The 57,671-nt window shown below is 74.4% G+C and carries 46 protein-coding genes (1 of these 46 cut by a window edge); 29 read left to right on the forward strand and 17 right to left on the reverse strand.

Features of this window, described 5'->3' with window-relative positions:
• Positions 1-90: 90 nt before the first annotated feature.
• Complete coding sequence (locus tag FJR00_RS07600) at positions 91-1,074, forward strand: glycosyltransferase family 2 protein (protein ID WP_272949578.1); 984 nt, start codon at positions 91-93, stop codon at positions 1,072-1,074.
• Between the two features lie 13 nt (positions 1,075-1,087).
• On the opposite strand, the gene FJR00_RS07605 is transcribed toward FJR00_RS07600, so the two are convergent.
• Genes FJR00_RS07605 through FJR00_RS07615 form a run of 3 tightly spaced genes read right to left on the reverse strand, consistent with a single transcriptional unit; the run spans position 1,088 to position 3,320 of the window.
• Entirely contained in the window at positions 1,088-1,762 is a 675-nt protein-coding gene (locus tag FJR00_RS07605; protein ID WP_141338172.1) for a 3-oxoacid CoA-transferase subunit B, read from the reverse strand.
• A 3-nt stretch (positions 1,763-1,765) separates the two neighbouring features.
• Positions 1,766-2,569, reverse strand: a complete 804-nt coding sequence (locus tag FJR00_RS07610; RefSeq protein WP_141338173.1) for a CoA transferase subunit A — start codon at positions 2,567-2,569, stop codon at positions 1,766-1,768.
• Positions 2,570-2,579: 10 nt separating this feature from the next.
• The gene (locus FJR00_RS07615; protein WP_141338174.1) at positions 2,580-3,320 is read right to left on the reverse strand and encodes a TIGR03089 family protein; all 741 of its coding nucleotides are present in this window, start codon (positions 3,318-3,320) and stop codon (positions 2,580-2,582) included.
• 64 nt (positions 3,321-3,384) lie between these two features.
• Here FJR00_RS07615 and FJR00_RS07620 point away from each other — a divergent pair, with 64 nt between their 5' ends.
• Positions 3,385-4,368: a DNA-3-methyladenine glycosylase family protein gene (locus FJR00_RS07620; RefSeq protein ID WP_238330378.1), complete on the forward strand. Its 984-nt coding sequence runs from the start codon at positions 3,385-3,387 to the stop codon at positions 4,366-4,368.
• Between the two features lie 17 nt (positions 4,369-4,385).
• Here FJR00_RS07620 and FJR00_RS07625 read toward each other — a convergent pair whose 3' ends face one another.
• A complete protein-coding gene (locus FJR00_RS07625; protein ID WP_238330379.1) occupies positions 4,386-5,537 on the reverse strand; it encodes a coenzyme F420-0:L-glutamate ligase in 1,152 nt (383 codons plus the stop codon).
• Positions 5,534-6,568: a 2-phospho-L-lactate transferase CofD family protein gene (locus FJR00_RS07630; RefSeq protein ID WP_141338175.1), complete on the reverse strand. Its 1,035-nt coding sequence runs from the start codon at positions 6,566-6,568 to the stop codon at positions 5,534-5,536. The genes FJR00_RS07625 and FJR00_RS07630 overlap by 4 nt, the downstream gene beginning before the upstream one ends.
• A gap of 268 nt (positions 6,569-6,836) precedes the next feature.
• Between FJR00_RS07630 and FJR00_RS07635 the strand changes: the two genes are divergently transcribed.
• Genes FJR00_RS07635 through FJR00_RS07645 form a run of 3 tightly spaced genes read left to right on the forward strand, consistent with a single transcriptional unit; the run spans position 6,837 to position 12,399 of the window.
• Complete coding sequence (locus tag FJR00_RS07635) at positions 6,837-7,106, forward strand: WhiB family transcriptional regulator (RefSeq protein ID WP_075958776.1); 270 nt, start codon at positions 6,837-6,839, stop codon at positions 7,104-7,106.
• Positions 7,107-7,144: 38 nt separating this feature from the next.
• Positions 7,145-10,402 carry a glycosyltransferase gene (locus tag FJR00_RS07640; RefSeq protein WP_238330381.1) on the forward strand — a complete coding sequence of 1,086 codons (3,258 nt, stop codon included), beginning with the start codon at positions 7,145-7,147 and terminating at the stop codon, positions 10,400-10,402.
• Positions 10,399-12,399 (forward strand): DUF5719 family protein, encoded by a 2,001-nt coding sequence (locus FJR00_RS07645; RefSeq protein ID WP_141338177.1) that lies wholly within the window; start codon positions 10,399-10,401, stop codon positions 12,397-12,399. Before FJR00_RS07640 ends, FJR00_RS07645 begins: the two co-directional genes overlap by 4 nt.
• 28 nt (positions 12,400-12,427) lie before the next feature.
• Here FJR00_RS07645 and FJR00_RS07650 read toward each other — a convergent pair whose 3' ends face one another.
• Positions 12,428-12,814, reverse strand: a complete 387-nt coding sequence (locus FJR00_RS07650) for a metallopeptidase family protein (RefSeq protein ID WP_075958779.1) — start codon at positions 12,812-12,814, stop codon at positions 12,428-12,430.
• Between the two features lie 82 nt (positions 12,815-12,896).
• Between FJR00_RS07650 and FJR00_RS07655 the strand changes: the two genes are divergently transcribed.
• Genes FJR00_RS07655 through FJR00_RS07670 form a run of 4 tightly spaced genes read left to right on the forward strand, consistent with a single transcriptional unit; the run spans position 12,897 to position 16,252 of the window.
• Positions 12,897-13,268 carry a DUF3499 domain-containing protein gene (locus FJR00_RS07655; protein WP_075958780.1) on the forward strand — a complete coding sequence of 124 codons (372 nt, stop codon included), beginning with the start codon at positions 12,897-12,899 and terminating at the stop codon, positions 13,266-13,268.
• A 46-nt stretch (positions 13,269-13,314) separates the two neighbouring features.
• Positions 13,315-14,748, forward strand: coding sequence for a phosphomannomutase/phosphoglucomutase (locus FJR00_RS07660; protein ID WP_141338178.1), 1,434 nt, complete (start codon positions 13,315-13,317; stop codon positions 14,746-14,748).
• Positions 14,741-14,962 (forward strand): Trm112 family protein, encoded by a 222-nt coding sequence (locus tag FJR00_RS07665; RefSeq protein ID WP_141338179.1) that lies wholly within the window; start codon positions 14,741-14,743, stop codon positions 14,960-14,962. The genes FJR00_RS07660 and FJR00_RS07665 overlap by 8 nt, the downstream gene beginning before the upstream one ends.
• Before the next feature lie 3 nt (positions 14,963-14,965).
• The gene (locus FJR00_RS07670) at positions 14,966-16,252 is read left to right on the forward strand and encodes an SIS domain-containing protein (protein WP_141338180.1); all 1,287 of its coding nucleotides are present in this window, start codon (positions 14,966-14,968) and stop codon (positions 16,250-16,252) included.
• Between the two features lie 82 nt (positions 16,253-16,334).
• On the opposite strand, the gene FJR00_RS07675 is transcribed toward FJR00_RS07670, so the two are convergent.
• Positions 16,335-17,966, reverse strand: a complete 1,632-nt coding sequence (locus FJR00_RS07675; protein WP_181409542.1) for an HNH endonuclease — start codon at positions 17,964-17,966, stop codon at positions 16,335-16,337.
• A 132-nt stretch (positions 17,967-18,098) separates the two neighbouring features.
• Between FJR00_RS07675 and kynA the strand changes: the two genes are divergently transcribed.
• From kynA to secA, 12 genes are all read left to right on the forward strand, one after another.
• A complete protein-coding gene (gene kynA / locus FJR00_RS07680) occupies positions 18,099-19,031 on the forward strand; it encodes a tryptophan 2,3-dioxygenase (RefSeq protein WP_075958785.1) in 933 nt (310 codons plus the stop codon).
• The gene (locus FJR00_RS07685) at positions 19,024-20,280 is read left to right on the forward strand and encodes a kynureninase (protein WP_141338182.1); all 1,257 of its coding nucleotides are present in this window, start codon (positions 19,024-19,026) and stop codon (positions 20,278-20,280) included. The genes kynA and FJR00_RS07685 overlap by 8 nt, the downstream gene beginning before the upstream one ends.
• Entirely contained in the window at positions 20,277-21,773 is a 1,497-nt protein-coding gene (locus tag FJR00_RS07690) for a mycothione reductase (protein ID WP_141338183.1), read from the forward strand. The genes FJR00_RS07685 and FJR00_RS07690 overlap by 4 nt, the downstream gene beginning before the upstream one ends.
• Positions 21,774-21,812: 39 nt before the next feature.
• Positions 21,813-23,291, forward strand: coding sequence for an adenosylhomocysteinase (gene ahcY / locus FJR00_RS07695; RefSeq protein WP_141338184.1), 1,479 nt, complete (start codon positions 21,813-21,815; stop codon positions 23,289-23,291).
• A 13-nt stretch (positions 23,292-23,304) separates the two neighbouring features.
• Positions 23,305-23,982, forward strand: a complete 678-nt coding sequence (mtrA, locus tag FJR00_RS07700; protein ID WP_075958789.1) for an MtrAB system response regulator MtrA — start codon at positions 23,305-23,307, stop codon at positions 23,980-23,982.
• On the forward strand, positions 23,951-25,786 hold the full coding sequence (gene mtrB / locus FJR00_RS16515) for an MtrAB system histidine kinase MtrB (protein ID WP_141338185.1): 1,836 nt from the start codon (positions 23,951-23,953) through the stop codon (positions 25,784-25,786). Before mtrA ends, mtrB begins: the two co-directional genes overlap by 32 nt.
• On the forward strand, positions 25,783-27,558 hold the full coding sequence (locus tag FJR00_RS07710) for an LpqB family beta-propeller domain-containing protein (protein WP_141338186.1): 1,776 nt from the start codon (positions 25,783-25,785) through the stop codon (positions 27,556-27,558). Before mtrB ends, FJR00_RS07710 begins: the two co-directional genes overlap by 4 nt.
• A 71-nt stretch (positions 27,559-27,629) precedes the next feature.
• Positions 27,630-28,400 carry a ComF family protein gene (locus FJR00_RS07715; RefSeq protein WP_141338187.1) on the forward strand — a complete coding sequence of 257 codons (771 nt, stop codon included), beginning with the start codon at positions 27,630-27,632 and terminating at the stop codon, positions 28,398-28,400.
• 116 nt (positions 28,401-28,516) lie between these two features.
• Positions 28,517-29,215 carry a ribosome hibernation-promoting factor, HPF/YfiA family gene (hpf, locus tag FJR00_RS07720; protein WP_141338188.1) on the forward strand — a complete coding sequence of 233 codons (699 nt, stop codon included), beginning with the start codon at positions 28,517-28,519 and terminating at the stop codon, positions 29,213-29,215.
• Positions 29,216-29,359: 144 nt separating this feature from the next.
• Complete coding sequence (locus FJR00_RS07725; RefSeq protein WP_141338189.1) at positions 29,360-30,562, forward strand: winged helix-turn-helix domain-containing protein; 1,203 nt, start codon at positions 29,360-29,362, stop codon at positions 30,560-30,562.
• Positions 30,563-30,786: 224 nt separating this feature from the next.
• Entirely contained in the window at positions 30,787-33,879 is a 3,093-nt protein-coding gene (locus FJR00_RS07730; RefSeq protein WP_141338190.1) for an ExeM/NucH family extracellular endonuclease, read from the forward strand.
• Positions 33,880-33,972: 93 nt separating this feature from the next.
• Positions 33,973-36,702: a preprotein translocase subunit SecA gene (gene secA, locus FJR00_RS07735; protein WP_141338191.1), complete on the forward strand. Its 2,730-nt coding sequence runs from the start codon at positions 33,973-33,975 to the stop codon at positions 36,700-36,702.
• 54 nt (positions 36,703-36,756) lie between these two features.
• Here the strand turns inward: secA and FJR00_RS07740 are convergent, their stop codons facing one another.
• On the reverse strand, positions 36,757-37,245 hold the full coding sequence (locus tag FJR00_RS07740) for an Rv3235 family protein (RefSeq protein ID WP_181409543.1): 489 nt from the start codon (positions 37,243-37,245) through the stop codon (positions 36,757-36,759).
• A gap of 65 nt (positions 37,246-37,310) precedes the next feature.
• Positions 37,311-38,132: a LysM peptidoglycan-binding domain-containing protein gene (locus FJR00_RS15960; RefSeq protein WP_202876619.1), complete on the reverse strand. Its 822-nt coding sequence runs from the start codon at positions 38,130-38,132 to the stop codon at positions 37,311-37,313.
• A gap of 145 nt (positions 38,133-38,277) precedes the next feature.
• Between FJR00_RS15960 and FJR00_RS07750 the strand changes: the two genes are divergently transcribed.
• Complete coding sequence (locus FJR00_RS07750; protein WP_141338193.1) at positions 38,278-38,841, forward strand: hypothetical protein; 564 nt, start codon at positions 38,278-38,280, stop codon at positions 38,839-38,841.
• A gap of 10 nt (positions 38,842-38,851) precedes the next feature.
• On the opposite strand, the gene FJR00_RS15965 is transcribed toward FJR00_RS07750, so the two are convergent.
• Positions 38,852-39,073, reverse strand: coding sequence for a helix-turn-helix domain-containing protein (locus FJR00_RS15965; protein WP_202876620.1), 222 nt, complete (start codon positions 39,071-39,073; stop codon positions 38,852-38,854).
• 145 nt (positions 39,074-39,218) lie between these two features.
• Here FJR00_RS15965 and FJR00_RS07760 point away from each other — a divergent pair, with 145 nt between their 5' ends.
• The 4 genes from FJR00_RS07760 (at position 39,219) to pruA (ending at position 43,733) form a co-directional block, all read left to right on the forward strand.
• Positions 39,219-39,905 carry a CpaB family protein gene (locus FJR00_RS07760; RefSeq protein ID WP_141338195.1) on the forward strand — a complete coding sequence of 229 codons (687 nt, stop codon included), beginning with the start codon at positions 39,219-39,221 and terminating at the stop codon, positions 39,903-39,905.
• Positions 39,902-41,458, forward strand: a complete 1,557-nt coding sequence (locus tag FJR00_RS07765) for a CpaE/TadZ family protein (protein WP_141338196.1) — start codon at positions 39,902-39,904, stop codon at positions 41,456-41,458. The genes FJR00_RS07760 and FJR00_RS07765 overlap by 4 nt, the downstream gene beginning before the upstream one ends.
• Before the next feature lie 74 nt (positions 41,459-41,532).
• Positions 41,533-42,024 carry a DUF6912 family protein gene (locus FJR00_RS07770; protein ID WP_141338197.1) on the forward strand — a complete coding sequence of 164 codons (492 nt, stop codon included), beginning with the start codon at positions 41,533-41,535 and terminating at the stop codon, positions 42,022-42,024.
• Between the two features lie 80 nt (positions 42,025-42,104).
• A complete protein-coding gene (gene pruA / locus FJR00_RS07775) occupies positions 42,105-43,733 on the forward strand; it encodes an L-glutamate gamma-semialdehyde dehydrogenase (protein ID WP_141338198.1) in 1,629 nt (542 codons plus the stop codon).
• 3 nt (positions 43,734-43,736) lie between these two features.
• Here the strand turns inward: pruA and FJR00_RS07780 are convergent, their stop codons facing one another.
• Positions 43,737-44,243 carry a DUF2505 domain-containing protein gene (locus FJR00_RS07780; protein ID WP_075958805.1) on the reverse strand — a complete coding sequence of 169 codons (507 nt, stop codon included), beginning with the start codon at positions 44,241-44,243 and terminating at the stop codon, positions 43,737-43,739.
• A gap of 5 nt (positions 44,244-44,248) precedes the next feature.
• Complete coding sequence (locus FJR00_RS07785; protein WP_141338199.1) at positions 44,249-44,758, reverse strand: hypothetical protein; 510 nt, start codon at positions 44,756-44,758, stop codon at positions 44,249-44,251.
• 133 nt (positions 44,759-44,891) lie between these two features.
• On the opposite strand from FJR00_RS07785, the gene FJR00_RS07790 reads away from it, so the two are divergent.
• Entirely contained in the window at positions 44,892-49,682 is a 4,791-nt protein-coding gene (locus FJR00_RS07790; RefSeq protein ID WP_141338200.1) for an NAD-glutamate dehydrogenase, read from the forward strand.
• A gap of 66 nt (positions 49,683-49,748) precedes the next feature.
• A complete protein-coding gene (locus FJR00_RS07795; RefSeq protein ID WP_238330383.1) occupies positions 49,749-51,281 on the forward strand; it encodes a sensor histidine kinase in 1,533 nt (510 codons plus the stop codon).
• Positions 51,282-51,320: 39 nt separating this feature from the next.
• On the opposite strand, the gene FJR00_RS07800 is transcribed toward FJR00_RS07795, so the two are convergent.
• A complete protein-coding gene (locus tag FJR00_RS07800; RefSeq protein WP_075958809.1) occupies positions 51,321-51,569 on the reverse strand; it encodes a WhiB family transcriptional regulator in 249 nt (82 codons plus the stop codon).
• A gap of 310 nt (positions 51,570-51,879) precedes the next feature.
• Between FJR00_RS07800 and FJR00_RS07805 the strand changes: the two genes are divergently transcribed.
• Positions 51,880-53,088, forward strand: a complete 1,209-nt coding sequence (locus FJR00_RS07805; protein ID WP_141338201.1) for an amidohydrolase — start codon at positions 51,880-51,882, stop codon at positions 53,086-53,088.
• A gap of 35 nt (positions 53,089-53,123) precedes the next feature.
• On the opposite strand, the gene FJR00_RS07810 is transcribed toward FJR00_RS07805, so the two are convergent.
• The 4 genes from FJR00_RS07810 to FJR00_RS07825 all read right to left on the reverse strand — a co-directional run.
• Entirely contained in the window at positions 53,124-53,942 is an 819-nt protein-coding gene (locus FJR00_RS07810) for a (2Fe-2S)-binding protein (protein WP_141338202.1), read from the reverse strand.
• The gene (ppdK, locus tag FJR00_RS07815; RefSeq protein ID WP_141338203.1) at positions 53,939-56,599 is read right to left on the reverse strand and encodes a pyruvate, phosphate dikinase; all 2,661 of its coding nucleotides are present in this window, start codon (positions 56,597-56,599) and stop codon (positions 53,939-53,941) included. The genes FJR00_RS07810 and ppdK overlap by 4 nt, the downstream gene beginning before the upstream one ends.
• A gap of 77 nt (positions 56,600-56,676) precedes the next feature.
• Positions 56,677-57,516, reverse strand: a complete 840-nt coding sequence (locus FJR00_RS07820; RefSeq protein WP_141338204.1) for a pyruvate, water dikinase regulatory protein — start codon at positions 57,514-57,516, stop codon at positions 56,677-56,679.
• 25 nt (positions 57,517-57,541) lie between these two features.
• A protein-coding gene (locus FJR00_RS07825) for a hypothetical protein (protein WP_141338205.1) crosses the window boundary here: on the reverse strand, positions 57,542-57,671 show its 3' end. 203 nt of this gene lie beyond the right edge of the window; only the last 130 of its 333 coding nucleotides appear in the window; the start codon falls outside the window, past its right edge — the gene reads right to left on this strand; it ends in the stop codon at positions 57,542-57,544.

Raw genomic sequence — 57,671 nt, forward strand, 5'->3', positions numbered from 1 at the left:
ACGACACAGACTAGGCCAGCGTCCTGTCCGGGTGCTGGGAACCCGCGCGCCCCGGCGATTCCCGCCCCGCGCGCCGGTAGCCTCTCCGGCGTGAGCACCCCCGCCCCGCCTGCTGCATACCCGCCCGTGTCCGTGGTCATGCCCGTGCGCAACGAGGAGGACCACCTCGCGGACGCGGTGGCGTCGGTCCTGGCGCAGGACTACCCGGGCGGGCTCGAGGTGGCGGTCGCGGTCGGCCCCAGCACGGACCGCACCCGCGAGGTGGCCGACCGGCTGGCCGCGGAGGACCCTCGGGTCGTCGTCGTCGACAACCCCACCGGGCGGACCCCCGACGGGCTGAACGCCGCCGTCCGGGCCTCCCGCCACGACGTCGTCGTGCGGATGGACGGGCACGGCGAGCTCTCGCCCGGCTACGTCCGGCGGGCGGTGGAGCTGCTCGAGGAGACCGGCGCGGCCAACGTCGGCGGGGTCATGCTGGCCGAGGGCACCGGCACCCTGCAGCAGGCGGTCGCCGTCGCGATGCGCTCCCCGCTGGGCATCGGGGCGGCCCGCTTCCACGTCGGGGGGAACGCCGGCCCGGCCGAGACGGTCTACCTGGGGGTCTTCCGGCGGGAGTGGCTGGAGCGGGTGGGCGGCTACGACCCGACGTTCGTCCGCGCCCAGGACTGGGAGCTCAACCACCGCATCCGGGAGGCCGGCGGGACGGTCTGGTTCAGCCCCGAGCTGAGGGTCAGCTACCGTCCCCGCTCGACGTGGCGCGACCTCGTCCGGCAGTTCTACACGACGGGCCAGTGGCGCCGTCAGGTCGTGCGGCACCACCCCGGCAGCGTCAACCTGCGCTACCTGGCACCCCCCACGGCGGTGGCCCTCGTCGCCGCCGGCACGGTGGGCGGCCTGGCCTGGCGGCCGCTGTGGGCGCTGCCCCTGGGGTATGCCGCCGCCGTCACCCTCGGCGGCGCCTGGATCGCCCGCGACCAGGCGCCCGGGGTGGTGGCCCGGATGCCGGGGGTGCTGGCGGTCATGCACCTGACGTGGGGCGCCGGGTTCCTCCGCGGACCCGACGCCCCCGCGTAGGCGCCGCCCGGGCTCAGCCCTGGGTCGGGGGCGTCGGCTCCGGGGTGGGCTCGTCGAGCGCGACCGTCAGCTCCGGACCGGTCTTCTCCACGACCTCCTCCACGGTGACGCCGTGGGCCACCTCGCGCAGGACCAGGCCCTCGGGCGTGACGTCGATGACGGCCAGGTCGGTGATGATCCGCTGGACGACCTTCAGGCCGGTGATCGGCAGCGAGCACTCCTGGACGATCTTGTGGCTGCCGTCCTTGGCCACGTGGTCCATGAGCACGATGACCTTCTTGGCCCCCATGACCAGGTCCATCGCCCCGCCCATGCCCTTGACCATCTTGCCCGGGATCATCCAGTTGGCGATGTCCCCGTCGGCCGAGACCTGCATGGCGCCGAGGATCGCGGCGTCGACCTTGCCGCCGCGGATCATCCCGAAGCTGGTGGCCGAGTCGAAGATCGAGGCGCCGGGGCGCAGCGTGACGGTCTCCTTGCCGGCGTTGATGAGGTCGGGGTGCTCCTCGCCCTCGTAGGGGTAGGGGCCCACGCCGAGGATGCCGTTCTCGGACTGCAGCACCAGCTCGACGTCGTCGGGCACGTAGTTGGGCACCAGGGTCGGCATGCCGATCCCGAGGTTGACGTAGTCGCCGTCCTTGAGCTCGGCGGCCGCGCGGGCCGCCATCTCCTCACGGGTCAGGGCCATGGCTCAGGCCTCCTGGGTCTGGTCGGAGGACCCGTCCGGCCGGGGCCGGGTGGTCCGCTTCTCGATGTCCTTGTCGGCGGCCTGCTCGGGGGTGAGGGCCACGACGCGCTGCACGTAGATGCCGGGCAGGTGGATCTCGTCGGGGTCCAGCTCGCCGGGCTCGACGAGCTCCTCGACCTCGGCCACGGCCACCTGCGCCGCCATCGCGCACAGCGGGTTGAAGTTGCGGGCCGACCGGTTGAAGACGAGGTTGCCGTGCCGGTCGCCCCTGGCCGCCCGGACCAGGCCGAAGTCGGCGAAGATCGAGTCCTCGAGGACGTAGTCGCGGGTCACGCCGCGCACGGTGTACTCCCGCGTCTCCTTGGGCGGGGACTCCTCGACGACGTTGCCCTCGGAGTCGTAGCGCCACGGCATACCCCCCTCGGAGACCTGCGACCCGACGCCGGTGGGGGTCCAGAACGCCGGGATGCCCGCACCGGCGGAGCGCATCTTCTCGGCGAGGGTGCCTTGCGGGGTGAGCTCGACCTCGAGCTCGCCGGCGAGGTACTGCCGCGCGAACTCCTTGTTCTCGCCCACGTAGGAGGCGATCGCCCGGCGGATCCGACGCTCGGCGAGGAGCAGGCCCAGCCCGGCGCCGTCGACCCCCATGTTGTTGGACACCACCTGCAGGTCGCGCGTGCCCCGGGCCAGCACCTCCTTGATGAGCACGGTCGGGATGCCGGCCAGGCCGAAGCCGCCGACGGTCATGGTCATGCCGTCGTCGAGGCCCTCCAGGGCCTCCGCCGCGGAGGAAACGACTTTGTCCATGCGGGCGAGGCTACCCGGCGGTCCCCTCGCCGAGGCTGCCGGGGCAGCGGTGGGTCACGCCCTCGGCCGCGAGCCGCTCCTCGGGGCCGCCGGCCGAGCCGCGGACGAGGACGACCGAGCCGTCGGCGGCCAGGACCTGCAGGACCTGGCGGACGGTCAGCCCCGGGTCCGTGGTGGTCACCAGGGCCCGGGCGCCGGGGGGCACGGCGGGCATCTCCTCGAGCAGCTCGGCGTAGCTGAGGCGGTCGCCGTGGTGGACGAGGGCGGTGTCGTCCTCGTCGGCCTCGTCCCAGGCGGCGAAGTCGTCGGCGAACCCGGCCAGCTCGCCCGCCTCGTCCATGACCCCGGAGCGCAGCTCGGCGCCGAACCCGCGAGCCAGCGCCGGCAGGGCCACGGCCACCACCTCGTCGCAGTCGTCCGCCAGGGAGCTGTCCGGGTCGGTGGTGACGAGCACGTCGGCACCCTCGTGGGCGTCCACCGTCAGGGTCGCGCCCACCGACCAGGCCGCGAGGGCCCAGTAGACGAGCCGCCAGTGCGGGCTGGGCAGGTCGACGAGGACGACGGTCCCGGGCTGGGCGTCGAAGGACTCCTGGAGCGCGTTGGCCGCCTTGGCGACCCAGGTGGCCAGGACGCGGCGGGAGATCTCGATCCGCTCGCCGGCGGCCTCGGGGGAGTCGTCGTAGAAGGTGATCGCCGGACGGGTGGCATCGGCGCCGACCGCGTCGGCGAGCACCTGGGGAGGGAGCTGCACGGGCTACACGCTAACCCGTGCCCGCGCCTTGCGCCGCGCCGCCCGCAGCAGGCACAGTGTCCGGGTGACAGCCACGGGCCTGCGCGCCGTCCCCTCCCCGGGGGTCGCCACGGGTGCGCCCGGGGGTGCCCGGCCCGCCCGGAGGGTATGGCGTGCCGCCTGGCCGGTGGACGTGCGCGCCACCTGGGGGGTGCTGTGCAGGGGCGCGGGGGACCCGGCCTGGCGGGTCGTCGCCGGGGCCCTGTGGCGGGGCCTGACGACGCCCGCCGGTCCGGTGACGCTGCGCGTCACGACGAGGGCCGCGGAGGCGACGGTGCTGGCGGACGCGTGGGGGCCGGGCGCCGACTGGGTGCTGGACCGGCTGCCCACGATGCTCGGCGAGGGGGACGTCGGGGCCGAGGGCTTCGTGCCCCACCACGACCTCGTGGCCCGGGCGCTGCGGCTGCACCCGGGCTGGCGGGTCCCCCGGACGGGGCTGGTGCTGGAGTCGCTCGTCCCGGCCGTCATCGAGCAGAAGGTCACCGGCCAGGAGGCCTTCTCCGGCTGGCGCCGCGTCGTGCAGCGCTTCGGCGAGCCGGCCCCCGGTCCCGGCGGCGCGCTGGGGGTGCGGGTGCCTCCTCCGCCGGCCGTGCTGGCGCAGATCCCCAGCTGGGAGTGGCTGCGCGCCGGGGTGAGCCCGCAGCGCTCGGCCACGGTGGTGCGGGTGGCCCGGGTGGCCGCCCGGCTCGAAGAGCTGCCCGAGCTGGACCTGGCGGCCGCCCGGCGGCGCCTGGTGAGCATCCCGGGCGTGGGGGTCTGGACCGCGGCCGAGACGGCGCACCGGGCGCTGGGCGACCCCGACGCGGTGAGCTTCGGCGACTACCACGTCGCGGCCAACATCGGCTGGGCGCTGACCGGCCGGCCGGTGGACGACCAGTCGCTCGTGGAGCTGCTGCGGCCCTACGCCGGGCAGCGCTACCGGGTGCAGCGCCTGCTGGAGCTCTCCGGGGCGGTCCGGCCGCGGCGGGGGCCCCGGATGGCGCCCCGGCGGCACCTGCCCACGGGCTGAGGGGCCTTCGCCGGCGCTCAGGCGTCCGGCGGCACCACCCGCACCGGTCCGGTCAGGTCCTCCCCGGCGAGGGCCACCTCGAGCCGGGCCGCCACCCGGCCGGCCAGGACCGGGTCGGGCGCGGACACGGCATACCCCCCGGCGGCGGAGCCCCCGACCGAGGCACCGTCGTGCCCGACGAGCGCCACCCGCACCGCCCGCGCGCCCCGCACCTCCTCGTCCTCGGGGGCGACGGAGGCGATGCCGACCTCCTCGGCGCGCGCGCTGCCCGGGGCCACCCCCAGGGCGGCGCGGACCGCCTCCCGGTGGCCCAGGGCGAACCAGTCGCCGGGGCCGGTCCGCACCAGGGCCGCCGCGCCCGTCCCGCCCTGGCCCGGGTCCGCGGCGGTGGCGATGACGAGCGCCCTGACGGCCGGTCCGCGCAGGAGCGCCGCGGGGACACCGTCGGCCTTGCCCCTGACCAGGTCGGCGGCGGCGGCCAGCTCGTCGCCGACCGCCCGGGTCGTCACGGCCAGGGGACGGCCGTCGTGGTCGGTGGCCCCGCGCAGGTCGTCGAGCACGGCCAGGCCGTGGGCCCCGAGGGCCAGGTCGGTCTGCCCGGCCCGCCAGGGCCGCCCGGCGGTGTCGCTGAGGAGCACGCCGAACCGCGTGCCGGGGGGCAGGGCCTCGGCGAGGGCGGCGTGCAGCGCGGCCGCGGCCGCGTCCGGGTCGCCGGGCAGCACGAGCAGCCCCCCGTCGGGACCGGTGTTGGACGCGTCGATCCCCGCGGCGGCCATGACGGGGCCGGCCTCCGCCTCGACGACCCGGGTGGTGCCGTGCGGCGTCCGGCGCTCGGCGACCACGCGACGGCTGCGCCGCAGGACCTCGGCCTCCCGGCCGCCCTGCGCGTCCGCGTCGACCCGCAGGCCCTGCGTCTTGGAGACGGCCTTGGCCGAGACGACGAGGACGTCGCCGTCCCGCAGGCCGCCGCGGGCCCTCGCCGCGTCCAGGAGCAGGCCCGCCAGGTCGTCGTCCGTGCGCAGCTCGGGCAGGCCGCGCAGGGGCAGGACGAGCAGCCCGTCCGGCCCGTCCTGCCCGGCCGGCACCGTCGGTCCGTCCTGCGCCGCCGGTCCGTCCGGTCCGTCCTGTACCTGCGACCTGCCCCCGGTCCCGGGTCCGACGGGGGTCACCGCAGCTCGTCGGCCAGGTCGAGGGCGGCCCCGGCGATGCGGGCGGCCCCCTCGACGTCCCGCATGAGCAGGTCGAGGGGACGGACCTGGACCCGCGGAGGGTAGCCCGCGTGCTCGTCGGCCGTGTCCACCAGCCAGCCGTCGAGCAGGTCCGCGTAGAGGCCGGCCACGCCGGCGGCGCTGACCTCGACGCCCAGGGGGGCCAGGCAGGCGTCCGCGTGCCCGCGGACGGGTCGCCCGCCGACGATGGGGCTGACCCCGACGACCGGCGCCCGGGTCCCTCGCAGCGCGTCCCTCACCCCGGGGACCCCCAGGACGATGCCGATCGAGACGACCGGGTTGCTCGGGGGCAGCAGGACCACGTCCGCGCCCCTGATCGCCTCCAGGACGCCCGGGGCGGGGGCGGCGCCGGACAGCCCGGCGACGGTGAACCGGCGCGCCGGCAGGGACGCGCCGTGGCGCACCCACCACTCCTGGAAGTGGATCGCCCGCTCCGGCACGCCGTCATCGGCCCCCCGGTCGGTGCCTGCGGCGTCGCCACTCCGGCCGGCAGGACCGTCCAGGGCGCCGGCGTCCACGACGACGTGGGTCTCGATGGGGCTGTCGGTGACGGGGAGCAGCCGCACGCCCTGCCCGGGCAGCCCCCACCGGGCGGCGATCCGGGCCGTCACCTCCGAGAGGGTGGCGCCCTGGGCCAGCCAGAGGCTGCGGGCCACGTGGGTCCCCAGGTCCCGGTCGCCCAGGCCGAACCACTGCGGCTGCACGCCCAGGGCCCCCAGCTCGCCCATGACCTCCCGGGTGTCGCCCTCGCGGCCCCACCCCTGCTCCTCGTCGACCCCGCCGCCGAGGGTGTAGAGGACCGAGTCGAGGTCGGGGCAGACCCGCAGCCCGAAGAGGGTGATGTCGTCCCCGGTGTTGCCGACGACGGTGACCTCGACCTCCTCGCCGGGGGCACGCCGCCGGAGCTCGTGGACCAGGCCGCGGACGAAACGGGCGCCGCCGACGCCGCCGGACAGTGCGGTGATCTGCATGCGCCCCATTGTGCGGGCGGGCGGCGCCGGGGACGGAGGCGGGCGGCGCCGGCACCCCCGGCCACCTGCGGCGGGACCGCTTGGGAGCCCCGCCGGGCCGGGGCCGCGCGACGTCCGCCCGCCGGCCAGGACGGGGACCACTAGCAGATCTGGGGTTGACTACGGCGGATGACACGCGTGTAATTCACCCATCGTGTTCTTCCCGACCGAAGGCAGCTCGGGCCCGGGAGTGGCGGTGGACGTGTTGGCGAGAGGTCGAGGAGGAGCCATGCACGAGATGGAGATGCTGAGCCTGCTGAGCGGGGCCGACGAGGTCGACGAGGCTTCCTGGCAGGAGCGCGCCCTGTGCGCGCAGACCGACCCCGAGGCCTTCTTCCCGGAGAAGGGCGGGTCGACCCGCGAGGCCAAGAAGGTGTGCGTCGGGTGCGAGGTGCGGGCCGAGTGCCTGGAGTACGCCCTGGCCAACGACGAACGCTTCGGCATCTGGGGCGGCCTGTCCGAGCGGGAGCGGCGCAAGCTCAAGAAGCGCGCCGTGTGACCGGCGGGTCCCGACCCGCCACGTCCGACCCCACCTCCGTGACGACCCCCGGCGGTCGGGCCCGGGTGGACGACGTCTCCGTCGTCGTCCTCACCCGGACCGACGGCCCGTCCCTGGACGGCCTCCTCGACGCTCTCGCCGCCCAGTCCCGCCGTCCCGGTCGGGTCGTCGTCGCCGGGGTCGACCCCGATGAGCCGCGGACCCGCGCCGCCTTCGAGCACCCGCTCGTGCGGGAGCACCGCGTGCCCCTCGTCCTGCGTCCCCCCGCCTCCGCGGGGTCGGAGGACGGCACGGCGACGGACGGGACCGCGACCGACGCGACGACCGCGACGCCGGGGCGACCGCCCCGCTGGCAGGCCGTCGAGGACGCCCGGTCCGTGCTGCCGGTGCATCCGGAGCACTGGCTCTGGCTGCTGACCGACGACAGCCTGCCCGAGCCGACCGCGCTCGCCGCCCTCGCCGCCGCCGTCCGGCGCAACAGCCGGGTGGGCGTGGTCGGGCCCAAGCTCGTGCGGGCCGACGACCCACGGCTGCTCGTGGGCGTCGGTCACCACGTCACTCCGGCCGGTCGCGAGGTCGACCTGCGACGGGCCGCGCTCGTCGACCAGGGCCAGCTGGACCTGCGCCAGGACGTCCTCGGCGTCCCCCTCGTGGGGTCGCTGGTCCGCAGCGACGCCCTCGAGACGTCCGGCGGGCTCTCGCCCGAGTTCGGCGACGACGGGGTCGAGGGGCTCGACCTGGGCTGGCGGGCCCACCTGACCGGCCACCGCGTGGTCGTGGCGCCCGACGCCGTCGTGCGGACGGGGGACGACGGCCTGGGGGTGCAGGACCCGCGGCGCACCCGGGTGCGGCAGCGCCAGCTCGCCCTCGCCCGCGGATCGGCCTGGTCGGCTCCGTGGCGCGCGCTGGGGGTCGTCCTCACCAGTGCGCTGGCCGCCCTCGTCCTGCTGCTCGTCAAGCGTCCGGCCGAGGCGGCCGACGAGTGGGCCGACGTCCGCGCGGCCCTCGCCCCGCTGCGCGGGTGGCGGGCCCGGCGGCAGTTCCGTGGGCGACGCACCGTGCGACCGCGGGACCTGCGGGCCCTCTTCCTGCCGGCCACGGCCGGTTGGCGGTCGACCGTCGAGACGCTCGGGGACGCGCTCGACCCTCGTGCCCGGACCCGCCGCCGGCAGGCGGGGCCGGCGGCCGGCGGTCGTGCGGTGCCCGAGACCGGACCGGTCTCGGACGAGCTCGCCGAGATCTCCGGCGAGGAGGAACGGCGCCCCTGGGCGAGTTGGCCGTTGGCGCTGGCGGTGCTCGTCACGACGGCGGCGACGGTGTGGGGGTGGCGCCAGCACCTGGGCGACCTGCGGCCGGGCGGTCCCGGACTAGTGGGGGACGAGCTGGGCCCGGCGGCCACCGGGCCGGCCGGCCTGTGGCGCTCGGCGCTGGACGGCTGGCGCGGCGGCGGGCTCGGGCACGACCACCCGCCCGAGCCCTGGCTGCTGCCGTGGACCGCGCCCACCCTGCTCGTCGACGCCGTCGCGGGCCCCGGGGGCGCGCCGAACGCTGCCGGGGTGGCCCTCGGGTGGCTCCTGCTGGCCGCCGCCCCGGTGGCGCTCGTCACGGCATACCTCGCCCTGCGCCGGGTGACCCACCGGCGGTGGCTGCGCGCCGCGCTCGCGCTGGGCTGGGCGGGAGCCACCCCGCTGGTCTCCGCGACGCAGGACGGACGGGTCGGTCCCGTCGTGGTGCACCTCGTGGCGCCTCTCCTGGTGGCCGGCTACGTGGTCGCCGCCACCCGAGGTGGCGGGACGCGGCGCACGGCCGCGGTCTTCGCCACCGTGCTGGGCGTCGCCCTGACCGCCCAGTGGGTGCCCCTCGTCCTGGTCCCCGCCACCGTCGCCGGGGTGCTGGTGCTGCTGCTCGGCAGCTGGGGGACCCGGTGGCGGGGCGCGGTCCTGGCCGCGCTTCCCTGGGCCCTCCTGCTCCCGTGGCTGCCGGCCCTCCTCGCCGACCCCGTACGGCTGCTGGGCGGGGCGGGGGCCACCGTGGCCGCACCAGCTCTCCCGGCCGGCGCCCCGGCCTGGCAGACCGCCCTGCTGGTGCCGGGAGCTGCGCTCGACCCGTCGGACCTCTCGGCGGCCCCGCTGTGGGCCGCCCTGGTGACCTGGACAGCGGCGCTCGCGGCGACCCTGCTGCCCGGGAGGTCCGGACGTCGTGCCGGGGTGCTCGTGGTCGGCGCCCTCCTCGGCCTGCTCCTGGCGCTGCTGGCGCCCCGGGCCGGGCTGGGCGTCCTGCCCGCCGGGCACGCCGAGGCCGGTCTGACGGTCACCGCCTGGAACGGGTCCATGCTCTCGGTCAGCGGCGCATCGCTGCTGCTCGCGACGGCCCTCCTCGTCGACCGGTCCTGGCGCGCCGAGGGCCGCCGCCGGAGGGAGCCGTGGCGTGCCGCGGTCCGGCGCCCGCGGGCCGTCGTGGCGGGACTGACCGCCGCGGTGGTGGTGCTGGCCGCGCTCGTCCCCCTGGCGGTCGCGGTCTGGCGTCCGCCGGCCGACGGGCTCCTCGCCGCCCCACCGGCCCTGCCTCCGGTCGCCGCGGCCCAGGCCGACGGCCCGTCCGCCCCCCGGACGCTCGTGCTCACCCCGGTCGGGGAGAACGAGGTCGTGGTGGACCTCGTGGGACGGGAGATCGAGCCGGCCAGGGTGCTGCGGGACCGGACCACGGAGCTGGCCGTGGGGGTCAGGCCGGCGGGCCCGGTCGAGGAGGTCGCCCGGACGGTCGTCTCCGACGGTGGCGCCGGGGCGGTCGCCGGACTGCTCGAGCTGGCCGCCGGCTACGTCCTCGTCGCCGCCGAGGAGGACCATCCGCTGGTGGGCCGGGTCGACGCCCTGCCCGGGCTGACGAGGGTGGGCGGGCCCCAGGGGCAGGTGCTGTGGCGGATGAGCGACAACGAGGCCGCCCGGGTGCGGGTCCTGGACGCGGACGGCGGCCTGGTGTCGCGCGTGCCCAGCCAGGGACCGCACGGGGTCGCGGCCGGCCGGGTCGAGGACCTGCCGGACGGTGCGACGCTCCACGTCGCCGAGGGGACCGGATGGTCGCAGGTGGCCCGGGTCGCGGTCGACGGGGAGGACGTGGCGGTCGGCGCGGACGGGGAGGTCGCCCTGCCGGAAGGGACCCACGACCTCGAGGTGCGGCTCGCCCGCCCGTCCCTCCCATGGCACCTGGTCGCGCTGGTCCTGACGCTGGTCACCGCCTTCCTGGCCCTTCCGTTCGGACGACCCGAGCCGGACACCACCGAGGAGGAGGAGCCGTGAGCCCCGACGAGCAGACTCCGGGCACGGACACCGGACCGGGCACGGACCCTGTGGGCACGGACCCTGTGGGCACGGAACGCTCCGAGGGCGGGGACCCGGGCGAGAGCGGGGACCCCGCACCGGAGGCGTCCGGTGCGACCGTGGCGCGGCCTCGTCGGGCCCGCTGGTGGCGGGGAGCCGGTGCCGCCCTCGTCCTGGCCGGGCTCGTGGGGGCTGCCGCAGCCGTCGACGGCGGATCCCTCGGCCGGTCCGTCCCCCCGGCCGCCGGTCCGGGCGACGCGGCCGTGACCGCGGGCCCCTCCGACGTGACCCTGGTGGACTCCGCCGCCCTCGCCTGCCCCGGCGCCGCCGCCGACGAGGTGCCGGTCCGGGTGGTCGCCGCACGGGCCCCCACGACGCTGCTGACGGACGACGTCGGTCCCGTGCCCGGGCAGGACGCTGCCGACGACGCGGCGACGACCACCGCGCCGTCCTCGCCGCTCGAGGGCCCGTCCGAGGGGGATGACGACGACGCGAGCTCGACGCGGTCCCCAGGAGGGACCGCACGCTTGGTGCTCTCCGGCGACAGCGACGGGAGCCGCCGCCTGCCGGCCGACGAGGCCCTCGGTGTCGACCTCGCCGAGGCCCGCGCGGCCTTCGTCCTGGGCGAGGGCGGCGCGGCGCCCGGCCTCGTCGGGGCGCAGCTGGGGGTCGGCACGGAGGCCGGGGCGCGCGGGGCCTCCCTGACCCCCTGCGTGCAGCCGGCGGAGGAGAGCTGGCTCGTGGGCGGGGACGGCCGTGCGGGCGGGACGGAGCGGCTCGTGCTGAGCAACCCCGGCCCGGACCCGGTGACGGTCCAGGTGCGCGTGTGGGGCAGCGAGGGCGAGGCGACCACCACGGGCGCCGGTGGGATCGTCGTGCCGGCCGGCGGACGGGTGGAGCGGCTGCTGGACGCCCTGGCACCAGGGGTCCCCTCGCCGGTCGTGTCGGTGACGGCCACCGGGGGCCCGGTGTCGGCGCACCTGCACCTGCTCGTCCGGGACGGCACGACCGACCTCGGCTCCGGCACGGTGGCGCCGGGAGGGACACCGGGGCCGGCCACGGACCTGGTGGTCCCCGCGCCGCCCCCCGCCCCGGAGGGCTCGGAGCACCGGGCCGTGCTGCGGGTGCTGCCTCCCGGCGACGAGGAGGCCGTCGTCGACCTCGTCGCGCTCACCGAGGACGGGGCGGTCCGGCTGCCCGACCTCGTCACGCGGGTCGCGGCCGGACGCACGGCCGAGATCGACCTCGCCGACCTGCCGCCCGGGACGACCGGTCTGCGCGTCCGGTCGGACGTGCCCGTCGTGGCCGCCGCGGGCGTCGAGGTCCTGCCTGCCGAGGGTGAGCCCGAGGAGGCGTCGCGGGACGACGCGGAGACGACCGATGCGCCGGAGGACGAGGCGGACGCCACCGCCGCGCCGGCGGACGAGACCGAGGCGACCGCCCCGTCGACCGACGAGGCGGAGACGACCGCGGCGCCGGCGGACGAGGACGGAGCCACGAGCGACCCGGGCGGGGACGACGCCGACTCCACCGCGGTCCCGCCACGCTCCCGCGAGGAGCCCCTGGTCCGCCCCGCCGGGGAGCTGGCGTGGGTCGCTGCCGGCCTGCCCTCGAGCAACCCGGTCGGCATCGCGCTGCCCGACCCGGGCGTCATCCCGGCAGGCACGTCCCGGCTGGTCGTCAGCGCGGTCGACGCGACCACGGCGACCGTGCGGTGGCTGGATGCGGAGGGTGGGACCACGACCGAGGTCCTCGACCTGGCGAACGACACCGGACGCGGGCTGCCGGTGCCTGCGGACGCGCGTGCCGTCTGGATCACCACGACCGACCCGTTGGGGGAGGGCCCCGGAGCCGGCGTGGTGGCCGCCGTGCACGTGACCGGGGCGGACGGGCGTGGCCCCTTCGTGGCCTCGGCCACGCTGCCCGAGGTGCCCTGGACCCGGACGGTGACCACCGTCCGCCCCGCGGTGCCCTGAGCCGCAGGCCCCGCGGTGCCCTGAGCCGCTAGAGGAGGTCCTCCGGGTCGCGGCCGTACATCCGCGCCAGCTGCTCGGCCATCACCTCCAGCACCAGGGCGGCGAGCTCGGCCTCGTCGTGGGCCCGGTGGGTGACGGGGCGCCGGTAGACCACCATCCGGGCCGCCAGCGCGCGCTCGGCGGGGAAGAGCCGTCCCAGCGGCACGCCGTCCTCCCAGGGGGCCGGGTCCGAGGGCGGCACGTCCTCCACCGCCAGCTCCACGCCGAGCTCGTGCCCGAGCCGGTGCTCCAGCGTCTCGGCGGCGTCGAGGACCATCTCGTCGAAGCGGGCGGCCCGGGTCGTCATGACGGGGACGCGCGGCCACGCCAGCGGCCCGCGCATCCCCCGGCCGTGCCGGTCCCGACGCCTGGTCACGGTCCCGACCCTAGTCCCTGGGCCGGAGGTCGACGGGGTGCCTCCACGGGAATGTCGGCCGGGGCACCTACAGTGGGGTGCTGTGACCGTCTCCCGCCAGTGCTCCAAGACAGCGTGCGTCCGCCCGGCGTCGTCGACGCTGACCTACGTCTACGCCGAGCAGACGGCGGTGCTGGGACCGTTGGCGACCTACGCCGAGCCGCACTCCTACGACCTGTGCGAGGAGCACGCCGGCCGGCTCACGGTGCCGCGCGGGTGGGACGTCGTGCGGATCGAGCTGCCGGAGGGCGAGCCCCGGCCACCGGTGGACGACCTGGCCGCCCTGGCCGACGCGGTCCGGGAGCACCGCGGGTCGGTGGTGCACGTCGACGGGCACGGCGGGGGCGAGGGCACCGGCGCCACTGTCACCGAGATCGCGCGCCGCGGCCACCTGCGCATGCTGCGCGACCGCTGAGCACGGGGTCCGTCCCGCAGGGTCCGCGTCGGTACCCTTTCCTGCTGTGACCTCCGTGAGACTGGCCGACGTCGTCAAGGCCTACGACGTGCGTGGCCTCGTGCCCGAGCAGCTGGACGTCGAGGTGGTGCGGGCGCTCGGGTCCGCCTTCGCCCAGGTCGTGGTCCTCCCCGAGGAGGAGGCCGGGGTGGTCGTCGGTCACGACATGCGCGACTCCTCGCCGGAGCTGGCGCGCGCCTTCGCCGCCGGGGTGGCGGTCCACGGCGTCGACGTCACGATGATCGGGCTGGCCTCGACCGACCAGCTCTACTACGCCAGCGGGGCGCTGGACCGGGCCGGCGCGATGTTCACGGCCAGCCACAACCCGGCCGCCTACAACGGCATCAAGCTGTGCCGGCGGGGCGCCCGGCCGGTGGGGCAGGACTCCGGGCTCGCGGAGGTCCGCGACCTGGCCCAGTGGCTGCTCGACCGCGGCGGTCTGCACGAGCTGCCCACCCCGGGGAGACCGGGGGCCCTGGACGAGACCGACGTGCTCGCCGACTACGCGGGTTACCTGCGCTCCCTGGTGGACCTGCGCGGAGGGCGTCCGCTCACCGTCGTCGTCGACGCCGGCAACGGGATGGCCGGGCACACCGTGCCCGCCGTGCTGGACCATCCGGACATGCCGGTGCGGGTCGTGCCGCTGTACTTCGAGCTCGACGGCACCTTCCCCCACCACGAGGCCAACCCGCTCGTGCCGGAGAACCTGCGCGACCTGCAGGCGGCGGTCGTCCGGCACGGGGCCGATCTCGGCCTGGCCTTCGACGGCGACGCCGACCGCTGCTTCGTCGTCGACGAGGGCGGCCGCCCGGTGACCCCGAGCGCCATCACCGCCCTGGTCGCCGCCCGGGAGATCGCCAAGGAGGTCGCCGCGGGCGCCGATCCGTCGTCGGTCGCCGTCGTCCACAACGTCATCTGCTCCCGGGCCGTCCCCGAGACCATCGCCGCCCTCGGCGCGCGCCCGGTGCGCACCCGTGTGGGGCACAGCTTCGTCAAGGCGCAGATGGCCGAGCACGAGGCGGTCTTCGGCGGCGAGCACTCGGCCCACTACTACTTCCGCGACTTCTGGTACGCCGACACCGGGATGCTGGCGGCGCTGCACGTGCTGGCGGCTCTGGGCGAGCAGGACGGGCCGCTGTCGGCCCTGGTCGCCGCCTACGACCGGTATGCCGCGTCCGGGGAGATCAACTCGCGCGTGGCCGACGTGGCGGCCGCCGTGGCGCGCGCCCGGGACTGGGCCGAGGCGCAGGGGGCGGTCGCCGACACCCTCGACGGTCTCGTCATGACGAGGGAGCAGGCGCCCCTGTGGTGGTTCTCCCTGCGGGCCAGCAACACCGAGCCGCTGCTGCGGCTCAACGTCGAGGCCGCCGACACCACGACCATGGAGCAGGTCCGGGACGCCGTCCTGGGGCTGGTACGACAGGAGGACGCAGATGGCTAGGCCGCAGTACGAACCGTGGGTGCGGGAGATCCTGCGCTGCCCCGTCGGAGGGCACGAGCTCGTCGACGTCGTGGACGAGGACGGGCAGCCCGCGCTGCAGTGCGCCCAGGACTGCGACGGACCCGGCCGGCGGCGTCGCTTCCCCGTGGTCGACGGCATCCCCGTGCTGCTCGCCGACGACGCGACCGTCGTCGCGGTCGGGGACGAGGACTGACCCGTGGCCCCCCACCTCGACGAGGCGCTCCTCGACGACCCGGACGAGCTGCAGGGCAAGGACTCCCGCGGCACCCTCCGGGCGCTGGCCACCGCCGGGGCCCAGGTCCGCGAGGCCCTGCACCTGGGCCGGGAGGCCGGGATCGAACGGTTGGCAGACCAGGGCCGGCCCCGGTCGGTCCTCGTCGCCGCGATCGGCGGCTCCTCGATCGTGGCCGAGGTGCTCGAGCTCCTCGCCGAGCCGGGCTCGCCCGTGCCGGTGCAGGCCCGCCGCAACCTGCCCCTGCCGGGCTGGGTCGGCCCGATGGACCTGGTCGTGGCCGTCTCCCTGTCCGGCCGGGCGCCCGGCCCGCTGGCGGTCGCCGCCGAGGCCGCCCGTCGGGGCGCCTCGCTGCTGACGGTCGGCGCGGACGACTCGCCGCTGGCCGAGGTCACCCGGCGGGCACGCGGCATCCACGTGGGTACAGGCCGGGGCCGGACCAGCTCCCGGACCTCCCTGTGGACCATGCTCACCCCGGTGCTCGCGGGCGCCGACCTGCTCGGGCTGCTGGACGCCCCGGACAGCGTGCTGACCGCCGTCGCCGACCGGCTCGACGAACGGGCCGAGGAGCTGCGCCCCACCTCCGAGTCGTTCGTCAACCCGGCCAAGCTGCTCGCCCTCCAGCTCGCCGAGACGGTGCCCGTGGTGCTCGGCGACGGGCCGCTGGGTGGGGTGGCCGCCGCCCGCGCCTCCTCCATGCTCGCCCGCACGGCGCGGATGCCGGCTCCCTTCGGCGAGCTGCCCGACGCCGCCAGCGGGATCGTCGCCTGCTTCGACGGGCCCTACACCCACCGGGGCGGGCCGCGACCGGGCACGTACGACGAGCGGCGGATCCGGCTGGGCGACATCGACACCAGCGGCTGGGAGCCGCACCACTTCGACGAGCCGGAGGGGGAGCTGATGGAGCGTCGCCGCAGCCCCGACGGAGGTCGGGACATCTTCGCCGACCCCTTCCTCGACGGGCCGACCCTGCCGCCGCTGGGGCTGCTCATGCTGCGCGACGCCCCCGCCGACCCGCCCACCCGGGAGTCGGTCCAGGCCGACGCGCTCACGGAGGCCGTGCTCACCACGGCGCAGGAGGCCGGGGTCCGCGTCATGGAGGTCCGCGCCGGCCCCGGGGCACCGGTCGTCCGGCTCGCCGACCACGTCGCCATGGTCGACTTCACCGCCACCTACATGGCGCTCGGTCTGGGGCTGGACCCCTCGGTCAGCCCGCACGTGGCGGACCTGCGCGACCGCACCGGCGGCTGAGCCCCCGACGTCCACGACCCGGCCGGTCAGGCCGGCCCGGTTGGGCCGGCGTGGTCAGGCCGGCCTGGTTGGGTCGCCCTGGTCAGGCCGGGACGCCCATCCCGTCGTCGTCGAGCTCCTCGCCGAGCCCGTCCCACTCCTCGGTGAACCTCTCCCACGATGCGGTGTCCTGGTTCCAGTCGTGCACGAGCCGCTCCCACTCGGCGACGAGCTGGCCCCGTCCCTTCTCCGGGTCGCCCCCGTCCCCTGCGGTGCGGCCGGACCACCACGGTGGTCGTTCGCCGTGCCACCGGGCCCCGAGGTCCTCGAGCGTGTCGAGCACCGGGGGTGGCTGGGAGTGGTGGACCTGGCCGTACCGGGTGCGGACCCTCACCGCCCGCGTGCCGTCGGCCGCCGTCACCACCTCCGTGCGCAGCTCCTCGGTCTCCTTGTCGAGGTTGCACGCCCGGCACAGCCCCTGGCCGTTGTCGGCCGTGGTGGCGCCACCGTCCCGTGCCCTGGCCACGTGGTCGACGTCCTGGATCGGTGCGTGGCAGTAGGGCATCGCGCACTCCTGGTCGCGGGCGACCACGAACCTGCGCAGCGGACCGGTGAAGCACCGTCGGCGCCCGTCCACCTCAGCGAGCGTGGAGTCGACCGGGTCGAGCAGGAGCCGTCGCAGCCAGGCCCTGGCCTCGCCGACCTCCACGTCCCGGGTGCTGCCGGAGGCGGCGATCATGCGGGCCAGCGCGGCCGGCACCGGCCCGTAGCCCGGTGCGCGGGCCGGGTCCTCGCCCTCGTCGAGCAGGGCCCGGTCGGTCATCACCAGGCCGATCTCGACGGGCACGCCCTCGCGGGCGGGATCGACGCCGGTGACGCGCCGGACCAGCTCGTCGGCGCGCAGCTGGGCGACCGTGGGGACCTCGCCCTGCCCGGGGGTGCCGTCCCCGCCTCCCTCGGCCGCGGACGTGGCGGCCAGGTGGGCCGCCCGGGCGCTCTCCTCCAGCGACCGGTGCAGGGCGACGCCCTCGACCAGCGGCAGCAGGCCGCTCAGCCGGACCATCCCGTCGGCCGCGGGCCGGATCGAGACGTAACGGTCCCCGACCGCCCTGGCGTGCCGCTCCAGGAACCCGCGCTTGTCCGCCTCGTAGGCCAGCGACGCCGCCCTCCGGGCCAGCCGGCCCTCCGAGCAGGTGCCGAGCGTGGGCGCCAGCAGCGCGTCCACCTCCCGGGCCTGCTCGTCGGTCAGCCCCCTGGTCTCCTTCTCGACCAGCGACGCCGCCCATTCCGAGACCCGTCCCTCACGGAAGGCGGCCAGGGTCTGCGGCAGCCGGTCGTGCAGGGCGCGGGCCAGCCCGATCAGCGACCGGGACCGCTGCGGGGAGACCCTGCGGGCGAGCGACACCTCCAGGGTCACCCCCTCCCGCTCCCGGCGGCGGTGGCCCAGCTCGCCCTCCCTGGCCTGGCGGTCCACCGCCGCCTGCTCGTCCAGGTCGACGGTGACGGCCGCCTGCGCGGCGGCGCACACGTTCTTGAGCCGTTCGAGCTCGGCGAGCGTGGCCACCCGCTCCTCCTGCGTGAGCGGCTCCCCGGGCCCGGCCAGCAGGTCTGCCACCTCGCGGACCCGCACCAGGACCGCAGGGGCCGGGTCGGCCAGCTCCGGGCCGGCCAGGGGCAGCACCGGGACGGGTGCTGCCCGCGGTGGTGCCGGACCACCGTCCGTCGCGATCGGCATACCCTCCATCTGCACGTCCCCACCCCTTCCGTCGGGTGCACCCCTCCTCCCGAGGTGCCGTACCGGCACGCTAGGGCAGAGCACCGACAGGCCCGCTGACCTGCACAGATGTCGATGTGCCAGACTCCACCCGTGAGCAACGCCGCCCGCGACCACGCCGACGACCCCGTCACGCGCCATACCCGCGCCGTCCGCGACCTGGAGAGCGGCATCGAGCGGGACTTCGACCGCAACCTGTCCTACGGGGAGTACCTCGACCTGCACACGGTGCTCTCCGCCCAGCACCCGCGCGCGGTCCCGCCGCGCCACGACGAGCTGCTCTTCATCATCCAGCACCAGACCTCCGAGCTGTGGCTCAAGCTGATGCTCCACGAGCTCACGTCCGCCCGGCAGCTGATCCGCAGCGACGACCTCCAGCCGGCGCTCAAGCGGGTCGCGCGGGTCAAGCACATCCAGCACACGCTGACCGAGCAGTGGTCGGTGCTGGCCACCCTGACGCCGAGCGAGTACGCCCTCTTCCGCTCCTTCCTGGCCACCGGGTCCGGCTTCCAGTCGTGGCAGTACCGCGCCGTCGAGTTCTCCCTCGGCAACAAGAACGCGGACATGCTCCGCGTCTTCGCCCACGACCCGCAGGTGCACGACGAGCTGGAGCGGCTGCTGCACGAGCGCAGCCTCTACGACGAGGTGCTCCACTGGCTCGCGCGGCAGGGCCACCCGGTGCCCCAGGAGGTGCTCGAGCGTGACGTGACCCTGCCCTACGAGGCCTCCGAGGGGGTCGTCGACGTGTTCGCCGCCGTCTACGCCGACCCGGAGCGGCACTGGGTCGAGTACCACGTCGCCGAGGACCTCGTCGACGTCGAGGACAACTTCCAGGTATGGCGCTTCCGTCACCTCAAGACGGTCGAACGCATCATCGGCTCCAAGCGGGGGACCGGCGGCAGCTCCGGCGTGCCCTTCCTGCGGCGGGCCCTGGACCTGACCTTCTTCCCCGAGCTCTACGACGTGCGCACCCGGATCCAGGACGTGACGCCCGACGGGTACCACGGAGGTGAGGGCCGTGCGTGAGGTCCCCACCCGCGACGACGCGCTCGCCCTCGACGCCGCCGACCCGCTCGCGGCCTTCGCCGCCGAGTTCGAGCCGGCACCCGACGTCGTGGCCTACCTGGACGGCAACTCGCTGGGACGGCCGGTCGCCGGGACCGCCGAGGAGATGGCCCGCTTCGTCCGCGAGGACTGGGGCACCCGGCTCATCCGCAGCTGGGACGAGGGGTGGATGGGCTGGCCCGAGCAGGTCGGGGACCTCGTGGGCCGGGCCGCCCTGGGGGCGGCGCCGGGGCAGACCGTCGTGGCCGACTCGACCACGGTGCTGCTCTACAAGGTGCTGCGGGCGCTCGTGGACCACCAGCTGGCCCTCGACCCCGCCCGGACCGAGCTGGTGCTCGACACCGACAACTTCCCCACGGACCGCTACGTCGCCGAGGGGGTCGCCGCCGAGCGGGGGCTGCGGCTGGTCTGGATCGACGTCGACCCGGCGGCGGGCGTCACGCCGGAGCAGGTCGCCGACGCCGTCGGTCCCGCCACCGGGGTCGTGCTGCTCTCGCACGTGGCCTACCGCTCCGGCTGGGTCGCCGACGCCGAGGGGATCACCGGCGTCGTGCACGAGGCCGGGGGGCTGGTCCTGTGGGACACCTGCCACTCCGCCGGGTCGGTCCCGGTCCGGGCCGACGACTGGGGCTGGGACGCGGCGGTGGGCTGCGACTACAAGTACCTCAACGGCGGGCCGGGCGCACCCGCCCACGCCTACCTGGCGGCGCGGCTGCACGACGTGCCCACGCTGCGCCAGCCGGTGCAGGGCTGGATGGGGCGGCGCGACCCCTTCCTCATGGAGCAGGGCTACGTCCCCGCCCCGGGGGTGCGCAGCCTGGTCAGCGGCACCCCGCCGGTCGTGGGGATGGTGCCGGTCGCCCGGGGTGCGGGCATGCTCGAACGGGCCGGGATCGAGCAGGTCCGGGACAAGTCGCTGCGCCTGACCGACCTGGCCCTGGCCGTCGTCGACTCCTGGCCGGACGAGCTGGGGGTCGTCGTCGCCAGCCCCCGGGACCGCGACCGGCGCGGCGGGCACGTGACCCTGCGCCACCCCGCCTTCGCGGAGGTGAACCCGCGGCTGTGGGCGCGCGGCGTCATACCGGACTTCCGTTCCCCCGACGGGCTCCGCCTCGGGCCCGCGCCGCTGTCGACCCGGTTCGTCGAGCTGTGGGACGGGCTGGCGGTGGTCCGGGAGGAGCTGGCGGCGGCGACTAGCCTGTCCGGGTGAGCGAGAGCACCGGCACGGATCCCGAACCCACCCGCTTCGACCTCGTCGTCATCGGCAGCGGGTCGGGCAACTCCCTGGTCACCCCCGACTTCGAGGACCGGCGGACCGCCGTGGTCGACCGCGGCATCTTCGGCGGCACCTGCCTCAACGTGGGCTGCATCCCCACGAAGATGTTCGTGCACGCCGCGGAGGTGGCCCACACGGTCCGCGACGCCGCGCGCTTCGGCGTCGACGCCACCCTCGACCGGGTCCGGTGGGACGACGTCCGGGACCGGATCTTCGGCCGGATCGACCCGATCAGCGAGGGCGGGCGCGACTACCGCCGAGACGCGCCGCACACCGAGGCCTTCCTGGGGCACGCCCGCTTCGTCGGCGACCGCGAGCTCGAGGTGCGCATCGCCCACCCGGGCGGAGCCCACGAGGTCGGCAGCGTCCACCGCATCCGGGGGGACCAGGTCGTCGTCGCGGCCGGCAGCAGGCCGCACATCCCCGCGGTGATCGCCGACTCGGGAGTGCCGTACCACACCTCGGACACGGTCATGCGGATGGACGAGCTGCCCGCCAGCATGGTCGTCGTCGGGGGCGGGGTCATCGCCGCCGAGTTCGCGCACGTGTTCTCCGCGCTCGGCGTCCGGGTGACCGTCGTCAGCCGCGGGGAGCGGCTGCTGAGCCAGGTCGACGCGGAGATCTCCCGGGCGTTCACCGAGCTGGCGCGCGACCGCTGGCACGTGCACCTGCGCGCCGCCCCCGTGGCGGCCCGCCGGGGCGGGGACGGGGTCGAGCTGGAGCTGGCGGACGGCACGACCGTGACCGGGGAGGGCATGCTCGTGGCCACCGGCCGGGTGCCCAACAGCGACGGCATGGGGCTGGACGTCGCCGGGGTGCAGGTGCGCCCCGACGGGCGCGTCGAGGTCGACCAGCACGGACGGACCACGGCACCGGGCGTGTGGGCCCTGGGCGACGTCAGCTCGCCCTACCAGCTCAAGCACGTGGCCAACCACGAGGCCCGGGTGGTCGCGCACAACCTCGTCCACCCCGAGGACCTGTGGTCCTTCGACCACCGCTACGTGCCGGCCGGCGTCTTCAGCCACCCGCAGGTGGCCACGGTCGGCCTCACCGAGGCGCAGGCGCGCGAGCAGGGGTATGACGTGACGTGCAAGACCCAGGCGTACGGGGACACCGCCTACGGCTGGGCGATGGAGGACACGACCAGCCTGTTCAAGCTGGTCGCCGACCGGCGCACCGGCCACCTGCTCGGCGGGCACGCCATGGGGCCGCACGCGGCGAGCCTCATCCAGCCGGTGATCCAGGCCCTGAGCCTGGGCGGGCCGACGGGGCCGCTCACGGCGCTGCAGCTGGCGCGCGGGCAGTACTGGATCCACCCGGCGCTGGCGGAGGTGCTGGAGAACGCCCTGCTCGGGCTGGAGGTGGCGCCCTACGAGGACGTCACCGCCGACTACGACCCGCAGGGCGAGGACGCCGCCGCGTCGTAGCACCACGGTCCTGTCGGGGCCGACCCGTAGCATGGCCCCATGCCGAGCACGTCGACGTCCCTGCAGCACCGAGTCCGGGACCTGTCCCTGGCCCCCGCCGGCCGCCACCAGATCCGCCTGGCCGAGCACGAGATGCCCGGCCTGACCGCGCTGCGACGCCGCTACGAGGGCCAGGCGCCCCTGGCCGGGGCCCGGATCGCCGGGTCCCTGCACATGACCGTGCAGACGGCCGTCCTCATCGAGACGCTGGTCGAGCTGGGGGCCGAGGTGCGCTGGGCCTCCTGCAACATCTTCTCCACCCAGGACGAGGCGGCCGCGGCGGTCGTCGTCGGTCGGGACGGCACCCGCGAGGACCCGCAGGGGGTGCCCGTCTTCGCCTGGAAGGGCGAGACGCTCGAGGAGTACTGGTGGTGCACCACCCAGATCATGCTCTGGCCGGACGGGCAGGGCCCCAACATGATCCTCGACGACGGCGGGGACGCGACGCTGCTCGTCCACAAGGGCAGGGAGTGGGAGCAGCGCGGCGCGGTGCCGACCGCGGAGGAGGGCGACCCGGAGGAGTGGCGGGTCATCCTCGAGACGGTGCGGTCGGGCCTGGTCGAGGACCCGCAGCGCTGGACCCGGGTGGCCGACGGGATCCGCGGCGTGACGGAGGAGACCACGACCGGGGTGCACCGCCTCTACCAGCTGCACGAGGCCGGCCAGCTGCTCTTCCCGGCGATCAACGTCAACGACTCGGTGACCAAGTCCAAGTTCGACAACGTCTACGGCATCCGGCACAGCCTCCTCGACGGCATCAACCGCGCCACCGACGTCCTCATCGGCGGCAAGGTCGCCGTCGTCTGCGGCTTCGGCGACGTGGGCAAGGGCTGCGCCGAGGCGCTGCGCGGCCAGGGTGCCCGGGTGATCGTCACCGAGATCGACCCCATCTGCGCGCTCCAGGCCACGATGGAGGGCTACCAGGTGGCCCGGCTGGACGAGGTCGTCGGCCAGGCCGACTTCGTCGTCACCGCCACCGGCTGCCGCGACGTCGTGACCGCCGACCACGTGCGCGCGATGAAGGACAAGGCGGTCGTGGGCAACATCGGCCACTTCGACAACGAGATCGACATGGCCGGGGTCGCGCAGATTCCCGGGGTGGAGCGCACCGAGATCAAGCCGCAGGTGCACGAGTGGACCCTGCCGGCCGAGGAGGTCGACGGCGAGCAGCGCCCCGAGCGCTCGGTCATCGTGCTGTCCGAGGGCCGGCTGCTCAACCTCGGCAACGCCACGGGGCACCCCAGCTTCGTCATGTCGACCAGCTTCGCCAACCAGGTGCTCGCCCAGGTCGAGCTGTTCACCCGCCCGGACGACTACCCCCTCGGCGTGCACACCCTGCCCAAGGCGCTCGACGAGGAGGTGGCCCGGTTCCACCTGGAGTCGGTGGGGGCCGACCTGACCGAGCTGACCAAGGAGCAGGCCTCCTACCTCGGGGTGGACGTCGCCGGACCGTACAAGCCCGACCACTACCGCTACTGAGCAGGGGGACCACGTGACCGCCAGCGTTCTCGTCGTCGACGACGACCAGGCCCTCGCCGAGATGCTCGGCATCGTGCTGCGCAAGGAGGGCTACGACGTGGCCACCTGCGGGGACGGGGGTCGAGCCGTGGCGATGTTCCGCGAGCTGCGGCCCGACCTGGTCCTCCTGGACGTCATGCTGCCGACCCAGGACGGCATCGAGGTCGCCCGCCAGCTGCGCCTGGAGTCCGGGGTGCCGATCGTCATGCTCACCGCGCGCACGGACACCAAGGACGTCGTCGCCGGCCTGGAGGCCGGTGCGGACGACTACGTGGTCAAGCCGTTCAAGCCCCAGGAGCTGCTCGCCCGGATCCGGGCCCGGCTGCGCCGGGTCGACACCGGTGACGACGGCCGGCTCGTCGTCGGCGACGTGGTCATCGACGTGGCCGGGCACGAGGTGACCAGGGGAGGGGAGACCATCCCGCTGACCCCGCTGGAGTTCGACCTGCTGGCCGCCCTGGCCAGCAAGCCGACCCAGGTGTTCGACCGGGAGTCGCTGCTGGAGCAGGTGTGGGGCTACCGGCACGCCGGGGACACCCGGCTGGTCAACGTGCACGTGCAGCGTCTGCGTTCCAAGATCGAGAAGGACCCGGAGAACCCGCAGATCGTGGTGACCGTCCGTGGCGTCGGGTACAAGGCCGGACATCCCTGACCTGCGGGCGGGGGAGACCGACGCGTCCGCCGGGCGCGCCGAGGCCCCCCGGCGGGTCGAGGCCGGAGCCGCCCCCGAGGCCGGAGCCGCGGGCGCGTCCAGGTCCACCGGCGCGTCCAGGTCGCCCGTCCCCGGGCGCGCGGACCGGGACGCCGCCCCCGAGGAGCCGTCGGACGTCGAGGAAGGAGCCTGGTGGTATGCCTGGTGGGGCCGGTCCCTGCGAGCCCGCGTCATCACCACCACCGTCCTGGTCGGCGTCTTCCTCTCCGCCCTGCTGGGGACGGTCCTCTACCAGCAGGTCGCCCAGGGCCTGGTGGCCCAGGCCGTCGCCGGCGCCGAGCGGGACGCCTCCCAGCAGGTCGCCCTCGCGCAGGAGGCCTTCGACTCCACCGACCGTCAGGACGACTCCGGCCTGACGCAGACCGCGGACGACCAGGTGCGCTCGATGGCCGGCAACAGCCCCGAGGAGGGGCGCCGGGTCCTGCTCATGCCGGGTCTGGACAACACCCGGGGCGCGGTCGTGCCGCCGACGGGCGTCGGGGTCAACGCCGAGGACCTGCCGCCAGCGCTGCAGGAGGCGATCGCCGCGGACCCGACCAACCAGCAGGTCGTCGTCGTCCCGATGAACCTCGCCGGCGAGACCGACCAGGTGACCTCCGTCGTCGTCGGGTCCCGGGTCAGCCTTCCCCGGGCGGGGGAGTACGACCTGTTCCTCGTCTACCCCCTCGTCCGGGAGCAGGAGACCCTGGACCTGCTGCGTCAGCTCTTCTACGCCGGAGGGCTGGCGCTGTCCCTCCTGGTGGCGGGCGTCGGCTGGCTGGCGACCCGGCTGGTGACCGGCCCGGTCGAGGAGGCGGCCGCGGTGGCCCAGCAGCTGGCCCGGGGCCGGCTGGGGGAGCGGCTCCCGGTCCGCGGCAGCGACGAGCTGGCCCAGCTGGCCACCTCGTTCAACACGATGGCCGACTCCATCCAGCTGCAGATCCGCGAGCTGCGCTCCCTGTCCCAGCTGCAGCAGCGGTTCGTCTCCGACGTCTCCCACGAGCTGCGCACCCCGCTGACCACCATCCGGATGGCCGGCGAGATGCTGCACATGTCCCGGGACGAGTTCCCCGAACCGGTGGCCCGGTCCGCCGAGCTCCTGCAGCAGGAGCTCGACCGCTTCGAGGACCTGCTCAACGAGCTGCTGGAGATCAGCCGCTACGACTCCGGGGCCACCATCCTGGAGCGTCACGACGAGGACATGGTCGCGCTCGTCGGCGCCGCCGCGGACGGGGTGGCGACCCTGGCCGAGCGCCTCGACGTCCTGGTCCGCGTCCACGCCACCACCGCCCCGGTCGTCGCCCGGATGGACGGCCGCCGGATCGCCCGGGTGCTGCGCAACCTGCTCGCCAACGCCGTCGAGCACGGCGAGGGCCGTCCGGTGGACGTCACCGTCGCGGCGACCGAGCACGTGGTCGCCGTGAGCGTGCGCGACCACGGCATCGGCCTGACCGAGCGGGAGGCCGCCCACGTCTTCGACCGGTTCTGGCGGGCCGACCCCTCCCGCGACCGCACGACCGGGGGCACGGGGCTGGGGCTGGCCATCGCCCAGGAGGACGCCCGCGTCCACGGAGGCTGGCTGCAGGTGGGCAGCGAACCGGGCCGGGGCGCCTGCTTCCGCCTGCTCCTGCCCCGCCAGGACAGGTATGCCGTGGCCGAGGCTCCGCCGCCCGTGCCCGGCCCCGACGAGGCCGCCCAGGACACCCGGGTGCCCCCGGTCGTGCTGGCCCTGGCCTCCCGTGCCGAGGAGGACGAGCAGCCGTGAGCATCCGACGTCGCGCGCCGCGGCGCGCCGTGCCTGCCCTGGTGGCCGCGCTCGCGCTGGGCGGGTGCGCCTCGGCGCTGCCGACCGACCCCGTGCCCCAGCCGGGGCTGTCGGTGGAGGTCCAGCCGCGCCAGGACGTGCAGCGGTTCCTGCCCTCCCCGCAGCCCGGGGCCAGCCCGGAGGAGATCGTGCAAGGCTTCCTGCGGGCCAACGTGGGCTTCGCCGACGACGAGGACGTGGCCCGGGAGTACCTCACCTCCACCCTGGCCAGCGAGTGGGTCCCCACCCGGGACGTGCTGGTCCTGGAGGGCAACCAGACGGTCGAGGAGCAGGCCCCCGGCGAGGTGACGGTGACCACCCCCGTCCAGGGCCGGATCGACGAGCAGGGCCGGCTGACCGAGCAGCCGGTGGCCCCCATCTCCCGCAGCTTCGAGCTGCAGCGGGTGGACGGGGAGTGGCGGATCAGCGCCTTCCCCGAGGGCTTCGGGCTGTGGCTCTCCGCCGCCGACCTCGACCGGGCCTTCCGCCCCTCCACCGTCTACTACCTCAACCCCCACCTCGACCTGTTCGTCCCCGACGTGCGCTGGCTCGCGCTGGGCGACGGGCTGACGACCTCCCTGGCCCGCACCCAGCTCGCGGAGGTGCCGTCCCACCTCGAGGGTGCGGTGCGCACCGGTGGCGGCCCGGACCTGCGGCTGGCGGTCGGGGCGGTGCCGGTGGACCCCACGACCCAGATGGCGGTGGTCAACCTGCAGGGTTCGGGCCTGTCCGACGACCCTGACCGGGTGGCCGACCTGCGCGCCCAGCTCGGCCACTCCCTGCTCGGGCTGCGGGGGGTCAGCGCCGTGGACCTGCGGGTGGCCGGGCGGTCCCTGCTCGAGGACGGGGCGGTCAACCTGGGCAGCGAGCTGGGCTACGAGGAGGTGGTCCGCGAGACCGAGGTGGGCCTGCTGCGCATCGGGGAGGAGCTCATCCCGGTCGACCCGACCCGCTACGACCTGCGCAACCTTCCGGCCGCCGAGGTGCGGGACCTCGACCTTCCCCGGGTCGGCATGTCCTGGACGGGGGTGGCGGCGTCGGCCGACCTGTCCGAGCTGGCGGCCGTGTCCGCCGACCGGTCCGAGCTGTGGCGCTGGCGCGACGGGGAGAGCGAGGTGCACGCCGGCATCGGGGACGAGCTCACCGACCCCAGCTTCGACCCGCACGGGGACGTGTGGGTGGCCGGGACCTCGCGCAGCGCCCAGGACCCGCGCGTCTGGGTGCTGGAGACGGGCGACGTCTCCACCCTGGCGCGCCCGGTCGAGGTCCCCTGGCTGGCCGACGGCGAACGGGTCGAGACGCTGCGGGTCTCGCCGGACGGCACCCGGGCGCTGCTCGTCGTCCGGGCCGAGCGGGGCTCGGCCCGGGACCGCGTGCTCGTCGCCGGCATCGTGCGGGACTCCCAGGGGCGGGCCACCGCGTTGGCCGAGCCGTGGCACGCCGCACCGACGCTGGTGGAGGTCGCCTCCGCCCGGTGGGCCTCCACGACCGACCTCGTCGTCGCGGCCCGCCGCACGCAGGACCAGCGGCTCGCGGCGTTCACCGTCCCGCTGGGCGGCTGGCTGGACAGCCTGCCCGACCAGGCCGGCCTGGTCGACGTGCAGGCCGTGCCGACGGGGCAGGGCTTCGTCCCGGTCGCCCGCACGGAGGACGGACGGCTGCACACCCGCGACGGACCCTCCGTGTGGTTCGGCGCCCGCAACGGCGACGAGCTCATCGTCCCCGGCACCTGACCCGGGGGCAGCCGGGCCCCGGATGTGGACGGCGCCCGCGCGTCCGCCCGTCCCCGGGGGATGCTGGGGGTATGCCGTGGCGCCCCGGGGAGGACCTGCTCCACCTCCTCGAGCTGGCCGCTCCGACGGCCTGCGGCGGCTGCGGCCGGGAGGGCACCCGGTGGTGCGGGACCTGCCGGCAGGCGCTCGCGGCGGGGTCGGCCCGACGGTGGACGCCGACCCCCTGCCCGCCGGGGTTCCCCCCGACCTGGACGCACACGGCATACCGCGACGAGGTCCGGACCGCCGTGGTCGCCTGGAAGGACGGCGGCCGGGCCGACCTCACCGCCGTCCTCGCCGTCCCGCTGCGGGGCGTCCTGGCCGCCGCGCTCGCGGCGTCCCCGGACCACCTGGGGACGCTGCGGGGGACCGGCCGCCTCCCCCTGGTCCCGGCCCCGTCGGCCCGGGCCGGCACCCGGGCGAGGGGCGAGCACCGCGTCGCCGCGCTGTGCCGGGAGACGACCTTGGGCCGCCGCGCCCGGCTGCCGACCGTGGACGCGCTCCGGCTCGCCCGACGGGTCGAGGACCAGGCCGGGCTGGACGCCGAGCGGCGTCGGAGCAACCTGGCGGGCGCGGTCCGGGTCCGGCCGGGGGCGGCGGACCGGCTGGTCGGGCTGCCGTGCGTGCTCGTCGACGACGTGGTCACGACCGGGGCCACGCTCGTGGAGTGCGCCCGCGCGCTCACGGCGGCCGGGGCCGGACCGGTCCTCGCCGTGACCCTGGCGGCCACCCACCGACGGTCCTCCGGGACGCCCACCCAGAGGGCGAGGGGTCGACTGTCCGAAGCGTCGGGTGCGGACTAGTGTGGGTCCATGGAAGCACTCCTCGCACGGGCCAGGGGGTGAGGCCGCTGGATCGAAAGGCGCCAGGGACGACGCCAGAACGTACAGCACCACCCATCTTCTGCATGGAGGACTCAATGGAACTCACCGTGACCGGTCGCAAGAGGGACGTCTCCGAACGGTTCCGCAGCCACCTCGAGGACAAGCTCGACAAGATCCCCCAGCTGGCCCCTCGCGTGCGTCGCACGGAGGTCGTCATGACGCACGAGGCCAACCCTCGTCAGGCCAAGGAGTCCGAGCGCTGCGAGATCACCTGTCACGTCAACCGGCAGGTCGTCCGTGCCGAGGCCGCGGCTGACGACGAGTACGCCGCGGTCGACCTGGCCCTGTCCAAGCTCACCGAGCGCCTGCGCCGCCTCAACGACAAGCGCCGGATCAGCCACACCGGCAAGCACCGGCTGCCGTCCGTGGCCGAGGCCACCCGCGGGCTGCCGACCGAGCTCCTCGCCGGGTCCGCGGACGAGGAGCCGCGGGCGCAGAGCACCGAGGAGGCGCTGGACGAGGACCTGCAGACCGAGGGCAACAGCCCGATCGAGATCCGCGAGAAGGTCCACCCCTCCACGCCGATGACCGTGGGCCAGGCGCTGTCCCATATGGAGCTGATCGGTCACGACTTCTTCCTCTACCACGACGTCGACTCCGACCAGCCCAGCGTGGTCTACCGGCGCCGTGGCTGGTCCTACGGCGTGCTGCGCCTGGACCTGAACGGCACCTCGCCGGCCGAGGGCGAGCAGGACGACGACCGCGCGCCCGAGTCCGACGCCGTGGCGTCCTGAGGCCCGCACCCTCCTGACGTCCTGACGTCCCGCCTGCGGGGCCCGTCACCCTCGGTGGCGGGCCCCGCCCCGCGCCTCGGGGGAGGACGGGTCGGCGACCCACGAGGCGCCACGTGCGTCGGTGGGCTCTGGCACAGTGGCCGGATGAGCCGGGTCCCCACGATCAGCCTGGAGCAGGCCCGTCGCACCGCGCTGGCCGCGCAGGGGTTCGCCGACCCCCGGCCCGCTCAGGTCACGATGCGCCACGTCCAGCGTGTCGTCGACCGGGTGCGGGTCGTGCAGGTCGACAGCGTCAACGTGCTGGTGCGCACCCAGTACCTGCCGTTCCTCTCCCGGCTGGGCCCCTACGACCGCGGCCTGCTCGACCGGGCCCGCGACGGCGGGCCGGGCCGCCGCCCCGCCCGGCTGGTGGAGTACTGGGCGCACGAGGCCTCGCTGGTGCCGCTGCATACCTGGCCCCTGCTCGCGTTCCGCATGGCCGAGGCGGGCGAGCGCGCCTGGAGCCGGTCGATCGCGCAGAGCCACCCGGGGCTGGTGGACGCCGTGCTGGGGACCGTGCGGGAGCACGGCCCGCTGACCTCGCGCGAGGTCGAGGCCCACCTTCGGCACGGCGCCTCCCGGGCCGGCGAGGGCTGGGGGTGGAACTGGTCGGCGGTCAAGAAGGCCCTCGAGCTGCTCTTCTGGTCGGGGCGGATCACCTCCGCCGGGCGGACGGCCTCGTTCGAGCGACGCTACGCCGATCCCGTCGACGTGCTCGGCCCTGAGCTGGTCCAGCGCCGTGACCAGCTGCTGGACGAGGACCCGCAGGAGGCCGTCACCGAGCTGCTGCACCTGTCGTTGCGCGCCCACGGGCTCGGCAGCCGACGCTGCCTCGCGGACTACCTCCGGCTGCGCGGCCCGCGGGTGGACGCCGGCCTGGTCGCGCTCGAGGAGCGCGGCCTGGCCGAGCGGGTGCAGGTGCGCGGGTGGGACCAGACGGTATGGCGTGACCCGGCCGCCCGGTCTCCGCGCGCCGTGCCGGGGGCGGCGCTGCTGAGCCCGTTCGACTCCCTCGTCTGGCAGCGTGAGCGCACCGAGGCGCTGTGGGGGATGCGTTACCGGCTGGAGATCTACGTGCCGGCGCACCTGCGGGTGCACGGCTACTACGTGCTGCCCTTCCTGCTCGACGAACGGCTCGTCGGGCGGGTCGACCTCAAGGCCGACCGTGCCGCCGGGCGGCTGCTGGTGCGGTCGGTGCACTGGGAGCCCGGGGTGGACCGGGTCGTCGCGGGGCGGGCGCTGGAGGAGCAGCTCGGGCAGATGGCCGGGTGGTTGGACCTGTCGCGGGTGGACTTTGCCCAATCGTGACCTTCCGTCCGCCCCTGCGTTGACGTTTCGCCACCACGACGCCGCCGATCGGGCCTAGGGTCCGAGACGGTGCGTCCCGACGCGCCAGCCCACCCCCGAGAACGAAGGACAGTGCGATGACGCATCCTCCACGTCGACGGCGGGCCGTTGCGGTGACCGGAGCGACGGCGCTCCTGGCCAGCCTCCTCGTCCCAGCGACGGCTTCAGCGGACGAGCACAGCGATGTGTTCGTCAGCGAGATCCACTACGACAACGCCGGTACGGACACTGGTGAAGCGATCGAGGTCCAGGCCCCCGCCGGTACGGACCTGACCGGCTGGTCGGTCGTGCTCTACAACGGCAGCAATGGCGAGGTCTACGGCACGGCTGAGCTGGTAGGCGCCGCCCCGGACAGCGGTGTCGTCGTCGTGGAGCGTGCGGGCATCCAGAACGGGAGCCCGGACGGGCTCGCCCTCGTCGACAGTTCGGGGAGTGTGGTCGAGTTCCTCTCCTACGAGGGGACCATGACCGCAGTGGGAGGTGCCGCGGACGGCATGACGAGCACCGACATCGGGGTCCAGCAACCGGGAGACACGCCGATCGGAGAGTCGCTCCAGCGCATCGACGGTACCTGGACGGGTCCTCTGCCCAGCTCTTTCGGCAGGCTCAACGGCACGGCCGATCCGGAGCCGGCCACGGTGGTCATCAACGAGTTCTCGGCGAGCACGACCGGGACCGACGTGGAGTTCCTCGAGGTGCTCGGGGCACCCGACACCGACTATGGCAACCTGCACATTCTCGAGGTCGAAGGTGATGCAGATTCCGCGTCGGGAGCCGTCGACGAGGCCGTGGCCGTCGGCGCGACCGACGCCGAGGGACGTTGGTACACCGACCTGGAGGCCAACACGCTGGAGAACGGCACCATGACCCTGCTGCTGGTCGAGGGCTATGCCGGTCAGACCGACCTGGATGTCGACGGCGACGGTGTCCTGGACGCCGGAACCGGCATCACCGTCATCGACTCGGTAGCCGTGCACGACGGCGGGACGGGGGACCTGACGTACAGCGAGACCGTCCTGGTCGCCGACTACGACGGCCTCCCTTTCGCCCCAGGTGGGGCCTCGCGCATCCCGGACGGGACGGACACCGACTCGGTGACGGACTGGGTGCGCAACGACTTCGACCTGGCCGGCATCGAGGGCTACGAGGGCTCGCTCGTGGAGGGCGAGGCTGTGAACACTCCCGGACGGGCCAACACCACGGTGCTGGACGGCGGTGGCGGCGACCCCGGTGACCCGGTCGACGTCTGCGAGGTGACGGCGACGCCGATCGGCAAGGTGCAGGGGTCCGGCGAGGGAACCCCCCTGGACGGTCAGACCGTCACCATCCGTGGCACCGTGGTCGGGGACTTCCAGGACGGTGGGTTCGACGGCTACTTCGTCCAGGACGCAGGCGACGACAAGCCGGCCACCTCGGACGGCATCTTCGTCTACGCGCGAGGCGGAGCCCAGGTGTCTGAGGGCGACCTCGTGACCGTCGTGGGTACGGCGGGTGAGTACGAAGGCCAGACGCAGCTGAGCGGCGTCACGGTCGAGGTGTGCGACACCGGGACGGAGCTCCCGACCCCCACCGAGCTGTCGCTGCCGGTGGACGACCACGAGGCCTACGAGGGCATGCTCGTCACCTTCCCGCAAGATCTGTCCATCCTGGAGTACTTCAACTACGGACGGTACGGCGAGCTTGCCCTCGGTCTGGGCGACGGGACGGACCGGCAGTACCAGCCGACCGCGGTCTACGAGCCGGGGTCGGGAAGCGCCCTGGCGCTGCTCGAGTACAACGCTGCACACCGGATCACCCTGGACGACGGACGCAGCTGGCAGAACCCGGACCCGCTGCGTCACCCCAATGGACAGGAGTTCTCACTGGAGAACAGCTTCCGCGGTGGAGACACCCTCTCGGACGTCACCGGCATCCTCGACTACCGCTTCGACGACTGGCGGGTGCAGCCGACCGTCGGGGCCGTCCATACGGTCGTCAACGAGCGGCCGGAGGTGCCGGAGGTAGGTGGTACCACCACGGTGGCGTCCTTCAACGTGCTCAACTACTTCACCACGCTGGAGAGTCGCGGTGCGGACACGGTGGCGGAGTTCGAGCGGCAGGAAGCCAAGATCGTGGCCGCCATCAACGAGATGGACGCCGACGTCGTCGGCCTCATCGAGATCGAGAACAACGGCGACGTGGCCGTCGGCACGCTCGTCGATGCGCTCAACGAGGCCGTCGGTGAGGACCGGTGGGCCTTCATCTCGACCGGGACGGTCGGGACCGACGCCATCACGACGGCGTTCATCTACCAGCCGGCGGAGGTCACGCCGGTGGGCGACTTCGCGGTGCTCGACTCGTCCGTCGACGAGCGCTTCAACGACGAGAAGAACCGGCCGGCGCTGGCGCAGACCTTCGAGGAGAACCTCACCGGAGCCCAGTTCACCGTCGTCAACAACCACCTGAAGTCCAAGGGGTCGGACTGTGACGACCTCGGTGACCCGGACACCGGCGATGGCGCGGGCAACTGCAACCTGACGCGCGCGGCCGCGGCCGACGCGCTCGGTGACTGGGCCAACAGCGACCCGACGGGCACCGGCACCGAGGACGTGCTGATCATCGGCGACCTCAACTCCTACGACAAGGAGGACCCGATCGACGCTCTCGAGGCCGACGGCTTCGTCGATATGCTCGCCCTGCTCCAGGGCGAGTACGCCTACAGCTACGTCTTCGACGGGATGCTCGGCTACCTCGACTACGCCATGGCCAGCGCCTCGATGCTCGAGAACGTCACCGGTGCGGCCGCGTGGGCCATCAACGCCGACGAGCCGAGCGTCATCGACTACGACATGTCCTACAAGAAGGACGCCCAGGACGCCCTCTTCGCCCCGGACCCCTACCGCTCGAGCGACCACGACCCGGTCATCGTCGGACTCGACCTGGACGTGGAGGCACCTGAGGTCGACGCCTTCGTCGAGCCGCCCCACATCTGGCCCGCGAACGGGAAGTGGCGCAACGTCACCACGGTGATCGACGCGACCGACAACCTGGACGAGGACCTGACGATCACCCTCGTCGGGGCCGAGGCCAGCGAAGGCGGCAAGGTCGAGGTCGTCGACGACGCCCGCTTCCGCGTGCTCGCGGTGCTCGGGGCGGAGTACACCTTCACCTACGACGTCACCGACGACTCGGACAACACGACCACCGTCACCCTCACGGTGACGGTGGAGAAGCCGGGCAAGGGCAAGGGTCTCGACAAGGACAAGCCCGGCGCGCCGGGCCGACCCGGAGGACGGTGAGCCTGACCGCTGACCGGTAGGCATCGCCCACGGGGTGCAGGGGACCACGGTTCCCTGCACCCCGTCCGTCGTCGGGACGGTTAGCCTAGACAGGTGCCGAAACTGTTCGAGAAGATGCTGCGCGCCGGTGAGAAGACCGCGTTGCGCCGGCTGGAGACCATCGCCAAGCAGGTCAACGCCCTCGAGGCGGACTTCGAGGGGCTGACCGACGCCGAGCTGCGCGAGGAGACCGACAAGTTCAAGGCGCGCCTGGCCGACGGGGAAACGCTGGACCGGCTGCTGCCCGAGGCGTTCGCCGCCGTCCGGGAGGCGTCCAAGCGCACCATCGGCAAGCGGCACTTCGACGTGCAGATCATGGGTGGGGCCGCCCTGCACCAGGGCAACGTCGCCGAGATGCGGACCGGTGAGGGCAAGACGCTCGTGGCGACGCTGCCGTCCTACCTCAACGCCCTCACGGGCAAGGGTGTGCACGTCATCACGACCAACGACTACCTCGCCCAGTACCAGTCCGAGCTCATGGGCCGCGTGCACCGCGCGCTGGGCCTGGAGACCGGCTGCATCCTGTCCTCGATGACCCCGGCCCAGCGCCGGGAGCAGTACGCGATGGACATCACCTACGGCACCAACAACGAGTTCGGCTTCGACTACCTGCGCGACAACATGGCCTGGTCCCTGGCCGACCTCGTGCAGCGCGAGCACCACTACGCGATCGTCGACGAGGTCGACTCGATCCTCATCGACGAGGCCCGCACCCCGCTGATCATCTCCGGCCCCGCCGACGCCGCGACGAAGTGGTACACCGAGTTCTCCAAGCTCGTCCGCCGTCTGGAGCGGGGCGAGGCCGGCGACTCGCTGCGCGGCATCGAGCCCTGGGGCGACTACGAGGTCGACGAGAAGAAGAAGACCGTGGGTGTCCTGGAGCAGGGGATCGCCAAGGTCGAGGACTACCTGGGCATCGACAACCTCTACGAGTCGGCCAACACCCCGCTCATCGGCTACCTCAACAACGCCATCAAGGCCAAGGAGCTGTTCACCCGCGACAAGGACTACGTCGTCATGGACGGCCAGGTCATGATCGTCGACGAGCACACCGGCCGCATCCTGCCCGGACGCCGCTACAACGAGGGCATGCACCAGGCGATCGAGGCCAAGGAGGGGGTGGACATCAAGAACGAGAACCAGACCCTGGCCACGGTGACCCTGCAGAACTACTTCCGCATGTACGACAAGATCTCCGGGATGACCGGCACCGCCCAGACGGAGGCCGCCGAGCTGCACTCGATCTACAAGGTCGGCGTGCTGTCCATCCCCACGAACCGGCCGATGATCCGCAAGGACCAGCCGGACCTGGTCTACCGGACCGAGGAGGCCAAGTTCCGGGCCGTCGTCGACGACATCGTCGACCGGCACCGCAGGGGCCAGCCCGTCCTCGTGGGCACGACGTCGGTCGCCAAGTCCGAGTACCTCTCCGAGCAGCTGCGCCGCCAGGGCGTGCGTCACGAGGTCCTCAACGCCAAGCACCACGAGCGGGAGGCCTCGATCGTGGCCGAGGCCGGCCGCAAGGGCGCGGTCACCGTGTCCACGAACATGGCCGGCCGCGGCACCGACATCATGCTCGGCGGCAACCCCGAGTTCCGTGCGGTGGCGGCCCTGTCCGCCCGCGGCCTGGACCCCACGGAGACGCCCGAGGAGTACGAGGCGGCCTGGGACGGCACCCTGGCCGAGGCCGAGGCCGCGGTGGCCAGCGAGCACGACGAGGTCACCAGCCTCGGGGGCCTCTACGTGCTGGGCACCGAGCGGCACGAGTCGCGCCGCATCGACAACCAGCTGCGTGGTCGTGCCGGCCGCCAGGGCGACCCCGGGGAGAGCCGGTTCTACCTGTCCCTGCAGGACGACCTCATGCGCATGTTCAACGCCGGGATGGTCGACCGCGTCATGTCCAGCACCGGCGTCTCCGACGACGTCCCCATCGAGTCCAAGCTGGTGTCCCGGTCGATCGCCAGCGCGCAGTCGCAGGTCGAGGCCCAGCACTTCGAGACCCGCAAAAACGTGCTCAAGTACGACGACGTCCTCAACCGCCAGCGCGAGGTCATCTACGCCGAGCGGCGCAGCGTCCTCGAGGGGGAGGACCTGCACGAGCAGGTCCGCCACTTCGTCAACGACGTCGTCGCCGACTACGTCCGTTCGGCCGCCGGCCTGGGCCTGGCCGACGGGATCGACCTGGAGGCGCTCTGGGAGGACCTCGGCCGGGTCTACCCGGTCCAGATCACCGTCGATGAGGTCGTGGCGACCGCAGGCGGCCGCAACGCCGTGAGCGCCGACCTGCTCGTCGAGGAGCTCACCTCCGACGCCCAGCACGCCTACGACCAGCGGGAGGAGACGGTCGGCCCCGAGCTCATGCGCGACGTCGAGCGTCGCGTCCTGCTGCAGGTGCTGGACCGCAAGTGGCGCGAGCACCTCTACGAGATGGACTACCTCAAGGAGGGCATCGGCCTGCGGGCGATGGCCCAGCGTGAGCCGCTGGTCGAGTACCAGCGCGAGGGCTACCAGCTCTTCCAGGCGATGATGGAGGCGATCAAGGAGGAGGCCGTGCGGTTCCTCTTCCACGCCGAGGTCAAGCCGGCCGAGCCGGTGGCGCCCCGGCCGCAGGAGCAGCTCACCTTCGTCGCGCCGACCGAGGACGGCTCGGCCGAGGCGCGCCGGGTCCGGGAGGACGGCAGCCACCCGGAGGACGCGCCGGCGCAGCAGCCCGCCGCGGCGGCGGGTGCCCCCGAGGCAGGCACCAACCGGGCCCAGCGCAGGCGCGCCCAGCGCGCGCGCTGAGGACACCGGCCAGGTCGACGGGCGGGCGCAGCCGGCCACGGCGGGACACCCGGTTCAGCCGAGCTCCCAGGCGGTGATCAGCCAGCGCCCGTCGACCCCGCTCATCCGCATCGCCAGGGCGCGGACCCGCCCGTCGGCCTGCACGACCGCCGAGACCTCGCAGACGCCGTCGGCGGGGAAGCTGGTCAGCATGGTGCGCACCACCGGGGGGCGACCGGTCCGCCGGCCCCGCCGCCGGGCGAGGAGCCCGCGGCGCTGGGCACGTTCCCGGATCTCCGGGACGACCCATCGGCTGAGCTGGTCGGGGGACCGGCTGCCCTCGTAGGCCTCCAGCACCGCCCGGATCATCCGCAGCGCCCACGGCCCGGCCTCGGGCAGGTCGGGGGTGGAGGTGGCCTGGGGGCCGAAGAAGCTGTCGTCGTGCCGGTGGCGCAGGTCGACCGCGAGCCGTCCCTGGACGTACCGCGGCGCCGAGGCCGGCTCGGGGGGATCGTTCCAGTCCTGCCCGTCCGCGGGCGGCTCCACCACCGGGGCGGGCAGCACGCGCAGCACCCTGGGCGCCTCCGTCCGTCCCGCCGCGGGCGACAGGGACCGCGCCGCCGAGCCGCTCACCGGTCCGCCCCCGTCGGGACGACCAGCACCTGGCCCGGCAGGAGAAGATCGGGATCCTCCCCGATCAGCTCCCGGTTCGCGGCGTACCAGCGGGGCCAGGCGTCGGCCACGTCGGCGTCCGTCGCCTGCTCGCCGAGGTGCCGGGCGGCGATGGACCACAGGCTGTCACCCCGGTGGACCACCACGTGGTCGGCCTCCTCGGAGGACCCGTCCGCCGCACCGGCACCGCCCGTGGTGACCAGGGCGGCCGACGTCGCCGTGGCCTGCGCCGTGCGTGAGCGGCCTGGGGCGTCCGCGGTCGGGGTCCACCCCGGCACGGGCACCGACGTCCCGTCGGGGAGGACGGGTGATCCCTGCGGCGTCGATGGTCGCGGTGCACCGTCCGAGGAGGCCCCGTCGACGCCGGGGGACAGGTGTGCCACCACCTGCGTGCCGTCAGTAGGACCGACGTCCGCGTGGGCTGCCGTCGGTCCCGCACCGAGGGCGGCCGCGGCCAGCAGGGCGGCGGTCACCCGGCCGGCCGCCCCGGCCGTGACGGAGGGTGCCGCCCCGCAGGCGCGCTGACGGGCCGCGCCGTCGGTGGGGACCCTTCCCCGGGGTCCCAGCAGCGGAAGCGTGGCCGCGGCCACGACCACCGTCAGCCAGGTGGCGACCCCGGCCGCGACGGCGGTGCTGAGGAAGCCGACGGCCCCGTCGAGCGGCACCTGCCCGAGTCCCGGCCACTGCCCGAGGGTGCTCCGCACGAGCCAGACCGTCAGCCCGCCCGACGCCACCGTGACCCCGGATCCCAGGGCAGCGGCCCGTTCCCGTGTCCCCATCTGTTCCTCCTGAATGCGTTCGTTTGTGTCCGTTTGTGTCGTGATGCAGCACGATAGGGCAGTCAGAGTCGTGCGGCAACGGGGGTCGGCGCGGACTGTGGACGGGGCGTGGTCGCCCGTCCGGTGCGGCTGGCACGATGCCGTCATGCGGTGGGACGACCTCTTCGAGGACCTCGGCGCCCAGCTGGAGCTGCTCGAGCGGCAGGAGCGGGCCGCCGAGGTGGCCGAGCACACCCGGTCCGAGCGTGGCACCGTGCGACTGGCCGACCGCCTCGCCGCCGCGCTCGACGGGCCGCTCCGCGTCCGCGTGCGGGGCTACGGCTGGCTGGAGGCCGTGCTGCGCGACGTCGGCACCGACTGGCTGCTCCTCGAGCAGGGTGGTGGGCAGGGGGCCCCGTCCCGGGAGCTCATCGTGCCCGCCGCGGCCCTCACGGCGGTCGAGGGGCTCACGCGGCGGGCGGACGACGGGGAGTCGGTGGGTAGCCGACGGTTCGGGCTGCGGCACGCCCTGCGGGCGGTGAGCCGCGACCGGGCGGTCGTGCGGGTGCACGACGTGGACGGGGACCACGTGACCGGCACCCTCGACCGGGTCCTGGCCGACCACTGCGACCTGACCAGGCACGCCGACGACGAGCCCCGACGGCCGGGGAGCACCCGTGGCGTCCTGAGCCTGCCCTACGCCGCCGTCGCCCTGGTCCGGCGCCTCTGACGAGGCCCGCTCAGGGCTGGTCCACCGTGCCCTGCCGGATGGCGTCCCTGGTCTGGTCGTACATGCGCTGGATGTAGGCCTCCAGCTCGGTGTTCTCCACGCGCCACACCCCACGTCCGCCGAGCTTGATGCCCGGGAGCTCGCCGGAACGGACCAGCGCCTTGACCTGCGACAACGAGACGTTGAGCGTCTCCGCCACGTCGGTGAGGGTCAGGAAGCGGGGGCCGGCCACGAGGGGTCCTTTCGTCGGTCTTGACCGAGATTTTACGGTCCGTTGGCCCACCCTTGACCGGCCTGTGGACAACAATGGCTGCCGCGCCCCCGGGCCGGGTACCGTCGGGCCGCCGCCGAGCACACCGCAGAAGGGGGAGCCTGTCATGCCCACGACCACCTCGGCCGACGACGCTGCCGCACCGCGTCCGGTCCGTCGGCTGGAGCGGCCCGGCTGGCGGGACGTGCGCCTCGTGGTCGGGGTCCTGCTCGTGCTGCTCTCCGTCGCCGGCGGGATCCGGCTCGTCGCCTCCCTCGACGACACCACCCCGGTGTATGCCGCCACCCGGGACCTGCTGCCCGGCCAGCCCGTGGGGGAGGGGGACGTGGTGGCGGTGCCGGTGCGGATGGAGGAGTACATCGCCCGCTACGTCGACGGCTCGGCCCCGTTGCAGCCGGGGACCCACCTGCTCCGGCAGGTCCGGGCCGGTGAGCTCGTGCCCGCGGCGGCCCTGGGGACGGCACGGGAGGCGCTGGACAAGACGGTCAGCGTGCCGGTCGACGTGTCCGCGGCCCGCACGCTGGAGGCGGGGACCGTCGTGGACGTCTGGGTCAGCCGACGCGACCCCGACGCCCTCGGGGAGGCCTACCTGGACCCTGAACGGCTGCTCGCCGGCGCCGTGGTGGACCACGTCCCGGCGGCCAGCTCGGGCCTGGGGGCGGGCGTGGGCCGCACGGCCGTGCAGGTCGTGGTCCCGGCCGACCGGGTGGGGGACCTCATCGCCGCGGTCGACCAGGGCTCCCGCACCACGCTGGTCCCTGCGCCCCGGGCAGGCTCGGAGCAGGGCCGATGACCCAGCCGCTGGTCACGGCGGTCGCCCCGCGGTGGGAGGTGGGCCTGGCGGGGACCCTGTCGCGGTCGTCGCGGGTCCGCGTGGTCCGCCGGTGCGCCGACGTCGCCGAGCTGCTGGGTGTCGTGGCGGCGGGGGTCGGGCGGGTCGCGGTGGTCTCCAGCGACCTGCGCGGGCTGGACCGCTCGGTCGTGGACGCCCTCGAGGACCAGGACGTCCTCGTCCTCGGGGTGCACCCGCCCGACGACGAGGCGGCCGAACGGCTCCTGCGCCGCTGGGGCGTGGCGGTCACGGTCCACGCGGACGCCGACACCGCCGCGCTGGACGGGGCCCTCGTCGCGCTGCTAGACCCTCCCGGCCCCGCTGCCACCCGGACGCCCGGGCAGGGCAGGTCGCCCGCCATACCTGCGGCCGGCAGCGCCGACGCCGGCGTGGGCGAGTCGACCCCGGAGGGTGACCCGCCCCCGGCGCGGCCCACGCCTGCGCTCCGTGGGGGGCGGCCCCGGGAGGAGGGCCCCGACGACGCGGGGTCCGTCGTCGCGGGGTCCGACGACGCGGCCCGCCCGGCCGGCCACGAGGACGGCTGGGCCATGGACCGGCCGGTTGCGGACGGCGACCTGGACGACGGCGACGGGGCCGACGGGCCGGGGGCGGACGAGGGGGCCGGGCCGAAGGAGAGGACCGGGCCGGACGAGGGGGAGGTCGTGGTGGTCTGGGGACCGGTCGGCAGCAGCGGTCGATCCACCGTCGCCGCCAACCTGGCCGCCGAGCTGGCCGACCCCCTGCAGCCGGCGGTCCTGGTCGACGCCGACACCTACGGGGCGAGCCAGGCCCAGCTGCTCGCGGTCCTCGACGAGGTGCCGGGCGTGGCCGCCGCCGCCCGGGCCGCCGACCAGGGGCAGCTCGACCGCGAGACCCTGGCACGGCTGGCCCCCGAGGTCCGACCCGGCCTGCGCCTGCTCACCGGCCTGCCCCGGGCCGACCGGTGGCCCGAGCTGCGCGACGTGGCCCTCGCCGACGTCCTCGCGCAGTGCCGCCGGCTGGCCCGCTGGACCGTCGTGGACGTCGCCCCGCCCCTGGAGCAGGACGAGGAGCTCTCCTTCGACACCCTCGCGCCCCGGCGCAACGGGGCGGCGCTGACGGCCCTCGAAGCGGCGGACCGGGTCGTGGTCGTCGGGACGGCCGACCCCGTCGGGCTCCAACGCCTGGTCCGGGGCCTGGACGAGCTGGCCGGGCACACCGTCGCGCCCCGCTCTGTCGTCGTCACCCGGGTGCGGCCCGGCCCGGTCGGTCCCGACCCGGGACGCCGCATCCAGGAGACCCTGACGCGGTTCGCGGGCACCGGCCCGGTGCACCTCGTCCCCGAGGACCAGGACGCCCTGGACGCCGCCCTCCTCCACGGCCGGCTCCTGGCGGAGGTGCGACCCCGCAGCGCGGCCCGGACGGCGCTCCTCGGGCTGGCCGACGCGGTGGCCGGGCGGGAGCCGCAGAGCCGTCGCGAGCGGGCTGCCGGCCGCTCCCGGGGCTGGCTGAGCCGGCGGCTCGCCCCCGCCTGACCGCGGTCGGCGCCGGGCGTGCGCGTCTGACACGATGGGAGCGTGCACGACGTCGCGCACGGAAGGGAGATCGCATGGTGACGGTGCGTTGCTACGTCCCGCTCAGCGCCGACGAGCTGGCCCGCCTGCAGACCGAGCGCCGGCTCGACGGTCCACGACCGGGGTATGCCGTGACCGGCCCGGTCCGGGAGGAGCGGGCCGCGGGCGACCAGGAGGAGTGGGAGTACGCCGCCCTCCAGGAGGCGGCGCAGGCCCTGCGCGCCCAGGGCGCCCCCGTCGTGCTGGCGGCCGTCGACCTGACGGCCGACCAGGTGGACGCCTCCCGGCCCGAGGGTGCCCGCGTCCAGGTGGGCGACGTCGACCTTCCCCGGGTGGCCGCGCTGCACGTGGGCGACGACGTCGTCACCGGCGACCGGCAGGCGCTCGACGGCCAGGACGAGGAGCTGGAGCTGTCCTGGTACGACACGACCGAGATCGCCCACGTCCTCGACCTGGCCCGGGCCTGCCCGGCAGCCCCGGACCGGCCCGACCAGCCCGACCGGCCCGACCAGCCCGGCGCGGGCTGACCCGCGGCCGACCCAGTCCCGGGCCACGGGCGTCCACGAGGACGCCGACGGGCCCACCGACGAGAACGAGGACAGCCGACATGGATGCCATCATCAACGTCCCCGACCCGGTCAACGAGCCGGTGCGGACCTACGCCCCCGGCAGCCCCGAGCGGGCCGAGCTGGAGGTCGAGCTGGCCAGGATGGCCAGCACGCCCATCGACCTGCCCCACGTCATCGGTGGCCAGGAGGTCGTCGGCGACGGCGAGGCCGTCGACGTGGTCCAGCCGCACGCGCACGCCGAGGTGCTGGGCACCCTGCACGACGGGACCGGGGCCGACGCCGCCGCCGCCGTGGACGCCGCGCTCGCCGCGGCCGTGCCGTGGCGCGAGCTGTCCTTCGAGGACCGTGCCTCGGTCATGCTCAAGGCGGCCGACCTGCTCTCCGGGCCGTGGCGGGCGCGGGTCAACGCCGCCACCATGCTCGGCCAGAGCAAGACCGTGCACCAGGCCGAGATCGACTCGGCCTGCGAGCTGGCCGACTTCCTGCGGTTCAACGTGCACTTCGCCCGTCAGCTGCTGGCCGAGCAGCCGGTCACCAGCTCGCCGGGGACCTGGAACCGGATCGACCAGCGGCCGCTGGAGGGCTTCGTCTACGCGGTCACCCCGTTCAACTTCACCGCCATCGCCGGCAACCTGCCCACCGCGCCGGCCCTGATGGGCAACACCGTGGTCTGGAAGCCGGCGACCACCCAGACCCGGGCGGCCACCGAGCTGATGCGGCTGTTCCAGGCCGCCGGCCTGCCCGACGGGGTGGTCAACATGGTGACCGGCCGCGGCCCGGCGATCTCCGAGGTCCTGCTGAACCACCGCGACCTGGCCGGCATCCACTTCACCGGCTCCACCACGGTCTTCAACAGCCTCTGGAAGCAGGTCGGCGACAACCTGTCCACCTACCGGTCCTACCCGCGCATCGTCGGGGAGACCGGGGGCAAGGACTTCGTCGTGGCCCACCCCAGCGCCGACGTCGACGTCCTGCGGACCGCCCTCGTGCGCGGTGCCTTCGAGTACCAGGGCCAGAAGTGCTCGGCCGCCTCCCGCGCCTACGTCCCCGCCTCGGTCTGGGAGCGGCTGCGCGACGACCTGGTCGCCACCACCGAGGCGCTGCCCGTGGGCGACGTGCGCGACCTGTCCAACTTCATGGGCGCCGTCATCGACGACCGCGCCTTCGCCAAGCACAAGAAGGTGCTTGACATGGCGCACGCCGACGACCGGGTCGAGGTGGTCGCCGGCGGCACCTGCGACGACGAGGTCGGCTACTTCGTGCGGCCCACGATCGCGCTCGTCAGCGACCCCGAGCACGAGATGCTTACCACCGAGTACTTCGGCCCCATCCTGGCGGTCCACGTCTACCGGGACGAGGACTGGGACGCCATGCTCACCCAGATGGAGTCGGTGGCCGAGTACGCCCTCACCGGCGGGGTCATCGCCCAGGACCGGGCCGCGATCGCCGAGGTGACCCAGCGACTGCGCTTCGCCGCCGGCAACTTCTACGTCAACGACAAGCCCACGGGCGCCGTCGTCGGCCAGCAGCCCTTCGGCGGGGCCCGCGGGTCGGGCACCAACGACAAGGCCGGGTCCAAGGCCAACCTGCAGCGCTGGATCAGCACCCGGGTGATCAAGGAGACGTTCGCGCCCCCGACCGACTACCGCTACCCCCACATGGGGTGATCCTCAGCCGGGGTGGTCGGCCAGCCACTCGCGGGCGATCCGCTCCTCCAGCCGCACGACGTCGCTGATCTGGGGGGCGACGGCCGCCTCGATCCGTCGACCGAGGAAGGGCACGTTGGCCTCCAGGTCGCCGTCGACGACGTGGTCGGTGGTGCCCTCGTCCGTGCCGCGGCGCAGGTGGACCCCGCCGATGAACTGGACCGGCAGGCCCGGCATCTCCAGGGACATCGCGCCCTCCCGCTCGCCGTCCGGGTCGGCGTCGCCCCAGCGCACCGTCTCCACGACGAGCAGCTGGGGGCCCACGAACGGGCGGACCATCTCCGGCAGGTCGCCGGTGGGCAGGTGGCGCCGGGTCGTGACCACGGTCGCCCCGTCCTCCTGCTCCACGGTCACCGTCTGGTCCAGCGCGCCGGAGCGCTCGGCCCGCAGGTCCTGGTAGCCGCGGTCGCAGAGCATCTCGAAGGTGCGACGGGGGTCGGCGGGGTGCACGACGGTCTCGGTGATCCTCATACCGCTCAACCTAGTCCGTGCAGCCGACGCTGCAGCACGTGCATCCGCCGCAGCACCACGCCCTTGTGGGCGAGGGTGAGCCGCCCGCCGCGGTCCAGGTCGGCCACCTGGTCGAGCAGGCTCGCCAGGTCGGCGCACACGGCCCCGGCGCCGTCGGCCCACGCGGGTCCGTCGGCGAAGGCGGGGGCCGCCCGGCGCAGCGCGGCGGCCGCGGCCCGGCAGGAGGCGTGGTCGACCGGGCGGGCCGGCCCTCCGATCGCCCCCAGCACCGTCGGCCGCGGCGAGGGTCGTGGAGCACCGTCGGCCACGTCGACGAGCAGGTGGGCCAGCGCGTCCACGAGCCCGTCGCACAGCCCCGTCGCCTCGGGCCAGCCGAGGTCCGCCGCCGCGGCCTGCAGCTCCTCGACGGCGAGCAGCGTCGTCACCCGCCCCGCCCCGGCGGCCGGGTCGTCGCCCGGGGCGGGAGAGGCCGGGTCGACCGGGCGCGGCGACCGTCCGGGGGTCCGACGGGGCATGGGCCCACTGTAGGGCGACGGGGGGCTGCGCCGAGGCGATCGTCCCCAGGCGGCCCGTCGGGTGCGGGCGATAGGGTGACCGTGGCGCACATCGCCGTGCGCGCTGGCCTGCGACCAAGGAGTGCTTGAGCAGATGTCGTCCCCCGACACGCTGATCGACCGGTTCTACCACCACGCGCCCGACGCCACGGCGACCCGGGCCCCCGAGCAGCTGGCCGCGGCGGCCCGGTCCGTGGCCGCCCTCAGCGCCGGCCGGACCCCGGGCGAGGCCGCGGTCCGCGTGTTCAACCCCTCCGCCGACGGCGACGGCTGGAGCAGCCGGCACACCTTCGTCGAGGTGGTCAACGACGACATGCCCTTCCTCGTCGACTCCGTGCTCGGCGAGGTGGCCCGGCACGGCCTGGGCGTCCACCAGCTGTTCCACCCGCAGATGGTCGTCGCCGAGGAGGACGGCTCCGTGCTGGACGTGGACCACCGGCAGGCCGGTCCCGGCCAGCGGGCGGAGTCGTGGATCCTCGTCGAGGTCGACCGCGTGCCCGAGGAGGACGAGCGGACCTCCCTGGAGGAGGACCTGCGCCGGGTGCTGGCCGACGTGCGGCGGGCCTACGAGGACTGGGGGGCCATGCGCCAGCGGGCGCGGGCGATCATCGCCGAGCTGGAGATCTCCCCGCCCGGCACCGTCGACAAGGACACCGTCCGCCCCACCGTGGACTTCCTCAGCTGGCTGGACGACCACCACTTCACCTACCTCGGCTACCGGGCCTACGACCTCGTCGAGGAGGAGGGCACGGCATACCTGCGGTCGGTGCCCGGCAGTGGCCTGGGCATCCTGCGCGACCGTCCCGGGGCCGAGGCGACGATGAGCGAGCTGCGGCCCGAGGCCGCCGCCACGGCCCGCGAGCCCCGGCTGCTGACCATCACCAAGGCCAACACCCGGGCCACCGTGCACCGGACGGTGCCGCTGGACTACATCGGCATCCGCCGCTTCGACGAGCAGGGGCGGGTCGTGGGGGAGCAGCGCTTCCTGGGCCTGTTCACCCAGACCGCCTACGCCGAGTCCACGACGCGGCTGCCCATCGCCGCACCGAAGGTCAAGCGGATCCTGGAGGCCAGCGGCTACGCGCCCGACAGCCACTCCGGCAAGGACCTGCTCGGCGTGCTGGAGGGCTACCCCCGCGACGAGCTGTTCCAGGCGCCCGAGGACTACCTGCGCGAGACCTCCGAGGACGTGCTGCGCCTGCTCGAGCGGCCGGAGGCCAAGGCCTACGTGCGCCGGGACGAGTTCGGCCGCTTCGTCAGCGCCCTCGTCTTCCTGCCCCGCGACCGCTACAACACCGCCAACCGGCTCAAGGTGCAGCGTCTGCTCGAGGACGCCCTCGGCGGGGAGATGTCCGACTACGCCACCCGGGTGGGCGACGGGCCGCTGGCCCAGCTGCACTTCATGATCCGTCTGCCCAAGGACCGGCCGGCCCCGGAGGTCGACCCCGACGACCTGCAGCGCCGCCTGGTCGCCGCCACCCGCACGTGGACCGAGACGCTGACCGACGCCGTCACCGAGAACGTCGACGACGAGAACGTCGTCGGCGACCTGGTGGCCCACTACGCCGGCGCCTTCCCCGAGGCCTACAAGGAGGACTTCGACGGGCGGGCCGCCTACTTCGACATCGCCCGGCTCGCCGAGCTGGCGGACTCCTCGGCCTCGGTCCGGCCGCACCTGTACCGGGCGGAGGACGACGACCCGCAGGAGCGGCGGATGAAGGTCTACCGCACCCAGGAGATGTCGCTGACCGACGTGCTGCCGGTCTTCGCGGACCTGGGGCTGGAGGTGACCGTCCAGCGGCCCTACGTGCTGGAGGGCGCCAAGATCACGACCAGCTACATCTACGACTTCGGGCTGCGGGCCCCCGGCGAGGACGTGTGGACCGGCCGGGACGGGCGCACCGAGGAGGAGGTCGCCGAGGCCTTCGAGGACGCCTTCACGGCGGTATGGAGCGGCGCGGCCGAGTCCGACCAGCTGAACTCCCTCGTGCTCACCGCGGGGCTGGACTGGCGCCAGGTGGTCATCCTGCGCACTCTGGTCCGCTACCTGCGCCAGGTCGGCACCTTCAGCCTGGACTACGTCGAGGAGGCCCTGGTGGCCAACCCCTCGGTCGCGGGGCTGCTCATCGACCTGTTCGCGGCACGCTTCGACCCGGACGCCGACCTGGACGAGGAGGCCCGCGCGGCCCGCGTCGAGGAGCTCGGCCAGGAGATCGTCAGCGAGCTGGACGACGTCTCCAGCCTCGACCAGGACCGCATCCTGAGGGCGCTGGTGTCGGTCGTCGGGGCGGCCGTGCGCACCAACTTCTACCAGCGGGACGAGGACGGGCAGCCCAAGGCCCGCGTCTCGGTCAAGCTGCTGCCGCGCGAGCTGTCCCTGCTGCCGGAGCCGCGGCCGGCGTTCGAGATCTGGGTCTACGCGCCCCGCGTCGAGGGCTCGCACCTGCGGTTCGGTGCCGTCGCCCGCGGCGGGCTGCGGTGGTCGGACCGCCGCGAGGACTTCCGCACCGAGGTCCTCGGCCTGGTCAAGGCCCAGATGGTCAAGAACGCCGTCATCGTGCCGACCGGGTCCAAGGGTGCCTTCTTCGCCAAGCAGCTGCCGGACCCCTCGGTGGACCGGGAGGCGTGGCTGGCCGAGGGCAAGGCCGCCTACACCACCTTCATCTCCGGGCTGCTGGACATCACCGACAACCGGCAGGGCGAGGAGGTCGTGGCCCCCGACCGGGTGCTGCGCTACGACGACGACGACCCCTACCTGGTGGTCGCCGCCGACAAGGGCACCGCGACCTTCTCCGACCTGGCGAACTCGGTCGCCCGCGACTACGGGTTCTGGCTGGACGACGCGTTCGCCTCCGGCGGCTCGGCCGGCTACGACCACAAGGAGATGGGGATCACCGCCCGGGGGGCCTGGGAGTCGGTCAAGCGGCACTTCCGGGAGCTCGGGCTGGACACCCAGGCCGAGGACTTCACCGTGGTCGGCGTCGGCGACATGGGCGGCGACGTCTTCGGCAACGGGATGCTGCTGTCGGAGCACATCCGGCTGGTCGCGGCCTTCGACCACCGGCACATCTTCCTGGACCCCGACCCCGACGCGGAGCGCTCCTACGCCGAGCGGCAGCGGCTCTTCGAGCTGCCCCGCTCCAGCTGGGCGGACTACGACACCAGCCTGCTCAGCGAGGGCGGCGGGATCCACCCCCGGTCGGCCAAGTCGGTCCCGGTCAGCCCCCAGGTGCGCGAACGCCTCGGGCTGCCGGAGGGCACGACGAGCCTGACCCCCCACGAGCTGCTCCGGGCGATCCTCTCGGCCCCCGTCGACCTGCTGTGGAACGGCGGCATCGGCACCTACGTCAAGGCCTCCACCGAGACGCACGCCGACATCGGGGACCGGTCCAACGACGCCATCCGGGTGGACGGCCGGGACCTGCGGGTGCGGGTCGTGGGCGAGGGCGGCAACCTCGGGATGAGCCAGCTGGGCCGGATCGAGGCCGCCCTGCACGGGGTGCACGTCAACACCGACGCCATCGACAACTCCGCCGGCGTGGACAGCTCGGACCACGAGGTGAACATCAAGATCGCCCTCACCCCGCTCGTGGCGGACGGCGCGATGACGATGGAGGAGCGCAACGAGCTCCTGGAGTCGATGACCGAGGAGGTCGCGGCCAAGGTCCTGCGGCACAACTACGAGCAGAACGTGCTCATCGGCAACGGCCGCAGCCAGCGCGAGGTGATGGCCCCCGTCCACCAGCGCCTCATCGGCTACCTGCGCGAGACCGCCGGGCTCGACCCGGCGCTGGAGTTCCTGCCCGACCGCAAGGAGTGGGCCCGTCGCGAGCGGGAGGGCCTGGGGCTGACCAGCCCCGAGTTCTCCGTGCTCGTCGCCTACGCCAAGCTCGGGCTCAAGGACGCCCTCAACGACAGCGAGCTGCCGGAGGACCCGGCGATGACGCAGACCCTCGTGAACTACTTCCCGGGGCCGCTGCAGGAGGTCGCCGGCGAGCGCCTGCAGGCGCACCCCCTGCGGCGCCAGATCGTGGTCAACGAGATCGCCAACGCCATGGTCAACCGGGGCGGGGTCAGCTTCGCCTACCGGGCCGTGGACGAGACGGGCGCCACCCTGACCCAGATCGCCCGCGCCTTCCACGTCGTCCGGGCCGTGTTCGACATGAACACCTTCATGGCCCAGGTCGAGGAGCTGGACAACGAGGTCGACACCGGCACCCAGACCGAGCTCTACCTCGAGTTCCGCCGGCTCATCGACCGCGGCGTGCGCTGGTTCCTCAACAACCGCTCGCTGTCCAGCCGGATGGAGCAGGAGATCGAGCACTTCGCCGGACCGGTCCAGTCGCTGGTCCCGGTCATGGAGGAGCTGCTGCAGGGCACCGAGCTGGACCGCTGGCAGGAGCGGGTCGACTGGGCCAGGAAGCGGGGCGTCCCGCAGGAGCTGGCCCAGGCCTACGCCTCGCTGCTGGACAGCTACTCCCTGCTGGACGTCACCGAGCTGTCGATGGACATGGACCGGGACGTGCGGGAGGTCGCCGAGATCTACTTCGGGGTCTCCGAGGCGTTCAGCCTCGACGACCTGCTCACGCACGTGTCCAACCTGCCCCGGCCGGACCGGTGGTCCTCGCTGGCCCGCGGGGCCATGCGGGACGACATCTACGGCGTCATGCGGGGGCTGGCCCGGACCGTCGCCGAACGCACGACCCCGGGGTCGGACTCGGTGGAGCGGGTCGAGGAGTGGATGATCGAGAACCGGGACGCCCTCGTGCGCACCAGCCAGGTGCTGCGGACCGTCGGCGCCATGGAGGAGCCCAGCCTGGCGCCGCTGTCGGTGGCCCTGCGCACCCTGCGCGGCCTGGTGCGACAGGGGTCGGCCACCGACTGACCCGCGGGACGGTTCCCGGGCCGGCGGACGCAGGTGCCCGCCGGCCCGGGCGGTAGGGTCTGCTGCGTGCCCACCCTGCGCGACACGCTCTCCCGCGCCTCGATGTCGGACGCGGACGTCGACTGGCTGCACCGGCTCGTCGGCGACTGGCAGATGGTGGCCGACCTCTCCTTCGCCGACCTGACCCTGTGGATCCCGGTCGAGCTCGACGACCACGACGACCCCTACCTGTCCCCGTGGTTCCTGGCGGCCCACGCCCGACCCACCACCGGCCCGAACTTCTACCACGACGACGTCATCGGGCAGCCGCCGACGCCGGAGCGGCAGCGGTGGCTGACCCAGGTCCTTGCGTCCGGACGTGCGGTGACGCCTGACGAGATGGGCTACGTCCGCGAGCAGTACGTCCCCGTCGTGCGGCGGGGACGGACGATCGCGGTGCTGGTGCGGCACACGGACCTGCAGAACATGCGTCAGCAGGGCGGCCTGGAGGTCAACTACCTCCAGATCAGCCAGCAGCTCTTCAGCATGATCGCCGAGGGCGCCTTCCCGGTGGAGGGCGGCGCCACCGGCGTCGGCCGCGGCACGCCCCGGGTCGGGGACGGGGTCGTCCGGCTCACCGCCGACGGCCTCATCGACTACGCCAGTCCGAACGCGGTCTCGGCGCTGCGCCGGCTGGGGCACACCGACCAGGTCAACGGGGCCGACCTGTCCCGCATCGTCACCGACCGGCTGGTGGAGGGCACGCACGTCGACGAGACAGTCCCGCTCGTGCTCACCGGGCGCGCGCCGTGGGGGACCGAGATCGAGACGTCCGGCATCAACCTGACCCTGCGGGCGGTGCCACTGACCCGCGAGGGCACCCGCCTGGGCGCCCTGCTGCTGCTGCGCGACGTCTCCGAGCTGAGGCGCCGCGAGCGGGAACTGCTGAGCAAGGACGCGACCATCAGGGAGATCCACCACCGGGTGAAGAACAACCTGCAGACCGTCGCGGCGCTGCTGCGGCTGCAGTCCCGCCGGCTGGACGACCCGGCCGCCCGGGAGGCCCTGGCCGAGGCCGGCCGGCGGCTCTCGACCGTGGCGCTGGTGCACGACACGCTCAGCCAGGGCTTCTCCGAGCAGGTCGACTTCGACGAGGTGGCCACGCGCATCATGCGCGCGACCGTCGAGGTGGCCTCCACCCGGACCGTCGTGGCGACCGAGCTGCGCGGCACCTTCGGCTCGTTGCTGGCCGAGGACGCCACCCACCTGGCGATGGTGCTGGCCGAGCTGGTGCACAACGCGGTCGAGCACGGCTTCGAGGAGCACCGCGACGCTCCCGGCGTGCAGGGGCCGGGGGAGGGGGTCCGTCCGCGCGTCGTGGTGGAGGCCCGGCGGCGCGCCCAGGTGTCGGCCCCGGGGGAGGTCGTCGAGGTCACCGTCTCCGACAACGGGGCCGGCCTGCCGCCCGGGCAGGCGGGGCCCGGGGCCGACGGGCTGGGGATGCAGATCGTCCAGGCGCTGATCACCGACCTGCGGGGCACGATCTCCTGGGAGACGGCGGAGCCGCACGGGACCGTCGTGCGGTTCACCGTGCGGCTCAGGGCTAGCCCGTCCGTCTGAGGAGGGGTCGGTCGTGGAGGGGCGGGTCGTGCGGGCGGGTCAGCCGGCGCGGCGCGCGCGGGCCTTGCGGCGCTTGAGGGCGCGCCGCTCGTCCTCGGACAGCCCGCCCCACACGCCGGCGTCCTGACCGGTCTCCAGGGCCCACTTCAGGCAGGTGTCGATGACCGGACAGGTCCGGCACACCGCCTTGGCCTCCTCGATCTGCTGCAGGGCAGGACCGGTGTTGCCGATCGGGAAGAACAGCTCGGGGTCCTCGTCGAGGCAGGCTGCGCGATCGCGCCAGTCCATCTGTGGTGCTCCTTGGTCGTGCCGTCGGTCGGGTCTGGTCGCCCCCGGGCCGGCTCTGCGCCTCGCCGGTCAAGGGACGATACTGCTACGTATCTCTTGCCTGCGAGCGCGGCCGTCCGGCGCACGTCGCGTCTGACCGTGCCAACGCCGTGGTCGAGCACAGTGTTCCCCATACTCCCAGAGGTATCGCGACCCGCACAAGGGTCTGACCGAGGTTCGTCACCCGAGGGGGTGAGGCGTCGCTCACACGGTGGGCCCGGCTGCGTACGCTGGCACCGACCCCGTCCCCGTCCCAGGAGGAGCCCTCCCCATGCACCAGGACCACCCGCTCGCCATCGTCGGCGCCCACGTCGTGCCCGTCGCCTCCGACCCCGTGCCCGACGGGGTCGTGCTGCTGCGGGACGGTCGGATCGAGGCCGTGGGCACCCGTGAGGAGGTGACCGTCCCCGGTGACGCCGAGGTGGTCGACGCCTCCGGCGGCTGGCTGGTGCCCGGCCTGGTCGACGCGCACGTCCACCTGGGCGTGTGGGAGGAGGGCGAGGGCTGGGCCGGGCAGGACACCAACGAGATGACCGACCCGGTCATGGCCGCCGCCCGCGCGATCGACGGCATCAACCCGCGGGAGCAGGGCTTCGACGACGCGCTCATGGGCGGGGTCACCACCGTCAACGTCAATCCGGGCTCGGGGAACCCGATCGGCGGGCAGGCCGTGGCGCTGAAGACGTACGGCCGCTACGTCGACGAGATGGTCCTGCGCAACCCGGCGGGGGTGAAGTCCGCGCTCGGGGAGAACCCCAAGCGGGTCTACGGCGAGCAGAAGAAGACGCCCTCGACGCGGCTCGGGGTCGCGCTGGTGCTGCGGACCGCCTTCGAGGCGGCCCGCTCCTACCGCGCCCGCCGGGACGCCTCGGACGGCAAGCCGGTCGACACCGACCTGGTGAGCGAGATCCTCGTCAAGGTGCTCGACCGGGAGATCCCCTGGCGCCAGCACTGCCACCGGGCCGACGACATCGCCACCGCCCTGCGGCTGGCCGACGAGTTCGGCTACGAGCTGGTGCTGGACCACGGCACCGAGTCCTACCTGCTGGCCGACGTGCTGGCCGAGCGGCAGGTCCCCGTCCTCTACGGGCCGCTCATCGTGAGCCGCTCCAAGGTCGAGGTGCGCGACCGGTCGCTGGCCGCTCCCGGCATCCTCGACCGCGCCGGCGTGCCGGTCTCGATCATCACCGACCACCCGGTGGTGCCGATCGAGTACCTCATCACCCAGGTCGCCCTGGCCGTCCGGGAGGGCATGGACCGGGACGCGGCGCTGCGCTCGGTCACCCTCAACCCCGCCCGGGTCCTGGGCGTGGACGAGCGGGTCGGCTCGATCGAGGCGGGCAAGGACGCGGACGTCGTCCTGTGGTCCGGCGACCCGCTGGACCTGCAGTCCCGGGTGCTGCGCACCTGGGTCGACGGGACGGAGGTCTGGACCTGGGACGCCGAGGCCGGGGCGGGGCGGGTGCGCGCGCGCGGCTGAGAGGCCGCCCGGCCGGCCCCCGGGGGTATGCAGCGTCAGTGCGCCTCGGTGACCCGTCCCGGGTGGACCGGAGCGAGCACGCAGTCGGGGCACAGCCCATGCTCCGGCAGGTGGTAGAACACGCAGCAGCCCGAGCGCACGAAGGCCTGCTCGGCCGGGTCCACGCCCGGCACCGTCGTGCCCACCCCGGGCGGCAGGTCCGCGGCCGGCACCAGGTCCCCGCCGGCCCGGACGGCCGGGTCGGCCAGCAGGAGGTTTCCCAGCTCGGCGACCCGGCCGGCGTGCTCGGGCCGTCGCGCGGACAGCACCCGCAACGCGCCCACGAGGCTCGAGGTGCTGTTGCTGACGAGCACCCGCGGCGGCGTGCGCCCCTCGCGGGCGCAGGCCTCGTGCAGGTCCCGCAGCGAGGAGCCGACCACCGTCCCCACGATGCGGCGCGCGGCCTCCTCGGGGGAGTCGACGGCATACCCCGCGGCGAGGTCCCTGACCGCGAGCGGCACCTGCCCGCGGTGGACCGGGCTGGCCAGCAGGGAGGTGGAGGACAGGTCCGGCAGCCAGGAGTGCAGCACCGCCGAGGCGAGGGCGACCGACCACAGCCGGGACGCCAGGCCCACCTGCACGGCCGAGACCGCCACCTTCGGGTCGAGCCCGTCGGCCGGCATCCCGGCACCGTCGGCCAGGATGGTGCGGACGACCTCGAAGCGGGCGCGCAGGGCGGGGCCGGCGAGCACGTCCGCCCAGGGCACGGCGTCGGTCCCGTCGGGAGGCGCGGCGGCGAGCGCGAAGAAGCCGCCGAGCCCGTCCAGGGTGCGGACGAGCCCGGCGGCGGCTCCCGGCGCGGGGGTCGAGGTCACTCCCGGTGGGCCAGCACCGCCCGCGCGGCGGCGAAGCGGGCGATCGGCACCCGGAAGGGCGAGCACGACACGTAGCTCAGGCCGAGCTCCTCGAACAGGTCGATGGAGGCCGGGTCCCCGCCGTGCTCGCCGCAGACGCCGAGCTTGAGGTCGGGCTTGGCCGACCGGCCGCGCTCGGCGGCGATCTGCACGAGCCCGCCGACGCCGTCCTTGTCGATGGACTCGAACGGGTTGGTCGGGATGACCTCCTCGGAGACGTAGGCCGAGAGGAACCCGCCCTCGGCGTCGTCGCGGCTGATGCCGATCCCGGTCTGGGTCAGGTCGTTGGTGCCGAAGGAGAAGAAGTCGGCGTGCTCGGCGATCTGGTCTGCCACGATCGCCGCACGGGGCAGCTCGATCATCGTCCCGACGTGCACCTCCATCTCCATGCCGGCGGCCTGGAGCTCGTCGGCGACGGTGCGCTCGACGATCTCGCGCTGCACCTGCAGCTCCTTGGCGTAGGCGACCAGCGGGATCATGATCTCCACGGTGGCGGTGTCGCCGTCGCGCTCCTTGACCGCCAGCGCCGCGCGGATGATCGCCCGGGTCTGCATCTCGGGGATCTCCGGGTAGAGCATGGCCAGCCGGCAGCCGCGGGTGCCGAGCATGGGGTTCTGCTCATGCAGGCGCTTGACCTGGCCCAGCAGCATGCGGGCCTCGGCCAGCTCGTCCTGGTCGCCTCCCGTGAGCTCCAGGCGCTGGACGAGCAGGGACTGCTCGACGAGGTCGGGCAGGAACTCGTGCAGCGGCGGGTCGAGCAGCCGGACGGTCACCGGCAGCCCCTTCATCTCGGTGAAGATCGCCTCGAAGTCCTCCTGCTGCATCGGCAGGATCGCCTCGAGCGCCTCGGCGCGCTCCTCGGAGTCCTCGGCCAGGATCATCCGGCGGACGGCGGGCAGGCGGTCCGCGGCCATGAACATGTGCTCGGTGCGGCACAGGCCGATGCCCTCGGCGCCCAGCTCGCGGGCCTTGGCGGCGTCCTCGCCGGTGTCGGCGTTGGCGCGCACGCCCAGGCGGCGGATGTCGTCGGCCCAGCTGACGATGGCGCTGAAGTCCTCGTTGATCTGCGGCGGGACCAGCTCCAGGGCCTCGCCGTAGACCTCGCCGGTGGAGCCGTCCAGCGTGATGACGTCGCCCTCGGCGAAGGTGGAGTCGCCGACGGTGAGCTTCTTCTCGGCGGTGTTGATGCGGATCCCCTGGGCGCCGGCCACGCAGGGCTTGCCCATGCCGCGGGCGACCACGGCGGCGTGCGAGGTCATCCCGCCGTGCGCGGTGAGCACGCCCTGGGCCAGGATCACGCCGTGGATGTCGTCCGGCGTCGTCTCGTAGCGGACCAGGACGACGGACTCCCCGGCGCGCCCCCGCTCCTCGGCGGTGTCGGCGTCGAAGACGACCGCCCCGACGGCTGCGCCGGGGGAGGCCGGCAGGCCCTTGGTCACCGGGGTGCGGCCGTGGTCGGCGCCGATCGCCGGGTGCAGCAGCTGGTCCAGCTGGGCGGGGGCGATCCGCTGCAGGGCCTCCTCCCGGGTGAGCACGCCCTCCTCGACCATGTCGCGGGCCACCTTGAGGGCGGCGGCCGCGGTGCGCTTGCCGTTGCGGGTCTGCAGCAGGTAGAGGGTGCCCTCCTCGACGGTGAACTCGATGTCCTGCATGTCCTTGTAGTGGCTCTCCAGGTCGTGCATCGTCTGGATGAGCTGGCCGTACGCCTCCGGCAGCACCGCCTCCATCTCGGAGAGCTCGCGCGGGGTGCGGATCCCGGCCACGACGTCCTCGCCCTGGGCGTTGACGAGGAACTCCCCGTAGAGCGCCTTCTCGCCGGTCGAGGGGTTGCGCGTGAAGCACACGCCGGTGGCCGAGGTCTCGCCGCGGTTGCCGAAGACCATCTGCATGACGTTGACGGCGGTGCCCAGGTCGTCGGGGATGTCGTTGGCCTTGCGGTAGACCCGTGCCCGGGGGGTGTCCCAGGAGCGGAAGACCGCGTCGATCGCGCTGCGCAGCTGCTCCCGCGGGTCGGCGGGGAGGTCCCGCCCGAGCTCGCGCCGGGAGACCTCCTTGAAGGTGGCCACCAGCTCCTTGAGGTCCTCGATGGACAGGTCGGTGTCCTGCTCGACGCCGCGCCGTGCCTTGAGGGCGGTGAGCTCGTCCTCGTAGAGGTGCGGCGGGACACCCTCGACGACCTCGCCGAACATCTGGAGGAACCGGCGGTAGGAGTCCCAGGCGAAGCGGGGGTTGTCCGCCTCGGCGCCCAGCGCGTCGACGGTCTCGTCGCTGACGCCCAGGTTGAGGATGGTGTCCATCATCCCGGGCATGGAGACGACGGCCCCGGAGCGGACCGAGAGCAGCAGCGGCTTCTCGGTGTCTCCCAGCCGGCGCCCGGTGCGCTCCTCGAGCCGCTCCAGCGCGGCCAGGGTGTCGTCCCACAGGTGCCCGGGCCACTCGCCGGAGTTCTCCATCGTCGCCACGCACGCGGCGGTGCTGACGGTGAAACCGTCGGGGACGGGGATGCCCAGACGGGTCATCTCGGCCAGGTTGGCCCCCTTGCCGCCGAGGAGGGTCTTCATCCCGGCGTTGCCCTCTGACATGTCGTAGAGGTACTTGACCTGGTCGTTCTCGCTCATGCTGGCGTGCTCCGCTCTGTGCGTGGTCCCGGTGCGTCGTCGCCCCGTCTACACCGTATGACCTTAGCGCGCGCGGCTCACCGGCCGGCAGCCGCCTCCCGACGCTTCTGCACGACCTCGATCACCCGGCCGGCGGCCTCCTCCAGGGCCAGGCTGGTGGTGTCGATGACGGGGCAGCCCAGGCTGCGCTGGACCGCGGCGACCTCGTCCAGCTCGTCGAAGATGTGGGCCAGCTCGGTGTAGCCGTCCCGCTGCACCGCCCTGCTGCCCATCGTGCGGACGCGGCGGGTGCGGATCTGGGCGAGGCGCTCGGGGTCGATGGTCAGCCCGACCACCTTCCAGCGCTGCACGTCGAAGAGCTGGTCGGGGGCCGGGATGCCGGGCACGAGCGGGATGTTGGCGGTCTTGTAGCCCAGGTAGCCCAGGTACATCGACAGCGGCGTCTTGCCCGACCGGCTGACCCCGACCAGCACGATGTCGGCCTCACGCAGGTGGTTGGACAGGTTGCCGTCGTCGTTGGCGATGGAGAACTCCATCGCCTGCACCCGCTTGAAGTAGTCCTCGCCCACCCCGACGGGACGGACCACCCGCTCCGGGTCCTGCCCGGTGGCCTCCCGCAGGGCCCCGACGGCCGGCTCCAGCAGGTCGGCGTGCGGTAGGGACCGTTCGGTGCACAGCTGGGCCACGAGGTGCCGCAGGCCCTCGTCGACGACGGTGGAGAAGACCACGGTGCGGGCCCGCTCCGGGTGCATCCGGGCGAACGCGTCGTGCAGCCCCTCGGCGGAGGACTGCCGGGGGTGCCGGATGATCCGCACGTCGTAGCCGACGTACTGCGCTGCGGCCGCCCGGGCCACCCGCGCGGCGGTGTCGCCGGTCGAGTCGGCGATGATGTGGACCTCGATCGGGGTGTCCGGCATGGCCCACAGCGTAGGGGGCCGGTGCTCAGACGGGGTCGTTGCGCTCCCCGGGCGCCGGTTCGGTGCTTGTGCCCTCGACGTCGGAGGGGAAGGCGTCGTCGGGGATCGAGCCGGGGTCGGAGGTGCCGGTCACCTGCTCCTGCACCTCGGCCGGG

The sequence above is a fragment of the Ornithinimicrobium kibberense genome, from assembly GCF_006519705.1.
GTDB classification, from domain to species: Bacteria; Actinomycetota; Actinomycetes; order Actinomycetales; family Dermatophilaceae; genus Ornithinicoccus; species Ornithinicoccus kibberensis.

Excerpts from the sequence above, each read along its gene's own strand:
- FJR00_RS07605 (WP_141338172.1), bottom strand. The coding sequence starts at position 1,762 with ATGGCCCTGACCCGTGAGGAGATGGCGGCCCGCGCGGCCGCCGAGCTC.
- FJR00_RS07610 (WP_141338173.1), bottom strand. The coding sequence starts at position 2,569 with ATGGACAAAGTCGTTTCCTCCGCGGCGGAGGCCCTGGAGGGCCTCGAC.
- FJR00_RS07630 (WP_141338175.1), bottom strand. The coding sequence starts at position 6,568 with ATGCAGATCACCGCACTGTCCGGCGGCGTCGGCGGCGCCCGTTTCGTC.
- FJR00_RS07635 (WP_075958776.1), top strand. The coding sequence starts at position 6,837 with ATGCACGAGATGGAGATGCTGAGCCTGCTGAGCGGGGCCGACGAGGTC.
- FJR00_RS07665 (WP_141338179.1), top strand. The coding sequence starts at position 14,741 with ATGGCTAGGCCGCAGTACGAACCGTGGGTGCGGGAGATCCTGCGCTGC.
- FJR00_RS07675 (WP_181409542.1), bottom strand. The coding sequence starts at position 17,966 with ATGCCGATCGCGACGGACGGTGGTCCGGCACCACCGCGGGCAGCACCC.
- ahcY (WP_141338184.1), top strand. The coding sequence starts at position 21,813 with ATGCCGAGCACGTCGACGTCCCTGCAGCACCGAGTCCGGGACCTGTCC.
- FJR00_RS07715 (WP_141338187.1), top strand. The coding sequence starts at position 27,630 with ATGCCGTGGCGCCCCGGGGAGGACCTGCTCCACCTCCTCGAGCTGGCC.
- hpf (WP_141338188.1), top strand. The coding sequence starts at position 28,517 with ATGGAACTCACCGTGACCGGTCGCAAGAGGGACGTCTCCGAACGGTTC.
- FJR00_RS07725 (WP_141338189.1), top strand. The coding sequence starts at position 29,360 with ATGAGCCGGGTCCCCACGATCAGCCTGGAGCAGGCCCGTCGCACCGCG.
- FJR00_RS15960 (WP_202876619.1), bottom strand. The coding sequence starts at position 38,132 with ATGGGGACACGGGAACGGGCCGCTGCCCTGGGATCCGGGGTCACGGTG.
- FJR00_RS07750 (WP_141338193.1), top strand. The coding sequence starts at position 38,278 with ATGCGGTGGGACGACCTCTTCGAGGACCTCGGCGCCCAGCTGGAGCTG.
- FJR00_RS07760 (WP_141338195.1), top strand. The coding sequence starts at position 39,219 with ATGCCCACGACCACCTCGGCCGACGACGCTGCCGCACCGCGTCCGGTC.
- FJR00_RS07765 (WP_141338196.1), top strand. The coding sequence starts at position 39,902 with ATGACCCAGCCGCTGGTCACGGCGGTCGCCCCGCGGTGGGAGGTGGGC.
- FJR00_RS07770 (WP_141338197.1), top strand. The coding sequence starts at position 41,533 with ATGGTGACGGTGCGTTGCTACGTCCCGCTCAGCGCCGACGAGCTGGCC.
- pruA (WP_141338198.1), top strand. The coding sequence starts at position 42,105 with ATGGATGCCATCATCAACGTCCCCGACCCGGTCAACGAGCCGGTGCGG.
- FJR00_RS07780 (WP_075958805.1), bottom strand. The coding sequence starts at position 44,243 with ATGAGGATCACCGAGACCGTCGTGCACCCCGCCGACCCCCGTCGCACC.
- FJR00_RS07785 (WP_141338199.1), bottom strand. The coding sequence starts at position 44,758 with ATGCCCCGTCGGACCCCCGGACGGTCGCCGCGCCCGGTCGACCCGGCC.
- FJR00_RS07790 (WP_141338200.1), top strand. The coding sequence starts at position 44,892 with ATGTCGTCCCCCGACACGCTGATCGACCGGTTCTACCACCACGCGCCC.
- FJR00_RS07800 (WP_075958809.1), bottom strand. The coding sequence starts at position 51,569 with ATGGACTGGCGCGATCGCGCAGCCTGCCTCGACGAGGACCCCGAGCTG.
- FJR00_RS07805 (WP_141338201.1), top strand. The coding sequence starts at position 51,880 with ATGCACCAGGACCACCCGCTCGCCATCGTCGGCGCCCACGTCGTGCCC.
- ppdK (WP_141338203.1), bottom strand. The coding sequence starts at position 56,599 with ATGAGCGAGAACGACCAGGTCAAGTACCTCTACGACATGTCAGAGGGC.
- FJR00_RS07820 (WP_141338204.1), bottom strand. The coding sequence starts at position 57,516 with ATGCCGGACACCCCGATCGAGGTCCACATCATCGCCGACTCGACCGGC.